30 protein-coding genes are annotated in these 45,562 nt (G+C 65.9%); 18 read left to right on the top strand and 12 right to left on the bottom strand.

All coding sequences use genetic code 11. The features are described from left to right. Positions 1–13: 13 nt before the first annotated feature. Complete coding sequence (locus N7650_RS23150; RefSeq protein WP_279900188.1) at positions 14–886, bottom strand: LysR substrate-binding domain-containing protein; 873 nt, start codon at positions 884–886, stop codon at positions 14–16. Between the two features lie 108 nt (positions 887–994). Here N7650_RS23150 and phnD point away from each other — a divergent pair, with 108 nt between their 5' ends. The 8 genes from phnD to N7650_RS23110 all read left to right on the top strand — a co-directional run bounded on the left by phnD (position 995) and on the right by N7650_RS23110 (position 8,798). Continuing rightward, complete coding sequence (gene phnD, locus N7650_RS23145) at positions 995–1,861, top strand: phosphonate ABC transporter substrate-binding protein (protein WP_279900187.1); 867 nt, start codon at positions 995–997, stop codon at positions 1,859–1,861. Continuing rightward, a complete protein-coding gene (gene phnC / locus N7650_RS23140) occupies positions 1,858–2,652 on the top strand; it encodes a phosphonate ABC transporter ATP-binding protein (RefSeq protein WP_279900186.1) in 795 nt (264 codons plus the stop codon). Before phnD ends, phnC begins: the two co-directional genes overlap by 4 nt. Before the next feature lies 1 nt (position 2,653). Continuing rightward, entirely contained in the window at positions 2,654–3,472 is an 819-nt protein-coding gene (gene phnE, locus N7650_RS23135; RefSeq protein ID WP_279900185.1) for a phosphonate ABC transporter, permease protein PhnE, read from the top strand. Positions 3,473–3,584: 112 nt separating this feature from the next. Next, on the top strand, positions 3,585–4,676 hold the full coding sequence (psrA, locus tag N7650_RS23130; protein ID WP_279900184.1) for an iron-containing alcohol dehydrogenase PsrA: 1,092 nt from the start codon (positions 3,585–3,587) through the stop codon (positions 4,674–4,676). A 90-nt stretch (positions 4,677–4,766) separates the two neighbouring features. Beyond that, positions 4,767–6,065, top strand: a complete 1,299-nt coding sequence (locus tag N7650_RS23125; protein ID WP_279900183.1) for an MFS transporter — start codon at positions 4,767–4,769, stop codon at positions 6,063–6,065. Positions 6,066–6,094: 29 nt separating this feature from the next. Further along, entirely contained in the window at positions 6,095–6,955 is an 861-nt protein-coding gene (locus N7650_RS23120; RefSeq protein ID WP_009401565.1) for a LysR substrate-binding domain-containing protein, read from the top strand. A 37-nt stretch (positions 6,956–6,992) separates the two neighbouring features. Next, a complete protein-coding gene (phnX, locus tag N7650_RS23115) occupies positions 6,993–7,820 on the top strand; it encodes a phosphonoacetaldehyde hydrolase (protein ID WP_009401564.1) in 828 nt (275 codons plus the stop codon). Between the two features lie 234 nt (positions 7,821–8,054). Beyond that, the gene (locus N7650_RS23110; RefSeq protein ID WP_009401563.1) at positions 8,055–8,798 is read left to right on the top strand and encodes a sulfite exporter TauE/SafE family protein; all 744 of its coding nucleotides are present in this window, start codon (positions 8,055–8,057) and stop codon (positions 8,796–8,798) included. Here the strand turns inward: N7650_RS23110 and N7650_RS23105 are convergent. Next, positions 8,795–9,256, bottom strand: coding sequence for an Lrp/AsnC family transcriptional regulator (locus N7650_RS23105; protein ID WP_009401562.1), 462 nt, complete (start codon positions 9,254–9,256; stop codon positions 8,795–8,797). The genes N7650_RS23110 and N7650_RS23105 overlap by 4 nt on opposite strands. A gap of 128 nt (positions 9,257–9,384) precedes the next feature. Between N7650_RS23105 and N7650_RS23100 the strand changes: the two genes are divergently transcribed. The 4 genes from N7650_RS23100 (at position 9,385) to N7650_RS23085 (ending at position 14,839) form a co-directional block, all read left to right on the top strand. After that, a complete protein-coding gene (locus N7650_RS23100) occupies positions 9,385–10,614 on the top strand; it encodes a Zn-dependent hydrolase (RefSeq protein WP_009401559.1) in 1,230 nt (409 codons plus the stop codon). 72 nt (positions 10,615–10,686) lie between these two features. Next, positions 10,687–11,895: a diaminopropionate ammonia-lyase gene (locus N7650_RS23095; RefSeq protein ID WP_009401558.1), complete on the top strand. Its 1,209-nt coding sequence runs from the start codon at positions 10,687–10,689 to the stop codon at positions 11,893–11,895. 161 nt (positions 11,896–12,056) lie between these two features. Beyond that, positions 12,057–13,682, top strand: coding sequence for an APC family permease (locus tag N7650_RS23090; RefSeq protein WP_279900181.1), 1,626 nt, complete (start codon positions 12,057–12,059; stop codon positions 13,680–13,682). Continuing rightward, on the top strand, positions 13,679–14,839 hold the full coding sequence (locus tag N7650_RS23085; RefSeq protein ID WP_279900180.1) for a M20 family metallopeptidase: 1,161 nt from the start codon (positions 13,679–13,681) through the stop codon (positions 14,837–14,839). Before N7650_RS23090 ends, N7650_RS23085 begins: the two co-directional genes overlap by 4 nt. 155 nt (positions 14,840–14,994) lie before the next feature. Here the strand turns inward: N7650_RS23085 and N7650_RS23080 are convergent, their stop codons facing one another. The 6 genes from N7650_RS23080 to N7650_RS23055 all read right to left on the bottom strand — a co-directional run bounded on the left by N7650_RS23080 (position 14,995) and on the right by N7650_RS23055 (position 22,275). Next, on the bottom strand, positions 14,995–15,906 hold the full coding sequence (locus tag N7650_RS23080; RefSeq protein WP_279900179.1) for a DMT family transporter: 912 nt from the start codon (positions 15,904–15,906) through the stop codon (positions 14,995–14,997). A 258-nt stretch (positions 15,907–16,164) separates the two neighbouring features. Continuing rightward, entirely contained in the window at positions 16,165–17,655 is a 1,491-nt protein-coding gene (locus N7650_RS23075) for an aldehyde dehydrogenase (RefSeq protein WP_279900178.1), read from the bottom strand. A gap of 1 nt (position 17,656) precedes the next feature. Beyond that, positions 17,657–18,559 (bottom strand): dihydrodipicolinate synthase family protein, encoded by a 903-nt coding sequence (locus N7650_RS23070; protein WP_279900177.1) that lies wholly within the window; start codon positions 18,557–18,559, stop codon positions 17,657–17,659. A gap of 41 nt (positions 18,560–18,600) precedes the next feature. Next, entirely contained in the window at positions 18,601–19,929 is a 1,329-nt protein-coding gene (locus N7650_RS23065) for an MFS transporter (RefSeq protein ID WP_009401552.1), read from the bottom strand. Between the two features lie 209 nt (positions 19,930–20,138). After that, positions 20,139–21,458, bottom strand: a complete 1,320-nt coding sequence (locus N7650_RS23060) for an FAD-binding oxidoreductase (RefSeq protein WP_279900176.1) — start codon at positions 21,456–21,458, stop codon at positions 20,139–20,141. Between the two features lie 94 nt (positions 21,459–21,552). Beyond that, a complete protein-coding gene (locus N7650_RS23055) occupies positions 21,553–22,275 on the bottom strand; it encodes a GntR family transcriptional regulator (RefSeq protein WP_279900175.1) in 723 nt (240 codons plus the stop codon). Between the two features lie 621 nt (positions 22,276–22,896). Between N7650_RS23055 and N7650_RS23050 the strand changes: the two genes are divergently transcribed. The 5 genes from N7650_RS23050 (at position 22,897) to N7650_RS23030 (ending at position 27,805) form a co-directional block, all read left to right on the top strand. Then, positions 22,897–23,748 (top strand): glycine betaine ABC transporter substrate-binding protein, encoded by an 852-nt coding sequence (locus N7650_RS23050; protein WP_064304444.1) that lies wholly within the window; start codon positions 22,897–22,899, stop codon positions 23,746–23,748. Positions 23,749–23,855: 107 nt separating this feature from the next. After that, a complete protein-coding gene (locus N7650_RS23045; RefSeq protein WP_279900173.1) occupies positions 23,856–24,953 on the top strand; it encodes a glycine betaine/L-proline ABC transporter ATP-binding protein in 1,098 nt (365 codons plus the stop codon). Next, positions 24,950–25,807: an ABC transporter permease subunit gene (locus tag N7650_RS23040; RefSeq protein WP_279900171.1), complete on the top strand. Its 858-nt coding sequence runs from the start codon at positions 24,950–24,952 to the stop codon at positions 25,805–25,807. Before N7650_RS23045 ends, N7650_RS23040 begins: the two co-directional genes overlap by 4 nt. Beyond that, the gene (locus N7650_RS23035; RefSeq protein ID WP_279900170.1) at positions 25,797–26,645 is read left to right on the top strand and encodes an ABC transporter permease subunit; all 849 of its coding nucleotides are present in this window, start codon (positions 25,797–25,799) and stop codon (positions 26,643–26,645) included. Before N7650_RS23040 ends, N7650_RS23035 begins: the two co-directional genes overlap by 11 nt. 149 nt (positions 26,646–26,794) lie before the next feature. After that, positions 26,795–27,805, top strand: a complete 1,011-nt coding sequence (locus N7650_RS23030; protein ID WP_279900189.1) for a GlxA family transcriptional regulator — start codon at positions 26,795–26,797, stop codon at positions 27,803–27,805. A 195-nt stretch (positions 27,806–28,000) separates the two neighbouring features. Here N7650_RS23030 and N7650_RS23025 read toward each other — a convergent pair whose 3' ends face one another. Next, on the bottom strand, positions 28,001–31,015 hold the full coding sequence (locus tag N7650_RS23025; protein ID WP_279900169.1) for an FAD-binding and (Fe-S)-binding domain-containing protein: 3,015 nt from the start codon (positions 31,013–31,015) through the stop codon (positions 28,001–28,003). A 150-nt stretch (positions 31,016–31,165) separates the two neighbouring features. On the opposite strand from N7650_RS23025, the gene N7650_RS23020 reads away from it, so the two are divergent. Further along, a complete protein-coding gene (locus tag N7650_RS23020; RefSeq protein ID WP_279900168.1) occupies positions 31,166–32,059 on the top strand; it encodes a LysR substrate-binding domain-containing protein in 894 nt (297 codons plus the stop codon). 7 nt (positions 32,060–32,066) lie between these two features. Here N7650_RS23020 and N7650_RS23015 read toward each other — a convergent pair whose 3' ends face one another. The 3 genes from N7650_RS23015 to N7650_RS23005 form a co-directional block, all read right to left on the bottom strand. After that, positions 32,067–43,919 carry a hypothetical protein gene (locus N7650_RS23015; protein ID WP_279900167.1) on the bottom strand — a complete coding sequence of 3,951 codons (11,853 nt, stop codon included), beginning with the start codon at positions 43,917–43,919 and terminating at the stop codon, positions 32,067–32,069. A gap of 39 nt (positions 43,920–43,958) precedes the next feature. Then, a complete protein-coding gene (locus N7650_RS23010) occupies positions 43,959–45,350 on the bottom strand; it encodes a hypothetical protein (RefSeq protein ID WP_279900166.1) in 1,392 nt (463 codons plus the stop codon). 25 nt (positions 45,351–45,375) lie between these two features. After that, positions 45,376–45,562: hypothetical protein (locus tag N7650_RS23005; protein WP_279900165.1), on the bottom strand; the 187-nt coding region annotated here is incomplete at its 5' end.

The following is a 45,562-nucleotide window of genomic DNA, read 5'->3' as shown; positions in this document are numbered from 1 at the left end:
CGGACTGACACCATCATCTCCTCAGCCGAGCCTGATCCGCACACCGCAGAAATGTCTCCACCACCTGGCTCGTCCGCCGCTCCGCCAGGCAATACAGGTAGGTCTCGGTAAACACCGGGTCCCCCTCGATCCTGATCGCCTTCAACTGCGGCCCCGGAATGAACTCCGCCTCCGACACCACCCCCAGCCCGATCCCGCGCACCACCGCCTCGCGCAGGGCTTCCCGGCTGCCGATCTCCATCAGCATGCGCGGTGTCACCTCGCGCTCGGCCAGGGTCTTTTCGAAGTTCAGGCGGGTGGTCGAGCCCTGTTCCCGGCGCAGCATGGGCTGTCCCTGGAGCTCCTCCAGCCGCACGCTGTCGCGCCTGGCCAGCGGATGCTGGTGGTGAGCGAAGACGATTACCGGATGCCGGGCGTACAGCGTGGCGTGAAAGGCCGGATCGTCATGCAGGCCGGCCAGCACACCGACATCGATCACATAGTTCTCCAGGTCGGCCAGCACCGAGGCCGAATTGCCGACCCGGATCGACAGCTCGATCTGCGGATACTCGCGCTGGTAGGCATCGACCATCTCGATCACATGGAACGGGCCCACCGCGCCCAGGCGCAACTGCCCGCGCACCAGGCTGCCGGAGTCCTTCAGCAGCCCCTCGGCCTCAGCCTCCAGGGCCAGCAACTGCTGGGCAATCGGCAACAGCTGCCGACCCACCGTGGACAACTCCGCCCGTCGTCCACGCCGATGGAACAGCTCCAGATTGTGCGAGCGCTCCAAGGCCTGCACCTGGGTGGTGATGGTCGGCTGGCTCAGCCCCAGGGCCCGGGCCCCGGCGCTGAAGCTGCCATGCCGCGCCACAGCGAGAAAGGCGCGCAGCTTGCTGTTGGACATATTGATCCTTTCAATACTTTTTCGAGAAAAGCCATATTGAATCGATGGCATGACCGTCACATTACAAGGCGAGGATGGGCCCATCTCCACCACGACCCGGAACCGCCCATGAATCGCCTTCGCCAGTTGCTGTGTGCCGCCAGCCTTTCCCTGCCGTTGTTCACCAGCCTTTCCATCCACGCCGAAGAGGCGCTGCGCATCGGCCTGATCCCTTCCGAAGACGCCCAGTCGATGATCGAGAGCAGCCAGCAGGTACTCGACCAGTTGCAGGCGCAACTGGGCATGCCGGTCAAGCCCTTCGTCGCCACCGACTACAACGGGGTGATCGAGGCGCTGCGCTCCAGGAAGCTCGATGTCGCCTACCTCGGCCCGTTCTCCTACGTATTGGCGAACCAGGTCGCCGGCGCCGAAGCCTTCGCCGTGGCGGTGACCCGCAAGACCGGCAAAAGCGCGTACCACAGCTTGATCATCAGTCGCGCCGACAGCCCGATAAAAAGCCTGGCCGACCTCAAGGGCCATACCTTCGCTTTCGTCGACCCCAGCTCGGCCTCCGGCCACCTGTTCCCCAAGGCCGGCCTGGAACAGGCGGGGTACACACCGGAGACGACCTTCTCACGGATGATCTTCTCCGGCTCCCATGACGCCAGCATTCTCGCCGTGGCCAATCGCAAGGTGGACGCCGCAGCCGTGGCCGACCGCATCCTCGCCACTGCCCTGGCCCAGGGCTCGGTGAAGCAGGGCGAGCTGAAGGTGGTCTGGACCTCTCCGGATATCCCCGAGTCGCCCATGGTCTGGCGCAAGGACCTGGACCCTGCGCTGAAGCAGAAACTCGCCGCCGCCCTGGCCAACGTCAAGGATGTGCCATGGGGCGACCAGGGCATGCTCGACGGTTTCCAGCCGACGACCGACGCCGCCTACGACGTGGTCCGCGACACCGCCACGGTGCTCGATCTCGACCTGGGGAAAATGAAATGATCCGCGTCCGCCAGCTCACCAAGCAGTACGGCGACAACCCTGTGCTGCGCGGCATCGACCTGGATATCGGTGCCGGCCAGTTCGTTGTGGTACTGGGCCAGTCCGGCGCCGGCAAATCGACCTTGTTGCGCTGCATGAACCGTCTGGCCCGGGCCGACGGCGGTGAGTTGCAGGTGGCCGGCATCGACGCGATGCAGGCTCGCGACGAGCGTGCCCTGCGCCGCCAGGTGGCGATGATTTTCCAGCATCACAATGTGGTGCCGCGCCTGTCGGTGCTGAAGAACGTGCTGACCGGGCGCCTCGGCGCCGTTTCCACCCTGGCGTCGTCGCTGCAGTTGTTCCGCCGCGCCGATGTCGATCTGGCCCGGCAATGCCTGGCCCGGGTCGAACTGGAACACAAGGCCGCGGCCCGCACCGACGCCCTGTCCGGCGGGCAGATGCAGCGGGTCGGCATTGCCCGGGCCCTGGCCCAGCAACCGCGGGTGATTCTCGCCGACGAACCGGTAGCGAGCCTCGACCCGAAGACCGCGCGCCTGGTCATGCAGTACCTGCGCGACGCCAGCCGCGAGCTGGGTATCACCGTGCTGTGCAACCTGCACCAGGTGGATTTCGCCCGGGAGTTCGGCGACCGCATCGTTGGCCTGGCCCACGGCCGGCTCGTCTATGACGGTGATGCCGGTGGGCTCGATGACGCAGCCTTGCAACGTATCTACCCGACGACGGAGGAGGGCGCCTCGAACCGCCTCGCCGTCCCGGCCACCCTGCACTATGCCAATGGCCTGGGAGGTTGAAATGACGACCCGCGATTACCGCTGGATGGTCAAGACACCGCACAGCCTGCGTGGCTGGTCACTCGGCACTGGCCTTGTGCTGGCGCTGCTGGTCCTGCTGCACTGGAGCGCCGGCGGTGCCCAGCTCAGTTGGGGCGAACTGGCGGCAGGCATGCCGCAGATCGGCGATTTCATCAGCCGTTCGCTGCCGCCGGATCCGGCGGTCCTGCCGCGCCTGCTGGCGCCGGCCCTGGAAACCGTGCAAATCGCGATCTGGGGCACCTTGCTGGCGATCATTTGCGCCGTGCCCCTGGCGTTCCTGGCTGCGCGCAACCTGCATGGCAATCGCTGGCTGTACCAAGGCACCCGCCAGGGCCTGAACGTGATTCGCAGCATCAACGAACTGATCCTCGCCCTGGTCTTCGTGTCGGCTGTCGGCCTGGGGCCGTTCCCCGGTGTGCTGGCCCTGGCGGTGCATGGTGTGGGCATGCTCGGAAAATTCTTCGCCGAAAGCATCGAGGAAATCGACCAGGGGCCGCTGGAAGCCCTGCGTGCCACCGGGGCGCGGCCATTGCAGGTCATCGTCTTCGGCGTGCTGCCCCAGGTGATCACCGCCTGGATCGCCGTGGTCCTGTATCGCTTCGAGGTCAACCTGCGTTCGGCCACGGTGCTGGGCATGGTCGGCGCCGGCGGCCTGGGCTTTGAACTGGTCAGTAGCCTGAAGCTGTTCAAGTACCAGGAAACCGCCACCTGCATCATCGTCATCACGCTTATGGTGATCGCCGCCGACCTGCTGTCCAGCCGCCTGCGCCGGGCCATCCAGGACAACGGCCGGCACTGAGCCGGCGCCCGCTATCGGCCAGGCCGATGCTTACCCAGGATCAATCGATTGGAGTGGGTCCCGCTGGGCACCGAAGATGTGCCCACGCACCCACAACAAGAACGGAGACACCATGCCTGCCTACTTCCACAACCCGGTCGCCAGTCATTTCGGCGCCGGTAGCCTGAACCGCATCGTCGAACTGACCGAGGGCCAGACCGTGGCCCTGGTGATCTTCCCCGAAGCCCGTGCCCTCGGCCTGCTGGCGCGGATCGAAGCGCTGCTGGGAGAGCGCCTGGTGCATGTCGTCGAGGATGTCCAGCCCAACCCCGACGTGGCTCATCTGCGCGCGACCTATGAGACTTTCTGGCGCGAAGCCGCCGACTGCGAAACGGTGCTGGCGGTCGGTGGCGGCAGTGCCATCGACACCGCCAAGGCGCTGATGGTCGGTACCGCGTCCGGGCGCTTCGACGAACTGCTCGGCCTGCTGGCCGCCGGCAAGCCCTTCACCCCGCCACGCTGCAAGACCCTGATCGCCGCGCCGACCACCGCCGGCACCGGCAGCGAGGTCACGCCCTGGGCAACCCTATGGGACGCAGGGGCCCAGAAAAAATACTCCCTGCATCTGGACTGCACCTGGCCGCAGGTGGCGCTGATCGACCCCGAACTGATGCTCACGGTGCCGGCCGGGGTCACCGTGTCCACCGGCCTCGATGCGCTGTCCCATGCCCTGGAAGCGATCTGGAACGTCAACGCCAACCCGCTTTCCGACACCTTTGCCATCTCGGCCATCGAGGACATCCTCGACTGCCTGCCGCGTCTGCGCGGCGACCTGGAGAACCCTGATCTGCGCGCGCGCATGGCCCTGGCTGCGCTGAAGGCCGGGATGGCTTTTTCCAACACCAAGACCGCGCTGGCCCATTCCATTTCCTACGAGATGACCCTGCGCCACGGCTTGCCCCACGGCATCGCCTGTTCCTTCACCTTGCCCCGTGTCCTGGGCCTGGCCTGGGGGCGCGATGCGGCGCGCGACCAGACCCTGCAACGGGTGTTCGGCGCCGACCTCGACCAGGCCCAGGCCCGCCTGCGCGACTTTCTGCACAGCCTCGGGGTCAAGACCGAGTTCGCCGACTACGGGGTGAGCGAGGAGCAGGCCCAGGCCATGATCCGCCACGCCCTGCAGGGCGCCCGGGGCAAGAACTTCATCGGTTCGCAGGCCGCCTGACACGCCTTTTTTGCTGCTTTTGTCGCACCCACGAGAATGCCAGCTTGCGGCGGCGACGCCGCGGGCGCATAACAACAAGGAAAAAGCCTCATGAACCGTGCGCAATCCCTGTCTGCTCCTGCCGTGCCTGCCCATTCGTCCTTTCGCCTGGCCCAGTGGCGCATGCTCCTGGCCGCAATGTTCTGCTACCTGTTCTTCTATACCGGCCGACAGACCTTCGGTTTCGCCATCCCCGGGATCCAGGCCGAGTTCGGCCTGAGCAAGGAAACCCTCGGCTGGATCTCCGCCGCCATGCTCTGGGCCTACGCCATCGGCCAGGCGATCAATGGCAGTCTCGCCGACAGCTACGGTGGTCGGCGCATCATGAGCCTCGGCGCGGTGCTGTCCTGCGCGGCCAACTGGCTCACCAGCTTCGCCACCGGCTTCATCAGCCTGATCCTGCCCTGGGCCCTGAACGGCTACCTTCAGGCCCTGGGCTGGGCGCCGGGCAGTCGGCTGCTGTCGAACTGGTGGGGCGTGTCCGAGCGCGGCAAGGTCTATGGCTTCTATGTATTCGCCGCCGGCTGCGCGTCGATCCTGTCCTATGTCACCTCGATGGTGGTGCTGGAGGTCCTGCACCTGGAGTGGCGCTGGATCTTCCGCTTGCCGGTCTTGCTGATGCTGGCCGGCGGTATCCTGTTCTACCTGATTGCCCGTGACCGCCCGCAGGACCTCGGCTTCGAGCCCTTGGCCGACACCGGTGTGGCCAACGCCGACGACAAGGGCCATGAAGTCGCCAGCGACGCACAGGAAACGGCTGCGCAACGCTACAAGGCGGTGCTCAAGAACGTACGCCTGCTGATCGCCGCCGTGTCCCTGGGCTTCCAGAATGCGGCGCGCTACGGCCTGATCGTCTGGGTTCCGGTGCACTTCCTCGGCGCCGACTGGAAGCACGGCGATGGCTGGATCGATCCGAAGTGGATCACCGTGGCCCTGCCGGTGGGCATGGCCGTGGGTGCGCTGAGCAATGGCTGGATCTCGGACAGGCTGTTCGGCTCCAAACGTTACCTGGCGATCATGCTCTACATGGTTCTCGGCGCTGCCACCAGCCTGTGGATGTGGAGCCTGCCGGCCCATAGCGGCACTGGCCTGGCGGCCTTGTTCCTCTGCGGCTTCTTCGTCTACGGCCCGGCCTCGAGCTTCTGGGCGCTGTGTCCCGACCTGGTCGGCGCCCGCCGCGCCGGGACTGCGACCGGGGTGATGAACTTCTCTTCGTACCTGTTCGCCGGGCTCTGCGAGCCCTTGATCGGCAGCCTGCTGGACAGCACCGGCAATACCTCGCTGATTTTCATCGTGGTGGCCAGTGCCTGCGTAGGCAGTGCCGTGGTGGCGCTGTTCGTGCGCCGTTGATCCGTCCCGACCCTGGAAAAGGCCAACCCATGTACCAGTACCACAAATGGCTGCGCTCGTTTCACGCCGTGGCCTGCACCGGCAGTTTCACCCAGGCTGCCGAATACCTCAGCGTCGGTCAGCCGACCGTCAGCGAGCAGGTTGCTGCACTGGAGCAGATGTTCGCCGTCGAGCTGTTCCACCGCCGCGGGCGCTTTATAGAGTTGAGTGCGGCGGGGCGGCAGTTGCATGGCATTACCCAGGGCCTGTTCGGCCAGGAAGACGAAGCCATCCAGTTGCTGCACAGCTTCCGCGAGCGCAAGGCCGGGCTGCTGCGCATCGGTGCGGTGTCGCCGCCGATCGCCATGAACCTCACCTACGAACTGATGCAGCAGTACCCGGACATCAAGCTGGAAACCTCGTTCTCCCCGGAGCACGAGACCCTGGAGCGGCTGTACAGCTTCGATATCGACCTGGCGATCCTCGCGTTGTCTGAGTTCGACCAGCGCCTGCATACCCGATTGTACCGGCGCTATCCGATCATCGCCGTGGTCCGCGACGACCATCCCTGGGCGCAGCAGGAGCAGGTGCATATCGAGCAACTGCGCGGCGAGCGCCTGGTCTTGCGCGAGCCGTCTTCTCGCACCCGACAACTGGTCGAGGAAACCTGCCGGCATGCCGGGATCGAGCTCGACTGCGCCATGCAACTCAACAGCCGCGAAGCCATCGTCCATGCAATCGCCCGGGGGATCGGCATCGGTTTCGTCTCTGCCGTGGAATACGCAGAAACCCCGGGGACGCGACCAATCACCTTCGTCGATCACCCGTTCCATATCGATTACCACCTGTGTTGCCTGGCGCTGCGGCGCAACCGCGCGATGATCGCCGAGTTGTTCGACGCGCCGGCCTGAACCTCATTCGTTCCCTGACTGTCACTGGAGATCCAGCATGAACTACCAGCAACCCAAACGCCTGCAAGCCGCGATCCTCGACTGGGCCGGCACCGTCGTCGACTTCGGCTCCTTTGCCCCGACCCAGATCTTCGTCGAGGCCTTTGCCGAGTTCGGTGTCGAGGTGTCCCTGGAAGAAGCCCGCGGTCCCATGGGCATGGGCAAGTGGGACCATATCCGCACCCTGTGCGACCAGCCGGCGATCGCCGAGCGTTATCGGGCACGCTTCGGCCGTACGCCGAGCGACGAGGATGTCACGGCCATCTACGAGCGCTTCATGCCGCTGCAGATCGACAAGATCGGCCTGCACTCGGCGCTGATCCCCGGTGCGCTGGAGGCGATTGCCGAACTGCGCGGCAAGGGCCTGAAGATCGGTACCTGTTCCGGCTACCCCAAGGTGGTCATGGCCAAGGTCGTGGAGCTGGCTGCGGCCAACGGCTACAGCCCGGATCATGTGGTGGCCACCGACGAAGTGCCCAATGGCCGACCGTATCCGGCGCAGTCCCTGGCCAACGTGATCGCCCTGGGCATCGATGACGTAGCCGCCTGCGTCAAGGTCGACGACACCTGGCCGGGGATCCTCGAAGGGCGCAGTGCCGGGATGTGGACGGTGGCGCTGACCTGTTCGGGGAATGCGCTGGGGCTCACCTGGGAGCAGTACCAGAACCTGCCGGCTGACCAACTGGAAGCGCAGCGGGCGCGGATCGGGCGGATGTTCGAAGGCTCGCGGCCGCACTACCTGATCGACACCATTGCCGGGTTGCCGGCGGTGATCGAGGACATCAATGCCCGGCTGGCGCGGGGAGAGATGCCGCAGGGCGTCTAGATAAGGCCTGACTTGGGTTGCTGTGGTGAATTCACCACAGCAATCGCTGGCAAGCCAGCTCCCACAGGTATTGCAGGGCTCTCAAGGGTGGTGCTGACCCTGTGGGTGCTGGCCTGCCAGCGATGAGGCCCGAAAGCCGGGCACGATTTGGCCCCCCCACACAGGCCCCGATTGGACCTTTATCAACCACCCCCAACAGCCTATCCTCCAGCCCTTTTGCACCTTCGGGCACCCATGGACTCCCTCTGGCTCATCATCATCTTCGGCGCCATCCTCGCCGGCTTCGTCCAGGGCCTGTCCGGCTCCAACTTCGGCCTGGTGGCCATGGCCGTGTGGGCCTGGGCCGTACCGCCGGGATTGACCGGGCCGCTGGTGGTCTGCGGCTCGCTCACCGGCCAGTTGCTCGCTGCCCGCACCCTGCGCCGCGGCCTGAAACGCGAGCACCTGCTGCCCATGGTGATCGGCGGCCTGATCGGCGTGCCCGTGGGCGTCCTCCTGCTGCACCAGATCGACCCGCTGCTGTTCCGCCTGCTGGTGGGCATCGTCCTGGCCCTGTGGTGCCCGCTGATGCTGTTCTCTTCCAGCCTGCCGCGAATCCGCATCGGCGGTGCCGGGGCGGATGCTGCAGTAGGCGTGGTTGGTGGAGTCATGGGCGGTCTCGGCGGCCTGACCGGCCCGGCAACGGCATTGTGGGCGGTGCTCAAGGGCTGGGACCGGGATACCCAGCGCTCGGTGATCCAGGGCTTCAACCTGGCCATGCAACTGCTGACGATGATGACCTACGTGGTGGCCGGGACCATTACCACCGAGGCGCTGGGCCTGTTCCCCGTGGTGATTCTCAGCGTGCTGCTGCCGACCCTGCTTGGCGTGCGCCTGTACCGGCATTTCAGTGATGTCGGGTTCCGTCGCGTGGTCCTGGGGCTGTTGGGACTGGCCGGCATCCTGCTGATCGCCCAGTCCCTGCCGCACTTCCTCTAGGTGACCGGTACATCCAGCCCGACCTTCACATTGCTCATCGACACCAAAGTCTTGAAGCGCTTGACGTTGTTGCTTTCGAAGAACAGCGTCCGCGTCAGCTCGGTGTACTGCTCCATGTTGCGCACCGCCATGATCAGCACGAAGTCGCATTCCCCGGCCACGTAGTAGCACTGCTGCACCTGCGGGCAGGCGAGGAAGGTGCGTTTCATGGCGTCGAGCAGGTCGAGGCGTTCGTTCTCGACTTCCACTTCGGTGATCACCGTCAGGCCGTAGCCGACCGCCACCGGGTCCACCAACGACACCGTCTTGCGCACCACGCCCTCGGCATTGAGCTTCTTCAGACGACGATTGACCGCCGCGGGGGAGAGATTGACCCGGGCGCCGAGGTCCTGCTGCGAGGTGGTGGCGTCCTGCTGCACAGCGTCGAGCAGGGCGAGGTCGAACGGATCCAGACTCATGACAGTGGATTTCCTGAGTGAAGGCGAATTCGGAATAAAAATTCATTTCCGGGGCGAAAATCAAGAAATAACTCCATCGCATTGAAATAGCATTTCCCTCATCGACGAACACCCCTTGGAGTACCTGGATGAACCTTCAACTCGACGGCGCGCTGCTGCTGGAGCAGATCCGCATCCTTGGCGAACTGGGCGCCGACCCGGTGCAGGGCGGCCGCACCCGCATCGCCCTGACCGATGCCGAAAAGGCCGGGCGCGACCAGGTGGTGGCCTGGATGAAGGCGCTGGACCTGGAGGTGCGCATCGACCGCATCGGCAATATCTTTGGCACCTTGCCGGCTGCCTCCGGCGAGGCGCTGGCGCCACTGATGATGGGCTCGCATATCGACACCGTGACCAATGCCGGCGCCCTCGATGGCTGCTACGGCGTGCTCGCCGGGCTCGCGGTGATCCGCGCCTACCGTGACGCCGGCGTGCTGCCGTCGCGGCCGATCACCGTCGGTGCCTTCACCAACGAGGAGGGCGTGCGCTATCAGCCGGACATGATGGGCTCCTTGGTGTATGCCGGCGGCCTGGAGGTGCAGGTGGCGCTGGATACCCTTGGCACCGACGGCACCCGCCTGGGCGACGAGCTGGCCCGCATCGGCTACGCCGGCGACCTGCAACCCGGCGCCATCGTGCCGCATGAATACCTCGAGTTGCATATCGAGCAGGGCCCGATCCTCGAGGCCGAGGGCATCCAGATCGGCGTGGTGGAAAACCTCCAGGGCATTTCCTGGCAGCAGGTGACGGTGCAGGGCAATGCCAATCATGCCGGTACCACGCCGACCCGACTGCGCCATGACGCCGGCTACGTAGCCTGTGCCGCGGTAGCCGAGGCGCGCGCCATCGCTCGCGACGCCGGCAGCACCCTGGCCACCACCGGCTGCATCGCCTTCGAACCCAATGTGATCAACGTGATTCCGCGCAGGGCGGTGTTCACCGTCGATCTACGTGACCCTGACGAAGCCCGCCTGCAACAGGCCGAACAACGCTTTGCCGCTTTCCTCGAGCGGATCGCCGCAGAGGAGGGCGTGAAGATTTCCAGCGAGCGCCTGGTGCGTTTCGAACCGGTGATCTTCGACGCCACCCTGGCCGACCAGATCGAAGCCAGCGCCGTGCGCCTGGGCCTGAGCCACCGGCGCATGACCTCCGGTGCCGGCCACGACGCGCAGATGATCGCCCGTATCGCCCCGGCGGCGATGATCTTCGTGCCCAGCCGTGGCGGCATCAGCCACAACCCTCGCGAGCACACCGATGACGCGCAGTTGGTGATGGGCGCCGAAGTCCTGCTGGACGTGGTCGCCCGCCGACTCGCCTGACCCCTTTGCAAACGCCAACGCCGATGCCCCACGCCATCGGTGACGGCACCCCTTTGCCTGATGGAGACTGCAATGCTGCTAGCCAACCGCAACGCCCGCCGTATCCCGTACCCCGAAGACCTGCGCGAGATCATGAGCATCGCCAGGGCCGGCCAGAGTCGTGACTGGCTTGCGCACTGGGCCGGCCTCAATCGTGGCGCCACGCCGCTGTACAGCCTGCCGGACCTGGCCGCCGAGCTGGGCGTGGGCCAGTTGCTGGTCAAGGACGAGTCGCAGCGCTCGCCACTGGGCAGCTTCAAGGCCCTGGGCGCGCCGATTGCCCTGGTGCGCCTGATCCTGCGGCGCTTCCCCGAGCACAATTTCAATGTCCGCACCTTGCTCGCTGGCGAGTACGCCGAAGCCCTGGCCGGCTTCACCGTGATCAGCGCCACCGACGGCAACCACGGCCGCGCCCTGGCGGCTGCGGCACAGACCCTTGGCTGCCGCTGCGTGATCGTGCTGCACGCCAATGTCAGCGTCGAACGGGAAGAGGCGATCGCCGCCTATGACGCCGAGATCGTGCGTATCAGCGGCAACTACGACGAGTCGGTGGAGGAGGCTGCGGCCCTGGCCTTGCGCAATGGTTGGCTGGTGGTGTCCGACACCTCCTATGACGGCTACGAGGAGATTCCCCGGGACGTGATGCAGGGCTACGGCACCATCGCGGCGGAGATCGTAGAGGCCTATGACCAGGGCTTTACCCATGTCTTCCTGCAGGGTGGGGTCGGTGGCCTGGCGGCCGGGATCGCCAGTTACCTGTGGGAGTTGCACGGTGCACAGCGGCCGACCTTGGTCATGGTCGAGCCGGCCCAGGCCGACTGCCTGTACCAGAGCGCCCTGGCCGGGCGCGCGGCAAATGCCAGCGGCTCGGTGGACTCGGTGATGGCGGGGCTGGCCTGCGGGGAAACCTCGCCGCTGGCGTGGAAGTTCCTGGAGAACAGCGTCGACTTCTTCATGACCCTGCATGACGACGAGGCGCTGCTGGCGATGCGGCGCCTGGCTGCCGGCAGCGAGCGGGATATTCCGCTGGCGTCCGGCGAGTCGGCGGTGGCCGGGCTGGCGGCCTTGCAGCGCCTGGCGAAGGCGCCGCAACAGGCTGCCGAGCTGGGGCTGGACAAGGATTCCCGCGTGCTGCTGATCAGCACCGAAGGCGCCACGGCGCCGGGTGTGTATGCCGAGCTGGTGGGCGAGTCCGCCGAGTCGGTCCTGGCCCGCCAGCGCGAGTGGCTGGCCCGCGCCTGAATCCGGCGCGGTCCCTGTGGGAGCTGGCTTGCCAGCGATAGGGCCCTATCTGGCAACAGAGGTGCCCTTGCCGGCCTCATCGCTGGCAAGCCAGCTCCCACAGGGTTAGCGGCGGGTCCTCTTTAGCGCACTCCTCTAAAAAAACAACAACGGAGACTCAGATGCACACCACCAAACGCAATATCGGACCCTGGTCGCTGATGCTGACCGGGCTGGGTTCCATCATCGGCTCGGGCTGGCTGTTCGGCGCCTGGCACGCTTCGGCCATCGCCGGTCCGGCCGCGATCCTGGCCTGGGTGATCGGTGCCGTGGTGGTCCTGGCCATTGCCCTGACCTATGCGGAAATGGGCGCGATGTTCCCCGAGTCCGGCGGCATGGTGCGCTATGCGCGCTATTCCCACGGCTCGCTGGTGGGCTTCATGGCGGCTTGGGCCAACTGGATTTCCATCGTCTCGGTGATCCCCATCGAAGCCATCGCCTCGATCCAGTACATGGCTTCCTGGGATTACCCCTGGGCCCGGGCCATGGTCGCCAACGGCGAACTGACCACCCCCGGCCTGTGGGCCAGCGCGGCGCTGGTCATGGTCTATTTTGGCCTTAACTATTGGGGCGTGAAGCTGTTCGTACGCACCAACACCGCGATCACCCTGTTCAAACTGGTGGTCCCGGCCCTGACCGGCGTCGCCCTGATCTGGGCCGGCTTCAACGGCGCCAACTTCGGCGATGGCAGCGAGGCCAGCTTCGCGCCGTATGGCTGGTCCGCCGTGTTCACCGCCGTGGCCGCCAGTGGCATCGTGTTCAGCTTCAACGGCTTCCAGAGCCCGGTCAGCCTGGCCGGCGAGGCGCGTGATCCTGGGCGCAGCATTCCCTTTGCGCTGATCACTTCGGTACTGATCGCCCTGGTGATCTACGTACTGCTGCAGGTGGCCTTTATCGGCGCCGTCAGCCCCGAAAGCATCGCCGCCGGCTGGCACAGCCTGAGCTTCGATTCGCCCCTGGCACAGCTGGCCCTGGCCCTGAACCTCAACTGGCTGGCCATGCTCCTGTACTTGGATGCCTTCGTCAGCCCCTCCGGTACCGGCTCGATCTACACTGCCACCACGGCGCGGATGATCTACGCCATGGAACGCAACAACACCATGCCGAAGATCTTTGGCCGTCTGCACCCGCTGTACGGCATCCCTCGCGAAGCCATGTGGCTGAACCTGGCAGTGTCGTTCGTCTTCCTGTTCTTCTTCCGTGGCTGGGGCGCGCTGGCGGCGGTGATCTCGGTGGCGGTGATCATCTCCTTCCTCACCGGCCCGGTGAGCCTGATGACCCTGCGCAGCACCGCCGCCGATGTACCGCGGCCATTGGTGATCAAGGGCATGCGGGTCATTGCGCCGTTCGCCTTCGTCTGCGCCTCGCTGGTGCTTTACTGGGCGCGCTGGCCGCTGACCGGGCAGGTGATCCTGCTGGTGGTGGGCGCCTTGCCGATCTTCTTCTGGTTCCAGGCCAAGGCCGGCTGGACCGGTTTTGCCAAGGACCTGTACGCGGCACTGTGGCTGATCGGCTTCCTGCCGGCCATGGCCCTGGTGTCCTGGCTGGGCAGCAGCGACTTCGGCGGTATCGGCCTGATTCCGTCTGGCTGGGACATGCTGGTGGTGGCATTGCTGGCCCTGGCTTTCTACTACGCCGGTGTCTGCAGCGGCTATCGCACCCGCTACCTGCAAGAAAGCGCGATGTGGCGTGGAGCCCCGAGCAAGACCCTATCCACTTCTTCATTCCCCGAGGGACAGCGAGCATGAGCACGCCATTCGAACAACGCCTGAAAGACTGGCGCCACGCCTTCCATCGCCACCCGGAAACCGGCTTCGAGGAAGTCGACACCTCGGCCCGGGTCGCCGGGATCCTCGAAGGCCTTGGCCTGGAGGTGCATCGCGGAATCGGCGGCACCGGGCTGGTGGCCAGCCTGAAGGTGGGTGAGGGGGCCGGGGTGATCGGCCTGCGTGCCGATATGGACGCGCTGAACATCACCGAGCAGGTGCCGGAGCGCGAGCATGCTTCGCGGATCGACGGCAAGATGCATGCCTGCGGGCATGACGGGCATATGGCGATGATCCTCGGCGCGGCCCAGTTGCTCTGCGAGCGTCGCGACTTCAACGGCACCGTGCGCTTTATCTTCCAGCCGGCCGAGGAGCATGGTTGCGGGGCCAAGGCGATGATGGCCGACGGGCTGCTCCAGCGCTTCCCGGTGGATGCCATCTATGGCGCGCACAACATGCCAGGGATGCCGGCCGGGCATATCGCCACCCGTGCGGGCGGGATCATGGCCAGCGAGGACAATTTCGTCATTCGCATCCAGGGCCGGGGCACCCACGCGGCGCGGCCGCATATGGGCGTGGACCCGCTGGTGACCGGCGCTCAGATCGTCGTCGCCCTGCAGACCGTGGTGGCGCGCAATGTCGATCCGGGGTTGTCGGCGGTGGTGTCGTGCACGGAGTTCCTGACCGATGGCATCCGCAATGCGATTCCGACCCATGTGACCATCAAGGGCGATACCCGCAGCTACAGCCCCGAGGTGCAGAAGCTCCTGGAAACCCGCATGCGCGAGATCTGCATGGGCATCTGTGCGGCGAACGGGGCGAGTTGCGAGTTTGAGTACAGCCACGAGTTCGCCCCGACGGTGAACTGGGCGGAGAACACTGCGTTGGCAGTCGAGGCAGCAAGGGCCGTGGTCGGCGAGGCGGCGGTGGACGGGGAGGTGATGCCGATGATGATTTCCGAGGATTTCGGCGCGTTTCTTCAGCAGGTGCCGGGGAACTTCGTGTTTATCGGCAATGGGGCCAGTGGTGAGACGGGCGGGACGCCGTTGCATAACGCCTGTTATGACTTCAATGACGGGATCCTGAAGACCGGGGCGGAGTATTTTGCCGAGGTGGTGCGCAGGAGTTTGCCTCTCTAAACCAATCTTCCTGTGGGTGCAGGACCTGTGGGAGCTGGCTTGCCAGCGATTTGGCCCGACCTGACAACATCTTTGTCATTGCCGGCCTCATCGCTGGCAAGTCGGGGCGCCGAACCGCAGCTCCCACAGGGTTCTCTACAGGCTTCCGGGGCGGATCAGTGCACCTGCTCCGCCGTCAGTTTCCCCCAGGCCGACAGCACCGTGGCCAGGATGATCAACGCCGCACCCGCCACCATCCGCAGCGACGGCTGTTCACCGAACAGCCACCAGGCACAGGCGATCGCATACACCGGCTCCAGCGCGATGATCATCCCCGCGCTGCGCGCCTCCAGCCCTTCCAGGCTCTTGACGAACAGGTATTGGGACAGCCCGGTGCAGAAGATCCCGAGGAGCGCCAGGTACAGCCAGTCGCTGTGACTCAGTCCCTGCACCAGCAAGGTGTCGAAGGCGAACGGCGCGACCAGTACGGCCACCGTGAGGTTCTGCCAGAACGCCACCTGCACCGCATTCATTCCTTGCAGGCCGCGGCGGTTGATGATCGCCAGCAGGGCGAAGGACAGGCCCGAGCCCAGGCCCCAGAGCAAGCCGACCGTACCCTGGTCAAGCAGGTCGAAGGACGGCACCACCAGCACCAGGCCGAGGCTGACCAGCAGCAACAGCAGGCCTTCGGCAGCACGAATGCGCTCCCGGAACACCAACAGGTCGAGGATCGCGATAAAGGCCGGGAAGCTGGCGAAACCGAGGGTCGCCACGGCCACGCCACCAACCTTGATGGCAATGAAGAAACTCACCCAGTGCGAGGTCAGCATCACCCCGCTCAGGGCCATGACCGCGAACTTGCGCGTGTTCAGGCGATGGAACACGCCACGTTTCTGCAGTTGCGCCACCGCACCCAGGGCGAGCACGGCAAAGGCCGCGCGACCGAAAGTGATGACCGAGGCGGACGAGTGGATAAGGGCGCCGAGAATGCCGGTCAGGCCGAACAGCACGGCGGCGATGTGGGCCACGATCAGCGCATTGCGGTGACCGAGGGTGGAGCTATGGGTTGAAACGTTCGAAGCGAGCATGGGCAGTAGGAAAGTCTGTGCATGTGTTCGCACGCGAGCGCTCTGCGGCGGTCGTGCGGACGGGTTTTTGGGTAGTTGGATTGGGTGGCCGCCTGGTCGAAATCCAGGAACCGTCGGCGCCGCAGCGTTGTAGTGGCCTGCACGGGCCGTGCTGCTCGTTCGCCGTACTGCGAAAGGAAACGGGGGTGGCCACCGCCTGCGTGGGGCGGTGGCCGGGTCGGGTACCGAACTCCGTCAGAACAGCACCCGGGTTTCAGCTCACGAAGCGTCGATCCAGATGGTTTTCAGCTCCGTGTACTGATCATGGGCCCAGATCGACTTGTCGCGACCGCCAAATCCGGACTCCTTGTAGCCTCCGAACGGCGTCGAGGCATCGCCTTCGCCGAAGCAGTTGACCGTGACCACGCCAGCGCGGATTTCCCGCGACAGGCGCAGGGCATTGCGCAGGCTGCCGGTGTAGGCCGAAGCCGCCAGGCCGTAGATGGTGTCGTTGGCCAGTTCGATGGCTTCATCGAGGGTTTCGAAGGTGGTCACGCTCAGTACCGGGCCGAAGATTTCTTCGACGAACAGGCGGCTGTCGCGGGCCACGCCATCGATGATGGTCGGCTGCACGAACACGCCGTCCTGGGTCTCGCCACCCAGGGCCACGGTGAGTTTCTGCTCGGCGGCGTACTTCAGGTAGGAACGGACCTTCTCGAAGTGCGCCTTGCTGACCATGGCACCGAGACGGTTGTCCGGGTCCAGCGGATCGCCGAGTTTCCAGTCCTTGACGTGCTTGGAGATCAGGCTCAGCAGCTCGTCCTTCACATCCTTGTGCACGATCAGGCGCGACGACGCGGAGCAGTTCTCGCCCATGTTCCAGAAGGCACCGGCGGTGACGAACTGGGCCACGGAGTCGAGGTCCTCGCAGTCGTTCATGACCACGGCCGGGTTCTTGCCACCCAGCTCCAGGACCACGCGCTTGAGGTTGGATTCGGAAGCGTACTTGAGGAACAGGCGACCGGTATCCGTAGAACCGGTGAAGCTGACCATGGCTACGTCCATATGCCGACCGATGGCTTCGCCGGCCTCACGGCCGCCGCCAGGTACGATATTGAACACGCCGGCCGGGATGCCGGCCTCGTGGGCCAGTTCGGCCACGCGCAGGGCGGTGAGGGTGGTTTCCTTGGCCGGCTTGACCACGATGGAGCAACCGGCGGCCAGGGACGGGCCGATCTTCCAGGCCAGCATCAGCAGCGGGAAGTTCCACGGCAGGACCAGACCGACAACACCGATCGCCTCGCGTACGACCATGGTCACCGCAGCGGAACCGGTCGGGGCGGTAGCGTCGTAGATCTTGTCGATCAGCTCGGCGTGCCAGCGCAGGGTGTGGATGGTCTCCGGTACGTCGACGTTCTGGCATTCGCTGACCGGCTTGCCGCTGTCCAGGGCTTCCAGTACCGCCAGTTCATGGGCGTTGTCTTCCAGCAACCGGGCGAATTTCAGCAGGACCTTTTTCCGCGCGCCCGGGGTCAGCGCGCTCCAGCGACCGTCTTCGAAGGCCGCCTTGGCGGCGGCGACGGCGACGTTGACGTCCTGCGCATCACAGGCCGCCACTTCAGCCAGCTTCTCGCCGGTGGCCGGGTTGGTGGTGACGAAGGTGCGTCCGCTGATCGCGTCGCGGAATTCGCCGTCGATGAAGGCTTGGTTGCGCGGCTGCAGCTTGGCAGCCAGGGCCTGGTATTCGGCTTTGCTCAGCAGTTCGGCCATGTCATTTGTCCTCGACGATTGCCGCGATGTTGCGCTTCAGGGTGGCGACCACATTGGTCAGCTCGGCCTGCTCGACAGCCTCCAGGCCTTGCAGCGGTGCGCGCACGCCGCCGGTGCTCAGGCCGTTGAGGCTGACGCCATGCTTGATCGACTGGACGAACTTGCCGCCTTCGAGGAAGTCCATCAGCGGCATCATCTCCGCCATGATGCGTCGGCCTTTGTTGAAGTCCTTCTCGATCACGCAGGCTTCGTACAAGGCCACGTGCTCGTGCGGGATGAAGTTGGAGCCGGCGCAGACCCAGCTCTGTGCACCCCAGGCGAAGAATTCCAGGGCCTGGTCGTCCCAGCCACAGGACAGGGAGATGTGCGGGTACTTTGTGGCCAGGCGGTGCAGCTGGTTCATGTCGCCCGAGCTTTCCTTGATGGCGACGATGTTCTTCACATCGGCTACGGCATCGAAGAACTCAGGGCCCATGCTCACGCTCATGCGGCCCGGGTAGTTGTAGAGCATGATCGGCAGGTCGGCTGCTGCGTCCACGGCTTTGACGTGCACGGCGATTTCCTGCTGGGTCGGCAACGCGTAGGGCGGGGTGCCAACCAGCAGCGCGTCAGCCTTGATTTCCCTGGCATGCTTGGCGAAGGCCACCGAGTCTTCGGTACGGATCGCGCCGGTCCCGATGATCAGCGGCAGGCGGCCGTTGATCACGTCCTTGGCCTGGGCGGCCAGGTCGATGCGCTCCTGGGCGGTGTGGGCGTAGTACTCGCCGGTCGAGCCGCCGATAATGATGCCGTGGATCTTCGACTCCACCAGGTAGTCGAGGACGGCGGCGAAGCCGGCCTTGTCGATGCTGCCGTCGGCGTTCAGCGGGGTCACGGCGGGGGTGTAGATACCTGCGAATTTCATGCTTTTCTCTCCAGTGGGACGCAAGGAATGTCAGACCGCGCTCAGTTCAGCGAGGCGGCTTGTTGCAGAGTCAGGGAACGGGTTTCCGGGGCCAGGGCCCAGGCGAAGAGCAAACCGATCAGGGTCACGATGGCGGCGGCGTACATGGTCTGGGCGATGCCCAGGGATTGCAGCGACATCGGCACCAGCCAGGTGCCGACCGCAGCGCCGATCCGCGACAGCGAGGTGCCGATGCCGACCGCGACGGCGCGTATCTCGGTAGGGAACAGCTCGTTCGGGTACACCAGTTGCAGCACTTGTGCGCCGCCGATGAACAGGGCGTAGGCACCGAACAGCACCAGGACCAGCATTGGCGAGCCGTCGTGCAGGGCCGCCAGGCCGAGCAGGGCCAGGCCGGACCAGAGGAAGCTGTGGATCAGCATGCTGCGCCGGCCCATGCTGTTGATCAGGCGGGTGGCGATGATGCAGCCGACCACGAACAGCAGGGTGATCGCCACCGAGCCGAAGGACGCCCAGTCACCTTTGAGGTGCAGCGCTTCGAGGACCTTCGGGGCGAAGGAGTACACGGCGAACACCGGGATCACCGAGCACGACCAGAACATGCTGACGAACAGCATGCGTTTGCCGTAGCCCGAGTGCAGCAGGCTGAGCAGCGAGGCTTTCTGTTCCTTTGGCTGTTCCGGCAGGTTCTTCAGCGAGAAGGCCTTGCCGTAGACCTGCTTGATGATCGTCTCGGCTTCTGCCGCACGGCCCTTGTTCAGCAGCCAACGGGGCGATTCCGGGGTGCCCATGCGCAAGCCGAAGAGGATCGCGCCGATCACCACGGGGCTGGCCAGCACCAGGCGCCAGGCATTTTCGCCGCCGGACGCGAGGAGGAAGTGGCCGACGATATAGGCGAAGGCAGCACCGGCGAACCACAGGATGGTCAGGGTGGCCAGGCGCGGGCCGCGGTATTTCTTCGGCAGGAATTCCACCAGCAACGCGGTGGCCACCGGGTATTCGATGCCGACCGCGACGCCGATCAGAAAGCGCAGGGCGAACAGCATGGGCCCGGATTCGACCCAGAACTGGGCGAGGGAACCGAGGATGAACAGGGTAGGGCCGACGAAGAAGATGCGCTTGCGCCCGAAATGATCGGTCAGCGCGCCGCCGAGGAAGCCGCCGAAGAAGATGCCGATCAGCGCCGAGGCGGCGATCATGCCCTGCCAGAAGGCGGTCAGGCCCAGGCCTGCGGACATCTGCACCATGGCCACGCCAATGATGCTGAGCACATAGCCGTCGACGAATGAGCCACCACCGGAACGGGCGGTGAGCAACTGGTGGAAACGATTGAGGGGTACGTCTTCAACGGATTGATTGGAAGTTGTCATTATTGTTTCCTGCACTATCGAATCTGTTTTCCGGCCGAGCGGGTCCGCGGATCTGAATGGGAACTTCAGTCCGGGGATTGGCGCCTGGCCGGCGCGACACTGTTTGCTACTTCTTTACCGCAACTTGCCGGGCGATCTTTGGGAGCACTGCGCACTTCATCGCGGCGGTTCGGCGGTCCGACAAGCCACGCTCCTACAAGAGCAAGGGTTTAGCTTTCCTTGCCGGCGCGCATCTGGCCCCAGGTCAGGTTGGCGTTGACCCCAAGCGACAGGAACGGCTGCGGCGGGTTGGCATTCGGGCCCGGGGACTTCAGGAGGAAGTCGATCAGGTCGTTCTTTTCGCCCGCCAGCCAGTCCGCCAGCAACTTGCCAGTGGCCGTGCCGCGGGTCACGCCCAGGCCGTTGCAGCACAGTGCGCCATAGACGTTCGGCGCCAATTGGCCGAAGAAGCTCTCGTGGTTGCGCGACATGGCCAGGGCGCCGCCCCAGGTGTATTCGATACCCACGTCCGGCAGCATCGGGAAGCGCCGGGCGAACGACGCCCTGTGCCGGGCGACGTAGCGCTGCAGGTACTTGGGATTGGCGCGGCCGTCCGGGTTGAAGCTGAAGCTGTTGCGGATCAGCAGACGGTTGTCCGGGGTGCGCCGCACCGTCGTGCCGAACGGGTCCGCCGGTATCACGCCCCAGTAGGGCTTGCCGCCCAGGCGTGCCTGTTCCTGTTCGGTCATCGGCCGGGTCAGGCTGGCGTAGGTGAAGATCGGCAGCATGGCGCCCTTGAGGAAGCCGAAGTGACCGCCGAAGGCATTGTTGGCCAACACCAGCTTGTCGGCGCTGATGCTGCCGCGTGCATGGCGCAGCACGGTCTTGTTGCCGTACTCGACGTCGAGGATCGGAGTGTTTTCGTAGAGCGTAACGTTGGCCGGCAGGCTTTGCGCCAGGCCCTTGACCATGGCCGATGGCTGGATCAGCGCGGTGCCGGGGGTGAACAGCGCCTTGCGGTAGAAGTGCGTGCCGATGTGCTCGGGGAGGTCCGCGCCTTCGATCACTTCGAAGGGCTGGCCGAGCTTTTCCAGGCCGCGCCGGTAGGCGTCGAGCACGGCGATACCGCGATCTTCCACGGCGGCCTGGTACTTGCCGCAGAACTTCATCTGCGCATCGATGCCGTGTTCGGCGACCAGGTTCGCGAGATAGTTCTGGCCGGTGAGGTTCAGGCGCAGGCAGGTCCTGGCGATACCGATGTCGCCGATATAGTCCTCGGCGCCGATATCGTGTGGCAGGTCGATGGCGAAACCGGCATTGCGGCCAGCGGTGCCGAAGCCGACTTCCTGGGCTTCGACCAGGAGAATCTGTTCATCGGGGAACTTCAGCGCGAGCTGGCGTGCGGCGGCGAGGCCGACGTAGCCAGCGCCCAGCACCACCCAGCGCGCATGGCTGGTGCCCGAATGGGCGGGCCGCGGCGTGCGCTTCGGGCTCAGGTGATACCAACCGCACGAACTGTCGTCGGCTGGCAACGAGGTTACTTTTGTCATTTCAGGGACCTGGCTGTTCTTGTTTGATCCGGTGTTGCCACCCAGGCCGAAATGACTAGCGAAACCTCGCTAGATCTTCATGCTCCGGGGCCTTTCAAAGCGCGAGCGATACCTCCATGCCTTCCGGTGCGGCGTATTCCGCCATGCGCCGGCGCGACAGTTCCATATGCTCGCGAATCAGTTGTCCCGCTGCCTCGGTGTCATGGCGGGCAATGGCCTCGATGATCTGGTCGTGCTGGTCGCAGGCCAGTTCGAGGTCCTTCTGCATGTCCACGGTGGTCGGGTGGCGGTAGAAAATCTTGCCCAGTCGCGCATGGTCGATCAGCACACGGCGCAGGCTCGGCATCAGGTAATCGTTGCGCGCCATCTTGCCGATCTCGAGGTGGAACTCGTCGTTGTAGATGACGCGGTTTTCCACGTGCTGCTCCCGGATCGCCTGTCGGAACAGGGCCTGGATCCGGCGCAGTTCTTCGATTTCGCTCGCGGTGGCGCGGGTCGCTGCCAGTTGCGTGGTGGCGATGTACACCAGCGGTGCCGCGAGGAAGAACGCCCGCAATGACTCATGACTCATGGCCGCGACCCGGGGAGCGCGGTTGGCTTCCAGCTCGATATAGCCTTCGGCGGCGATCTGGCGCAGCAGCTCGCGCACTGGCGGCCGGGACAGACCGAATTCATCACACAACGCCAGTTCATCCACCACCGCTCCGGGCGCCAGCTCCATGCTCAGGATGCGCCGGCGCAGCGCTTCGGCGAGAAGCGCCTTGCGATCCGGGGAGGCATCGGCAGGGGTGGAGGAGACAGCCGCGGTGGCTTTCATGGGAGCCTTTTTTGTACTCATCAGGTTGTGTCTACAATTTGTATAACGACTATAGGGGAGGATTAGACAATGTGTCTACAGATATTTCGATGAGCGGTTTCCCTGCTTATCTGGGTATCTGTGACAGGGTCTGACCCCGGTTTTGTGCTGTGCTTTCGGGCCTCTCGCTGGCAAGCCAGCTCCCACAGGTACGGTGTACGCCGGTCCTTGTGGGAGCTGGCTTGCCAGCGATGAGGCCATGACAGGCGATGCAAGTGCCAGGTCTCTATGGCATCCACGAGACACACTCTTATCAAATCCCGCCATCGCCATATCCACCCACGACAGCTTTTTCCTTGGCTCTACTAGCCTGAGAGCCCTGAAAACACTGGGGAAAATAGCATTTTTTATGAATTCTTTTTGAATTCCATAGGTATACACAAAGAATACAATTCCGTTGACCGTCTCTTGAGCCCGTGCGAATCTCGCCCCAAGGCCAGTGTTCGCGGGGGCTTTAGCTCTTTGCCAGGCCTTTGTCGGGCGCCAGAAAACCCCCGCCAGAAAGTTGTGCAAGAAAACCAAGAACAAGCAACGGACGTGGCAATGCGTCCGGCCAGCACCACAACCCAGGAGACGACAACAATGAAACTCTTCCGCAAAGCGCTCTGTACCCTCGCCATGGTCGGTCTCACGGTGTTCCAGGCCCAGGCCGAGGAAAAGACCATCACCATGGGCACCCTGTCGTGGGAAGACCTTACCCCGATCACCACCGTCACCAGGAAAGTCCTCGAGGACGCCGGCTACACCGTCAAGGTGACCAACTTTTCCGAATGGGGCATCGCCTACGCCGCACTGGGCAAGGGTGACATCCAGCTGCTGGCCTCGCAGATCGACTACGCTGCCCAGGACTATTGGAAGAAGAACAAGAACCGCCTGGAAAAGATCTCTCCGGTTTCCCACGGCCTCTACCAGGCCATCGCCGTACCGAAGTACGTGACCATCGACTCGCTGGAAGAGCTCAACGCCAACGCCGACAAGTTCGGCAACAAGATCGTCGGCATCGAGCCGGGTTCGGGCCTGATGAGCGATGCGGCCAAGGCCGTGACCGACTACGGCCTCAAGCTCAACCTCCTGGAGGGCAGTACCGCCGCCATGACCGCTGCCCTCAAGTCCGCCGTGGACCGCAAGGAGTGGATCGCGGTGACCACCTGGGAACCGTCGTGGATGAGCCAGAAGTTCGACGTCAAGTTCCTCAAGGACCCGAAAGGCTCCTTCGCCCCGCCACAGGGCTACTACTGGATCGGCCAGAAGGGCTTTTCCGCCGCCTACCCGCAAGCGCGTGAGCTGATCGCCGGGGTTTACCTGCCGCTGGCCGACATCACCGCTATCAACGGCGAAATGAAGGATGGCAAGACGGTGGAACAGGCCGTGCAGGACTGGGCCACGAAAAACGCCGACCTCGTGAACCGCTGGGAAAACATCAAAAAATACTGATTTCGAAGTACCGCGTTGTTCGGGGCTGTACCCGGGCAACGCCTTTACCACTGCCGAACTGAACGTAATAAAAAAGCCAACCAGATTCCTGGTTCGACGGGTGCGAGATGAACACAGCAAGCGAAGTAGCTGAAGACGTATTGGTAGAGTGCCAATCGGTCTGGAAGATTTTTGGCAAGAACGCCGATACCGCCATGCGTGCTTATAAAGAGCGTGGTTTGTCGAAGAAGCAGATTCTTCAGGACCATGGCTGTGTTGTCGGCGTCTCGAACGTCAGCCTCAAGGTCAAACGGGGTGAGATCTACTGCATCATGGGTTTGTCCGGCAGCGGCAAGTCGACCCTGATCCGTATGTTCAACCGCCTGATCGATCCGACCTCCGGGCAGATCCTGATCAAGGGCAAGGATCTTGCCAGCCTCGATAAGGCGGCCTTGCGCGAAACCCGCGCGCGGCACATCGGCATGGTATTCCAGAGCGTGGCCTTGCTACCGCATCGCACGGTGCTGGAAAACGCCGCCTTCGGCCTGGAGGTGCGCGGCATCTCGAAAGCCGAACGGCACAAGGTGGCCGGGCAGGCCTTGGCGAAAGTAGGTTTGAGCGACTGGGCGCAACGCTACCCGGACGAACTGTCCGGTGGCATGCAGCAGCGCGTCGGCCTGGCCCGTGCCATCACTTCGGACCCGGAAGTGATCCTGATGGATGAACCGTTCAGCGCCCTCGACCCGCTGATACGTCGCCAGTTGCAGGACGAGTTTCGCCAACTGACCAAGTCCCTCGGCAAGTCCGCCGTGTTCATTACCCACGACCTCGAAGAGGCCATCCGCATCGGCGACCGCATCGCCATCATGAAGGACGGGGTGATCATCCAGGAGGGGACCGCCGAGGACATCGTGCTCAAGCCCGCCGATGACTATGTGGCCGAGTTCGTCGCCGGGATTTCCCGCCTGCACCTGGTCAAGGCGCACTCGATCATGTCGCCCGTCGCAGCGCATCCGTATCTCAGCCCTGGCCTTCTGCCGAGTGCCGGTCCGCAAGCCGACCTCGATGCCCTGATCAACCTGATGATCAGCTCCGGCGGCGATGCCTTGACGGTGGCGGAGGGCGGCCAGGTCCTCGGCGTGATCACCCAGCAGGACCTGCTGCGTGGCGTGCAGGGTGCGCCGGCCGCAGAACATGCCGCTGCGCAGCCGGAGCACGCACTATGAGCCCCGGGGAATTCGCTGCTGCCTTCGACGACGTCGTCGATGCCCGGCTGGAGTGGCTGGCGGACAACGGCGCCTGGTTCTTCGACGGCCTCAACGATGTGCTGTACGCCGGTTACCAGGCGATCTACAGCGGCCTGACCCTGCTGCCGTTCTGGGTGCTGATCCTGGCCTTCGGCGCGCTCGGCTGGCGCCTGACCGCCAGCTGGCGCTTCGCCCTCGGGGCCATGCTCGGGCTGCTGCTCTGCGTGGCCATGGGCCTGTGGCCACAGACCATGAGCACCCTGGCGCTGGTATTGTCGGCGACCAGCATGGCCCTGATCATCGGCATCCCGCTGGGCGTCGCGGCCGGCCTGATGCCGTCCCTGGACCGGGTCAGCGAGCCGGTGCTGGACCTGATCCAGACCTTGCCGCCCTATATCTATCTGCTACCAGCCATTGCCTTGCTCGGCTACGGCCCGGGCACCGCGCTGCTGGCCACCTTCATCGTTGCCGTACCGCCGGTGGTGCGCCTGACCTCGCTGGGCATCCGCATGACGCCCAGGGTCTTCATCGAACTGGGCCAGGCCAGCGGTACCACGGGGTGGCAGCAGTTCTTCAAGATCCGCCTGCCGTTTGCCCTGCCGAGCATCATGGCCGGGGTCAACCAGGGGCTGATGATGGCCTTCGGCATGGTAGTGATCGCCGGTATCGTCGGTTCCGGAGGACTGGGTGAAGTGATCTACGGCGCGATCCGCACCCTGGATATCGCCATGTCGATCAACGCCGCCATCGCCATCGTCATTCTTACCCTGATCCTTGACCGCATGGCCCAGAGCGCCAGCCGTCCCGGCCGGAGGGCTGCCCATGAATCCTGATATCACGTTCTCTCCAGGCGCCTGGCTGGCACCATCGGTCGACTGGCTCAACGCCAACCTGCACGGCCTGTTCGTCCTGATCAGCCGCTTTATCGAAACCGTCCTCGGCGGTATCGAAGGCGTGCTGCTGGCGATCCCGCCCTACGGCATGATCGCCCTGGTGGCGGTGGCGGCGTTTTTCCTGGTCAACCTGCGGGCGGCGATTCTGGCTGTGGTGATGCTTGGCTTCTGCCTGATCTCCGGGTTCTGGGTGGCATCGATGCAGACCATCGCCCTAGTGACGGTAGCCGTGCTGATCTCGGTGACGGTGGCGTTCCCGATCGGCGTCGCGGCCTCGCGGATCAAGCGCCTGGACGCGGTGCTCAGCCCGCTCCTCAACGTCATGCAGACCGTGCCGCCGTGGGTCTACCTAATTCCAGCGGTGATGGTCTTCAGCCTGGGCAAGGTCCCGGCGATCCTCGCTACCATCATCTATGGCATCCCGCCGATGCTGCGCCTGACCACCCTGGCGTTCAACCGGGTGCCCCGCGATCTGCTGGAACTGGGCAAGGCCATGGGCGCGCCGCCCCGGGCGATCCTGCTGAAGATCGAGTTGCCCACGGCCATGCCGACCCTGCTGGTGGGCTTGAACCAGTGCATCCTGCTGTCCCTGGCCATGGTGGTGCTGGCCGGGCTGGTGGGGGCGGGCGGGCTGGGTGCGGAAGTGACCCGCGGCCTGACCCGGATGGAAATGGGCCTCGGTCTGCGTGCGGGCCTGGCCATCGTTGCCGTGGCCCTGTTGTTGGACCGTCTCTCTCGTGGAGCCTTGCAAGGCCGCAGGAATCAGGCAGCAACATAAATCAGAAATTCCGAAGGAAAGTTGGACACCGCCGCGCCGGCGTGCATCATTCGACGATGCATGCCGGCGTAGCGGTTTCAGCGCTTCGGATTCCCAGAACACTATCGGAAGACACCAACGTGGTCGAAAGAAGGCATTTCAGCGATGCCATGCAGGGCTCGAACCTGCGCTTCACCGGCGAAAAGCAGGCGCCGGGCGGGCAGGGCAGGGTCGGTTTCATCCTGCTCGAACATTTCTCCTTGCCGGCCTTCACCCAGGCCCTGGATACGGTGGTCACTGCCAACCTGATCCAGGCGGCGTCCTTTACCTACCGTACCTTCACCCTGGATGGCGGCTCGCGGGTCAGCGACCTGGGGCTGGTGATCTGCCCGGATGCGCCACTCGATGCCGCTGCGCTGGACGACCTTGACCTGCTGGTGGTCTGCGGCGGCTTGCGCACCGTGTTGCGGCCGATCCCGGAGCTCAACCAGATCCTGCACAAGGCGGCGGAAAAGCATGTGGCCCTGGGCGCGTTGTGGAATGGCGCCTGGTTCCTCGGCCAGGCCGGGCTGCTGGATGGCTACCGTTGTGCCGTACACCCGGAGCACCGTGGTGCGGTGGCGGAAATCGCCAAGGACAGCCAGGTCACCAGTGAAAGCTACATGGTCGACCGCGACCGCCTGACCGCTGCCAGTCCGTCGGGCGGTTTCCATCTGGTGCTGGAGTGGATCAACAGCCGCTGCGGGCGCGGGCTGGTGGATGCGGTGGTGGATATTCTTGCCTTCGAGGAATCGCGCTATCGCCGGGCCCGTCCGACCCTGCACGAGAAGATGAGCGAGCCATTGCGCGAAGCCATCAACCTGATGAGTGCGAACATCGAGGAACCCCTGAGCCAGGATCAACTGGCCCACTATGTGGGACGTTCCAAGCGGCAGATCGGGCGCTTGTTCATGAGCCAGCTCGGTACCACCCCGGTGCGCTATTACCTGGAACTGCGCATCACCGAAAGCCGGCGCCTGTTGCAGCATTCCGACCTGCAACTGATCGACGTGGCGCTGGCCTGCGGTTTCGTATCACCGAGCCATTTCAGCAAGTGCTACACCTCGTTCTATGGCTACGGGCCGTCGAAGGAGATTCGCTATGGCCTGGTGAAGGGCGGGAAGGCGAAGAAGGCCGAGTGATGTGGGGTGACTGAACCGGCCTCATCGCTGGCAAGCCAGCTCCCACAGGGTACGCGGTGTCAGCGATGAGGCCCTGAAGAACACCCGGATCCCCAGGACCTGCCGAATCAGCCACTCACCATCGCGATACCTGTGGGAGCTGGCTTGCCAGCGATGAGGCCCTGAAGAACACCCGGGAGCTCCGGGCCTGCCGAATCAGCCAATCACCGCCTGCAACACCACCTCCAGCGGATGTCGCAACTTGCGGTCGGCCATGCGCTTGACCTGGCTGCGGCACGAATAGCCGGTCGCCAGCGGCTCGCCGTCCTTGTCCAGCTTGCCCGCCCAGGACTGTTCGAAGATGGTCTTCGAGGTCTCCTGGTTGCGCGCCTCATGCCCGTAGGTGCCGGACATGCCGCAGCAGCCGGTGGCCTCGGTCACCAGCTTCAGGCCCAGGCGCGAGAACACCTGCTCCCATTGCCTGGTGCTGGTCGGCACGTTGGTTTTCTCGGTGCAGTGCGCCAGCAGGCGGAAGCTGCCGCCCTTGCCGGTGCCTTGCTCCGGCAGCACATCCATCAACCATTCCTGCGGCAACAGCACGTTCGGGCTGCCCTCCAGGCCCGGCACCTTCTGGTATTCCTGGCGATAGACCAGGGTCATCGCCGGATCCAGCCCCACCAGCGGCACGCCGCAGTCGGCCAGGGCCTTGAGCTGGGTGCCATTGCGCACTGCCGCCTTGGCGAAGGCGCCGAGGAAGCCCTGCACATGCAACGGCTTGCCGTTGGCGCTGTACGGGGCGAGGAAGATCTTGTGCCCCAGGCGATGCGCCAGGTCGATGAAGGCCGCCAGCAGCGGCGTTTCGAAGTAGCGGGTGAAGGCATCCTGGACCAGCACGATGCTGCGCTCGCGCTGCGCCGGGGTCAGTTCGCGCAGTGCCGGCACGCTGGCGGCACGTACGCCGCAGCGTTTCAGCGTGGCCTGGAAGTTGAAACGGCTGATCAGCGGGCTGTCGACCATGCCGATACGGTCCGCCAGCAGACCACTGACGAACTTCGACCCCATCACCGCGTTGTACAGCCCAGGCGCATGGGCCAGGTACGGGATGGTGAATTCCAGCGAACCGATCAGGTAGTCGCGCAGCGGGCGCTGGTAGCGGTTGTGGTACAGCTCGAGGAAGCGCGAACGGAAGTCCGGCACGTTGACCTTGATCGGGCACTGCCCGGCGCAGGATTTGCACGCCAGGCAGCCGGCCATGGCGTCGTAGACTTCATGGGAGAAGTCGGCCTGGCCCTGCTGCTGTGCGCGCACATTGCGCAGGCGCCCGGGCAGGCCCTTGAGCCAGGAAACCCTGTTCGGCGCGAGCACATCGATGTTCGCCGCTCCCTGCAGGCGCAGCCATTCGCGGATCAGCGAGGCGCGGCCCTTGGGCGAGTGCTGGCGCTGGCGGGTGGCTTTCCACGACGGGCACATGGCGTCGTCGGGGTCGTAGTTGTAGCAGGCGCCGTTGCCGTTGCAGTGCACGGCGCTGCCGAAGCTCTGCCACACGCGCTCGTCGATCTGCCGGTCATGCTCGCCGCGCAGCGGCGCTTCGTTGACCTTGATCAGGCCTTCGGCACTGTCCGGCGGGGTGCAGATCTTGCCCGGGTTGAGCTGGTTGTGCGGGTCGAATGCGCCCTTAAGGCGTTGCAGCGCCGGGTACAGTTCGCCGAAATAGGCCGGTACGTACTCCGAACGCAGGCCCTTGCCGTGCTCGCCCCAGAGCAGGCCGCCATAACGCTGGGTGAGGGCGGCGACCGCGTCGGAGATCGGCTTGACCAGCGCGGCCTGGGCCGGGTCCTTCATGTCCAGCGCCGGGCGCACGTGCAGCACACCGGCATCGACATGGCCGAACATGCCGTAGGTCAGGCCATGGCCATCGAGCAGGGCGCGGAACTCGGCAATGTAGTCGGCCAGTTGCTCCGGTGGTACCGCGGTGTCTTCGACGAACGGCTGCGGACGCACTTCGCCCTCGACGTTGCCGAGCAGGCCCACCGAGCGCTTGCGCATGGTGTAGACCTTGGTCACCGCCGCCGAACCTTCGGCCAGGGTATGGCCCAGGCGCTCGACACTGGTGTCCTGTTGCAGGTGCTCGATAAAGGCCGCGACCCGGGCGTTGACCTCGTCCGGCTGGTCGCCGCAGAACTCCACCAGGTTGATGCCCAGGGTCGGCTTGGCCGGGTCGGCCGGGAAGTATTCGGCGACGCTGTGCCAGACGATGTCCTGCATCGCCAGCATCAGCACCCGCGAGTCCACCGTCTCGATCGACAGCGGCTTGTGCGCCATCAGCGCATTGGCGTCGCGCAGGGCGTCCATGAAGCTGGTGTAGCGCACGTTGACCAGCACCGCGTACTTCGGGATCGGCAGCACGTTGAGCTTGGCTTCCACCACATAGCCCAGCGAGCCTTCGGCACCGCACAGCACGCTGTTGAGGTTGAAGCGACCGTCGTCGTCGCGCAGGTGGGCCAGGTCGTAGCCGGTCAGGCAGCGGTTGAGCTTGGGGAAGGTGCTTTCGATCAGCTCGCCCTGGGTTTCCTGGATCTCCCGGGCCATGCGGTACACCTCGCCGATCCGGCCGGGCAGGGCGCAGGCGGCGTCGAGGGTGGCGTCATCCACCGGCAGGCTGTGCAGGCGCTCGCCGCCGAGCAGCACGCTGTGCAGCTCCAGCACGTGGTCGCGGGTCTTGCCGTAGGTACAACTGCCCTGGCCGCTGGCATCGGTATTGATCATGCCGCCGATGGTGGCGCGGTTGGAGGTGGACAGCTCCGGCGCGAAGAACAGCCCGTGGGGCTTGAGCGCGGCATTGAGCTGGTCCTTGACCACCCCGGCCTGGACCCGCACCCAGCGCTCCTCGACGTTGATCTCCAGGATCTGGTTCATATGCCGCGACAGATCGACGACGATGCCGTCGGTCAGCGACTGGCCGTTGGTCCCGGTGCCGCCGCCTCGCGGGGTCAGCTTGACCTGGCGAAAGCGCGGTTCGGCCATCAGCGCGGCGACCTTCGCCACGTCATCGGCATCCAGCGGGAACACCGCAGCCTGGGGCAGGCGCTGGTAGATCGAGTTGTCGGTGGCAAGCACGGTGCGGGTGCCGTAGTCGGTGCTGAACTGGCCGCGGAAACCGCTGGCGCGCAGGGCATCGAGGAAGGCGGCGTAGTCGGTGGCGGGAGCGCTCACCGGCAATTGGGCAATCATCAAGGGATGGCCTCGTTTATATGGGCTAATCATGGATACCTGAGCGCAGGGTATGGTCTTGGCTCGCCCAGGTAGTGGATGATGCAATGATTCCGCAGTGTCGCGCCGGACACAAACGGATAATGGCGCAGCCTTTGATGAGTTTTATGAATGAATTACCGCAACCTTACCCCCTCGATGTCGCTGCTGCTGGCCTTCGAGGCCGCCGCCCGGCATGAAAGCTACACCCGCGCCGCCGAGGAACTGTCCCTGACCCAGAGCGCGGTCAGCCGCCAGGTGCAGACCCTGGAGCAGCAACTGGGCGTGCTGCTGTTCCGCCGCGAGGGGCGTACGGTCAAGCTCACCGAGGTGGGCCGCCTGTACCAGCGCGAAATCAGCGAGGCCCTGGGTCGCATTCGCAGTGCCACCCTGCATGCGATCGCCCACCAGGACGGCGGCGGCAGCCTGCGCCTGGCGACCTTGCCGACCTTCGGTTCGAAGTGGCTGTTACCGCGGCTGCACGAGTTCTACCGCCGCCATCCCGAGGTGCTGGTGCATATCAACTCGCGGATCGAGCCGGTGGACTTCGCCACCAGCGGCATTGACGCGGCGATCGTCGTCGCCACCGGCGACCAGCCGGGCCTGGTCTGTCACCGCCTGCATGCCGAGGAACTGGTGGTGATCCTGTCGCCGGCCCTGGCGGCCTCGCGCGCCGAGTGGACGCCCCGGGACATCAGCCGGCAGACCCTGCTCAGCGTCGCCAACAATCCCAACGCCTGGGGCGACTGGTTCACCCACCATGGCGTCGCCCACCAGGCCATGCGCCTGGGCCCGAGCTTCGAACTGACTTCCCACCTGATCCAGGCGGTGCGGGCGGACATCGGCATCGGCCTGGTGCCGCGGATCCTGATCAGCGATGAACTGGCCGAGGGCACCCTGGTCAGCCCGGTACTGCCCTATGCCAGTGCCCGCGGCTACTACCTGGTTTACCCGCCGAGAAACCGCGCGTTGCCGGCGCTGGAGGCGTTTCGGGGATGGTTGCTGGAGGAGTTGCCGGAGCAGTAACCCGCTTTCAACCCACCTCCAGCACCATCGGCAAATACAGATTCCCGATCACCAGCAACGGCCGCCGATCCTCCTCCAGCGATGAATACAGGGTCAGCGAGAACACCCACTCGCCACCCTCGCGCTGCGGATTGGCCAGGTTGCGCCAGGTATCGACCGCGGTTTGCAGGTTGCCTGCGGTGCTGCTGTCGAGTGTCTGGTTGGGATACAGGTACACCGGCGTTTCCCCGACCAGGCCGTGGTTCGGGTCCAGCGGATCGGTGGCCAGTTCATAGGCATAGGCGACCCCGGCGGTGACGCTGAGCCCGCCATCCTGCGCGGCGCTGCCGAACAGGGTGTCGAACGCTGCCTGCAAGGCTGCGCTGACCGTGGTCGGCGTGCTTGCCAGCGGCACCCGCTGGTCCCAGCTGTTGAGCGGCGTGGCGATGCTGGCGGCCTCGACCCGGTCGGTCTGGAATACGAATGCCGGATTGGTCGCGGGCCCGTCGGCCCCCAGCAGCTTCTGGTTGCGCTGCACCAGGATCGAGCCGGTCGCGTTCTGCCAGCGGGCTACGTTGAGCCCGGCGAAGACCAGGCTGAACGTCGGCCACGAGGCCGCCACGTGGGCATCAGCCGGTACCTGGTAGCGCGACTCGCTGGCCGAGACGCTTTCGCGCTCCAGCGCCACCATCAGGCCCGCCGCCGTCAGTGCCCATACCTGCGGCCATTGCCCGTCCGGGCCGACTCCAGCGCTCAGGGCCGTCAGGCCGAGGCTGGCCACTTCACGGCTGGCCAGCGGTCCGTCGCGGTCGGTGACCCGCGCCTGGAAACCGAAGGTGTCGGTGACCGGCGCCTGCAGCCGGGCATCCGCCACGCTGTCGACCAGGCGCACGTTCCAGCTGGTGGCAACGGCAGCGGCCAGGTCGCGCAGGGTGTTCGCCGCATTGCTCTGCACCGGGGTCAGCGCGCCGCTGTCGGGCAGGTCGCCGAGGATCTCCCAAAGGTTGTCGGCCACGGCGATATAGCGCGCCAGTTGCACGAACAGGTCCGCATCGCTGGCGGCCATGCGCAGGGTCTGGTCGGGCCTCAGGTTGTAGCTCAGGGTGAGGCTGACATCGTCCTGCTCGGCATGTTCGTGGGAGTAGGTGAAGCGGTGATCCCATAGCGCCAGGTTGCCCAGGCTCACGTCGCTGTCCGCGCGCAGGGTACTCAGCGCCCGGCGGCTGCGCAGGCGCTGGCGCAGTGCGGCGTCCAGCGCGGTGGCGCTGGCACGTTGCTCGATGATGACCGGCAGCGCCGGGAAATCCCGCAGCGGGATCGGCACCGAGACTTCACCCAGGTCGACGCTGACTGCCGTTGGCAGATTGCTGTCGCCCAGTGGCGGGACGAAGGTCAGCCACTGCGAGGCGGCGTAGCCGTCGGGCAGGCCGGCGCTGGTGATATTGCGCTCCAGGTCGGTGATGCCGAAGGCCATGTTGGCGGTCACCGCACGGTGGCTGGCCGGATCGGATTCGGTCAGCAGCAGGGTGATGAACGGCGAGAAGTCGGTGAGCCAGCATTTGCCCGCGCTCATGCTCCAGGAGCGTTCCTCGCCACCGCTGGTGACCTCGATGCCGCCGTACATGTCTGCAGGCAGCAAGGTCGTGCCGGGAGCCTGCCAGGCCGAGGTCACCTCGCGGTTCAGCTGTACCAGGGTCGAGGCACTCCAGGCCCGGGACAGGCTGATGCCCAGTTGCTGTTGCAGGGTGATGGCCGCTGCGGCCTGCCCGGCGGCGGCCTGCGGGTCGCTGATTTCCAGCACCGGCTGCAGCCCTTCGGGAATGGCCCCGGCCAGTTGGCGCTTGACTGCCACCAGGTCGCCGAGGGTCTGGCGGGTGTCTGGGGTGCGGTACAGCGCGGCGACGTTGGCGGCGCCGAGGATGCGGTCGATGTCCGAGAGGAAGCGTCCGGCCCAGGGCTCTACGTCTATGCCCTGGAAGTCATGCTGGCTGCTGGCTTCGGACAGGGTGCCATCGGCCTTGAGCGCCTGCAGTACGACGCCCTGGCGGCTGACCAGGCTCTTGTACAGCGGCGTCAGGGCAAAGAAGCGCGGCTGCGGCCCCGCTGCGCCGGGGACGCTGGTCGCTCCGGCGATGCTCAGGGCGCTGATGCCCGCGTCGCCGAAGTTCACCACCCACAGGTCGCGGCTGTCCTCCAAGGCGCGGCCGGTGGCGATGCGCAGCTTGGGCAGGGCCGCGCGCATGGCGGCGATAAAGGCGTTGAAGGCCAGGCCGCCACCCTGGTCCTGTGCCGCCGGTACCTGAGGCGCCGGGATCGGGCTGCTGCTGCGGGACACGCCGCCATCGTTGTTGGCCGCGAAGTCCGGGTTGATCAGCGCCGCTGGCCGGCTCAGGGTCAGGCTCACATTGAGCGGGAAGGCCGGCCCCGGATAGGGCCCGGTGGCGCCGATCGGCAGGCGGACAAGGGCATCGGCCGGCGGCACCAGCGCCGGGGCGTCGGCAGCGAACAGTGGTTTGTCGGCGTTCGCCGGGGTTTCCACGATTTCCTGGGCGCTGACCTGCACCCCGGCCTCGGCAAAGCGCACGATCAGGCTGTTCAGGCTGTCGTTGGCCCGGGTCTCCACACTGGCCTGGCCTTGTGGTGCGATCAGGGTCACGCCGCTGGCGATCAGCTGCGGCGTACCGACGTTGGCCAGGGCGAAGGCCCCGGCACTGACGCCGAGCAGCCCGGCAATCGCCGACGGCGCGGTGGCCGTGGCGAACTGCGCCGCCGGGCAGACCAGCAGGGCACCGGTGTTCAACGCCTGGGTATCGTCGCCCATGCCCTCCAGCAGGTCCGCGAGGGTGGCGGCAGGTGCTTGCTGCTGCAACTGGTCGAGGGTCGTGGCGAGGCTCTGGCCGCCAGCGGCAGTGGTCAAGCTGTACGACTGGCCGCCGACGCTAATGTCCAGGGTCACGCCACCGGCCAGCACCACCGGCATCTCCAGGTTGGCCGTGGCCAGTTCCAGCGTGCTTTGGGCAAAGCGCGGGGCGATGCTGTCGAGGCTGTCGCCGTGCTGGATCGAATAGGGCACCCGTACCTGCGCCATGTCGCCTGGCCAGCTGACCCTGCCCGGCAGGGCGAAGGCGCCGTCGCCGGGCACGGCGAGGTCCGGGTTGGCACCCAGCAGCAGTTCCGCCGGGCAGGCATGGGCATCGGCGAACTGGTGCAGGGTCTGTGCGCCATCGGCGCTGATCCCGGCGCCGCCGTTGAAATCGCCCAGGTAGAGCAGGGCGCCCATCTCGAACAGGTTGACCGAGCTGGTATTCAGCGCCGCCAGGGCCGCCTGGTCCAGGCCGCTGCCGTTGTGCGCCAGGCTGTCGTCGCTGCCTGCAACCCAGGCCGTGCTGGAAATCAGCTGGCTGGCCTGGAAGATCGCCGGCAGGGCCTGGTGGCTTTGTCCCAGGTCGTTGACGCTGATATTAACCCCGAGGCCGGCGAAGGCCGTGCACACCTGTTGCAACGAGCGGACCGGCGTCGGCGCATCGGCCTCGGTCACCGTGACCGACACCATTTCTGCCTCGGACACCGCCACCGAGAAGGTGATGCCCGGGGTCAGGATGGTCAGGCTGGCGTTATCCCCGGCCAGCAGGCCCGGCAGGGTGCCGAGGGCATTGGCCAGGGCCGCCAGGCTGGCGCTGCCGTCGCCGGTATTGCGGGTGAGCGGCGGCGAGACCTTGAGCACCGCGCCGCTGCGCAGCGGCAGGTCGCCGTTCTGCGGCGCGGCGAGCAGGGCTTCGGCGCTGATGCTCGGCCAGCCGTCGGGGCGGACCATGGCGGAGATGCTCTGCGCCGTGTCGTTCTCGGCGAACAGGGCATAAGCCGGGACTTTGAGCCGGGCGCCGACACCGAACAGCGCCTGCATTGGCACTTGCGCGTTGGCCAGGGCCATTTCCGCATAGCGCAGGCTGTAGTCCTCGGCCAGGGAGGCCAGGGTGGCACCCGCCGGGGCACGGGCGGCGCCCAGTTGCGCGGCGCTGGCGCTGAAGGCCTGGGAAGCGGCGGCGAAGCGCCACAACGGCGCTTGCTCGATGCCGTGGGCGGCGCTGGTATCAAGGCTGGTTTCCACCGCTGCGTCCAGCGGCTGACCGAGCTGGTAATAGGCCTTGGCATAGGCTTCGGCCTGGCGCCCGGCGCTTTGCGCGGCGGCATCGCCGGGTTGGCTGGGCGACGGCATCACCGTGGCCGGGCGGGCCTCCAGGCTGATGCTCAGGGTAACCCCGGCTTCGCTGGCCGAAACGGTCCAGGCGCTGACCATTGCCGGCCAGTCGCCGACCCCCAGCAGCGGGTCGGTGTAGCCGCTGGGCAGGCTGACCTGGCCCTGGCCGGCAGGATTGCCCCCGGTCTGGTTGCCGAGGATGTCCTGGAAGGTCAGCACCACCGCCGCCGAAGGCAGGCTGTCGGCCCAGCCGAAGCCGCGGTATGGATCGTCGTCCGGGTTTGGCAGGCCGGGTACGCGGGGCAGTGGCGACGGTGTGGCGAAGCGGTACAGCGGCAGGATCTGCTCGTACAGCCAGTACGGATCGGCTTCCTCGGCCAGGCGCTGGTCACGCAGCACGCCGCGGCGCACCAGGCGCTGGCGTTTCCAGGCCGGCGGCGCGTCTTTCTCCACCGGCGTGGGTGGTGCGGGCATCCCCGAGGCGGGCATGGCGAAGGGCGAGCCCGCGCTCGCGGGAATCTGCGTGCCGAGCAGGCTGAACAACCGGCGGGCCTGCACTTCGGCGCTATTGTCGGCGTCTTCCGCTGGTGCCTCCAGGGTCAGGTTGAAGCCGACGCTGCCTGCCGGTACCAGGGCCTGCAAAATCATGTCCTCTTCGTTGTGGTCCTCGGCATACAGGGTGCCGATGGTCGCATCCAGCCCCGGCGCCACCAGGGCGCAGGTATTGAACGGCAGCAGGCTGCGGCCTTGCGCTGCGGCGCCTTGCTGGGTGCCGGCGATCACCAGCAGGTCGATGCTGGCCACGCCATTGGCGTCCACGGCGCTGGCCGGCAAGCCCTTGTCCAGCCCGAGGGTGTAGCCGGTGCCGCCGACCACGCTGCCTTCCCAGAGCAGGGTGACGAAGCGTTCCAGTTCGTCGAGCGAGGCGGCCGGCGCCGGATTGCCGTCCCGGGCCAGGCTGTTGACCCGGCCAAGCCTGAGGTCGGGCGCGCGCGGCACGCTTTCCGTGGACAGGTTGGCCTGGATCAGCCAGGTCTGCGCCGGGGTGCTGTCGAGCACGCTGACCCCGGCGGCATTGCCGGCATTCGGCGCCGGCAGGGCCAGCACCCTGACCACCGTGCCGCTGCCTTCTCCGGCCGCCAGCCAGGCGCGCAGGGCCAGCAGGGTCGGGCGCTCGGCCTCGTCCACCCCTTGCAGGGCGAACAGTGTCAGGGCGTCGTTGATCTGCTTGATCGCCACCGGGATACGGCAGGCCCAGGTGGCATTGGCCACGACCACCGCATCGCGGCCGGCGCTGGCCCCTTCGGCGGTGGTCAGCAGGTCGTAGGCCACGCTGGACCCGGCCAGGGCCTTGGCTCGCAGGTCTGCCGGCAACGGCCAGAGGGTCGGCTGGGCGCCCACGGGTGGCGCGTCCATGCCCGGAATGGGCAGGGCCACCGGGGTTTGCAGTTCGATGCGCTGGGTCAGGCCGTAGGCTCTCGGCGAAAGGCCGGCCAGGGCCATGGCCGCAGGCGCCTTGACCACCGGCAGGCTGAGGCTGGTGGCCGGGCCCATGGCGATGATCTGCGCGTTGCTGTAGCGGTAGTTCAGGCTTTGCACCACGTCGGTGGGCACGGCCAGGCCGGCGGGAATATCACTGCGCGCGAGGAAGCGGCTGTTTACTTGCGCATTCGCACCCGAGGTGGTGCTGTCCACCAGGCTGATCCAGTTGCACTGGGCGGTCAGGGTCATGTCCAGCGCCGGTTCATCGGCCTTGTCCGGCGCGGTGTCCACCGCCAGGTCGAATTGCTGGCCGGTAAGGTCGTAGAGCGGGGTGGGTTGCTGCGGGTCGGCGATGGCATGGCCCTGGGCGTCGGTCACCGGTTTCGGTGCACGCAGGCCGGCCATCAGCAAGCGCGAGCCCTGGTTGACGATGCGCGGCAGCGCTGCACCACCGAGCAGTTGCGCGAGCAACTGGTCCACGCTGATCACCGGCACCTGGGTCACGCTCAGCACGGTATCGATGGCGTACAGGCCGGCCAGGTTCTCCAGGCGCACGGCGGCATCGGCGATTGCCAGGCCATAGGTGTCGGCCAGCAGGGTGAAGCTCAGGGCCTGGCCGTCAACGGCCTTGGCCACGGCATTCGGCACCGGCACCAGGGCCAGGGGCGCCAGGAAGGTGGCCGGTCCGGCCCAGGCCATGATGTCGGCCCAGGCGTAGTTCCAGGTACCCACGGCCGGGTCGGCGCTGGCCGTCCAGCTGACATCCAGAAGCAGGCGCCGGGCCAGGGCATCGAGGCTTTCCCCGGCGCGGGCGTACAGGCCGGTGGTGGCCGGCAGCCCGTAGGTGTTGGCGGCAGGGCTGGTCACGGCAGCGAGGAAGAATTGCCAGTCCGCGGCCTCTGGCGGCGACAGCTGGGGATAGACCTGGACCAGGGCCAGGGTCGCGGCGATCCGGTCGAGGGTGTCGCCGGGTTGGGTGCTGTAGTCGCTGGTCGGCTGCACGGCGTTGAAGCCTTGCGGCACCTTGAGCACCTGCCCTGGCGGCAATTCCTGGCTATTGACCGTGAGATCGTCGCGGGTCAGCCGGGCGATCAGTTCGGCGTTGCCATCGAATACCGCCTGGGCGTACCAGTCGGCCGGCAGCAGTCGTGGCTGGCGATAGCGTACATAGGCGGTAGCGGCGGCAAGCAGCTGGCTGGACGGGCCATTGCTCCAGGTCCGCGGCGGCAGGTCGAAGGGCGCCGCCGGATCGAGCAGTTCGCTGGATTGGCCCAGGCCGGTGCCGTCGGCTTCGAACAGTTGGCTGCTGCTGCCGAGGTTGAACAGGCTGGCGATGGCATCCAGGGTTTCGCCGCTGGCGGCCTGGTGCAGCAGGGGGCCCAGGTCGACGCTGTCGAGGGCGAAGGCCTGGCTGGCGTTGTCCTCGGCCAACACCTGCGGGGCGATCCCGAGCTTCACCGGCACACGGCTGCCCACCGCTGCGGTGTCCAACCGGCGTTGCAGGCCGGGATTGAGGAACAGCAGCTCGGCGCTGCTGGCGCCCAGGGCCAGGGCCACGCTTTCCACGGTATCCCCGGCGCGTACCGGATAGTCGATGGTGGCGCTGGCAAAGGTGGCCGCCAGTTGCGCCAGGGACTGGCCCTTGCCGCTGCCATTGTCGCCGACGCTGAGCGTGGTGCTGGCCAGCAGGTCTCCGGCTTCCTGCACCGCAGCCTTGGCCAGCATCAGGCAGTAGTCGCGGAAGATGAAGGTCGGGAAGGACTCGTAGCTGGCCGGGTCGTCCTCGGCCGGGCGCGGCCCGCTGGCGCCGCCCACCGGCAGGTACTGGCCCATGTAGCGGGCCAGGTCCCACTCGTACCAGGGCCCGACCGGATTGACCTCGGCGAAATTCAGCGTGCCACCCGGCGTACCGCTACGGGTCAGGCCCGGTGGCAGCGGTGCGACCATGCCGCCGACCTCGGTCACTGCGCCCGGGTCGGCGCCCAGCAGCAGGTGCAGGTTGGTGGCGAACAGGGTGTCCAGGTTGCTCCAGGCAAACGCTGCGTCGGCGCTTTGCGGATCGTCGAGCACCGCAGCCAGCAGGGCCAGCTGGCCGGCGGTCAGGCTATCGGTTGCGCTGCGCGGGCCATCGGGAATGGCGTACAGCGCATAGAGCAGCACGGTGCGCACCCACAGGTCCGGGGTCAGGCTGGCGGTGTCCTCGGCGCTGGCGGCCAGGGCGTGGTGCGACGCCGAGCGCCGGGCTTCGGCGCGGGCGTTGGGAGCCAGCGGATCGACCCCGGAGTTGGCGCAGAGGATGAAGGCGGCCCGGTAGTTCGGCGACGGGTCAGCCTCGGCCGGGCCGTTCCAGGACACCGGCAGCTCGCCGATGGAGATGCTTGGCAGCAGGTACAGCAAGGCGGTGCGCGGCTGGCCGTCCGGCCACTGGCTGCGGCCCGGGTTCCAGTCCCAGTCGCTGTCCTCGGTCTGCGCCAAGGTATTGGCCAGGCGCTTGCGCTCCAAGACCTGGTACAGGTGCTGGGCACCGAGCACTTGCAGGCGTTGCGCGCGATTGCGCCGTGCCCGCGGGCCCTGGCCGCCGGACAGGCTACCGGCGCGGCCCGGCGCCGTCAGCAGGCGAGCGTCCTGGAAGCCCTTGGGGTCGCCGCCCGGGGCGACGATCCAGGGCGTCTGCTGCACCGAACCGAGGGTGAAGGACAGTTCCAGGGACACATGGAAGCTGAAGGAGATCTTGATGAACAGGATCTTCACCTTGGCCTCGGCACGCACCGAAACCTTGAGGTCGAACTGCGTCGGCCGGTAGCACTCGAACAGCGCGCTGACCTGGGCATAGGCTTCCAGGCTGACCGACACCTTGATCACCTTGAAATCCACGTAGCCGTAGACCTTGCCGTGCAGTGCGGCGATGCCCAGCGCGCGGAAATACTGGGCCGATGGCAGCCCGGCGCTGGACGGGTTGAACCAGCCAAGCACGCCCTGGAAGATCACCTGCACCTCGACATAAGCGCCGCCGCCGAGGATCCCGGCACGGATCTCCTTGCCCACCCCCACCGCCAGGCCGATGCCCAGTTCCAGCACCGGCGAGAAGGTGCCGTTGCTGATGCGCGGCACCTGGCTCGAGGTGACGCCATCGAGCAGGCCGAAATACACCCCGCCGCGGCCGATGAACACGTAGGCCTGGACCGAGAACGAGCGGCTGAAGTCCTGGTTGTAGGGGAAGCCCAGGTCCACCTTGAAGTTGCCGTTGGTATAGACCTCGATCACCACGGTGCCGAGGGTCAGCGACGCGATGCCGATCTGGAAGGTGCGGAAGGCATCGGGTAGGCGCAGTTCAACGCGGAACATGCCGACGTCGTCGGAAATCTTCTTGTACAGGATTTCGAAGCGCAGCCCGGCGAGGCTGCCGGCCTTCTCGCCGTTGAGGCCCACCGACAGGCCATAGAGGATCGGGTCGTTGAACAGGAAACCGAGGTCCAGGGTATTGCCCATCAGACCGATGTCCAGGCCGATCAGCCATTGGCTGTCGGTGGAGAAGGCGATGCCGCTGCCGCCGGTGGTGGGCAGGTTGTCCGGGTTCTCCACTGGCTGCATGAACTGCTTGAGCAGGGCCAGGTTGCCGGCCACGGTATCCACCGGGTTCTGCAGGCGTATGCGCTGGCCGATACTGAGGTAGCGCAGTTCCACCAGGGCCGAGCCGGTGCCGGGTACCGCAGGCGGCGGGTCATTGACCACGTCCCAGGCCAGCGCATCGTCGCCGGTAAAGGATTTGCCCAGCAGCGTGCCTTCGAGGATCAGCTCGACCTTGCCGGCCCCGGCGCGGGTATAGCGCACGCCGATCGCCGAGAGGCTGCCGAAGCCGACGTCGACCTTGGCCTTGTAGACGAACTCGACCACATTGTTGGTCGGGTCGAGGGTGAAGACGAAGCTCGACAGCTCGATGCGCTTGAGCACGTCCCACGGCGCGTCCAGGGTGAAACCCAGGGTCGGCGCGGCCAGGTTGACCAGGTATTCGAGCATGTCGCCCAGGGTGGTGCCGCCCAGTTGTACCGAGATCACCTGGTGCCGCGGATTGCTGGTGCTGTCCTTGTCGCCGCGCCAGGCGGTGATGGCCTGGACCCAGATGGTATCGACGTACACCTTGAGCAGGTAGGTCGGCTCCTCGACGCCCACGTCCATGCCCACTTCGACGCCGATGCGGTTGATCGAGAACTCGCCGCTCAGGCGGCCGGAGGCGGGCTTGTCCGCCGCGGCGCCGCCGTCCCGGGCGATATCGATGCTGGCGGCCGCCGAGATCTTCAGTTCGGTGCCGAACAGCGTCGGGGTCCACCGCATGGAGATGGTGCCGCCCAACTCGTAGGATTTGTCGCCGGTGGAGAACGCCACGTCGAGGCGGTCCACGCTCAACTGCGGCACCGAGGCCGGGGCCTTGCCCAGGCCGAGGAACTGCGCGACCAGGTCGCTGAGGCTGATGGTCGTGCCCTGGTACAGCCCGCCGGCGAAACGCCAGCCCTCGGGAGACTCCGGGTCCTGTACCGGGTAGTCGGCGCTGAAGACCAGGCGCGGGCTTTCGTAGTCGTCCTGCGCCGCGGCGGGGAAGAACGAGAATACGCCGTTCAGGCCTCCACCGATCTTGCCGTTCTGGGCGGTAATCCAGAAACCGATCTGCTCCAGACGCAAGGTGATCACGACCAGGTCGATATCCCAGCCCTGGTTGATGTCGGGCTCCTGATCGTTCGGGTCGCCGAACACGACCAGGGTCTCGGCGGAGTAGTTCTGTGCCAGCGGGTCGGCGGCGAAGCCCAGCTCGGATACCACCGCGCTTTGCAGGCCGCCCACGGCGGGACCGGCAGCGCCGAAGAAATAGCTGAAGGCCTGGCCGATGGGAATGTAGTCGCCGCTGCGCATCTGCCCCTGGATATACAACTGCGGCAGGCTGACCGACACATCGATGTCGACCTTCTTCCCGGTGTTGGCGTTATCGCCGAAGCGCAGGCTGCCGAACACCGAGCCGCTGACCGTTCCGGTATCGCGGGCCGAACCGCCATCGGCCTTGATCGCCCCCCAGGCCCAGACCCAGCGGGTACCGATATCGTGCAGGGTGACGAATGGCACCGGTGGCGACCATTGCTGGTCGGAGCCGATGGTCACGGCCAGGCCCTGCAATTGGGGAATGCCCCCTCCCTCCGGGCTGGTGAAGGTCAGGTTCACTTCGCGGAACTTGAACGTTTCCAGCAGCGGGAAGTTGTCCGGCAGGGGCAGGGCGGGCAGGCCGAAGATCGTGCTCAGTTGCGCCATGCCGCGGACTACCGAAGCATTGGCCGGGTCGAAGACGGCGGTCAGTTGCCATTGCTCGCCCACCACCAGCAACGGCGTAGAAAGGTCGGCGACCAGCGCAGTGCTGTCGCGGCCCAGGCTGACGGTGCCGACCAGATTGATGACCGAGAAGCTGCTGCGACCCCAGCGTTCCTCGTCGAGATCATCGCGCACCAGCAATTGCAGGCCCAGGCTGGACAACACCAGGCCGCCCGGCCCGTCTCCCGCTGGTGCCGGCGAGCCGACATCGAGCGTGGGCGAGCCTGCCGCCAGGGCGCGCAGGTCCATTACCGGCACGCTGGTCCAGTTCGTGGGCATGACCAGCGGGCCGGCCAGGCTCAGGGGCCAGGGCGCGAGCATATCCAGCGCCGCTGCGAAAATCGTGTTCGCCGGCAGTCGGCCGGACAGTTCCAGACTGCCGCCGGCCCGGCTGTCGGCCCTGAATACCGCAGCCTCCAGGGCCAGGTCGAGGAGGCACGAGGGGTTCCAGATCACCTCGCCCAGGCTGCTGTCGCTCTTGCCTTGGGTGTCTGGCAGGCATTGCGGGTTGAAGAATGTGGAGAAGCTCCAGGCCCCGTTGATCGCCAGGCTGAGCTGGAAGTTCCCGCTGTCGTCGCCGGCCTGGGTGTAGAGCAACTGGCCATGCACGTTGAAGCGCATGCCTTGCGGGTCGCCAGGCTGGCCAAAGGTGCCGCTGCCGGTGAGGGTCACCCGGTCCAGCCCTTGGCTGAGGCTGGCGTCGGAAAACAGGTAGCTGCCATCGATGCCGAACAGGCCCAGCACGCCCCGCACGGGCGCCAGCGCGGCTTGCGCCGAGGCTGCCCACAGGTCGATGACACCATTGTGAAGGGCGCCGTTCAGGGCGGAATAGACGGTGGCGACGGACATGGCTTACCTCGGGATCAATGAACTTGCCAGCGGTGGCCTTTACGGCCGGGGTTTGAGTCGGCGCAACAGTGCCTGCCGATGCGCTGGCGCCCGGGCCGCGCCGCAGTGGGGCTGGGCCTGTGGTACAGGCGCTGTGGCCTGGGCCGGTTGCTGTCGTGCTCGTGCGGCATGGGCTTCGGCGAACAGCGCGTCGAGGCTGGCGGCGGTTTTCGGCAAGCGGTTGCTGGTGATGCCGACCAGGGGAATGTTGGTGGGGAATACCGAGGAGTTGGCGTCGATCTCGTACATCCAGTTCATGCCTTCGGTGGAAGGTCCGGTCGCGGTGGCGGCAGCACCCATCGGTGGATAGCTGAAGTTCCACTTGGTGGTGTTCAGGCCGTAATACAGGGTGGTGTAGAAGTTCTGCCCGGTCTGGTAGGTGTAGTTGGCGTTGGGCGCGGCCAGGGTGGTGGAGCGGGGCAGGTCGAAGTACACCGAGGCATAGTGGTAGGGCGCGATGGTGGTGTCTTGCCACCAGGACCGGGAGTGGTCGGCATATTTGACGAAGGCGTTGACGGTTTCCAGCGAGGGGTGGCAGTGGCTGGTATCGGCGCTGACGATGACCGTGGCGCCGTAGGCCAGCGAGGCGAAGGTGTCGACCACCTTGGCCGCTTCCGTGCTGATCGCGCCGTCGGTCTTGCTCAGGCCGAAGGTGGTCAGGCGGCTGCCATGGTGCGGTGCCTGCAGGGCGAAGGAGTTGTCCAGCCAGACGCTCTCGGCCAGGAACAGGCGGTTGACGAACTGGAAGGTGGAAAAGGTTGCGTCGCCGAAGATCACCGCGCCCACCCCGTACATCCTCAGGTAGATCCCCAGCGATGTAGAGTTGGCCAGGTCGCCGTCGGGCAGGGCACTGCTATAGACGGTGTCCACGGGCTTGCCGACATTGCCGGTCGAGTCACTGGTGTTGACCGCCATGACGTAGGCCCAGGCGCTGTAGTCCGATTGCCACACCGGCTTCCATGGCCGCGCGCGGAAACTGCTGGCGCCGATACGAAAATTGCGTACGCAGGTCTTGGGGTTGGCGGTGCGCTCGCCGAGTTTCTTGAGGATGTTGCCCTTGGCGCTGGTGTACCACTCGTAGCGACCGCTGTGCCAGACCCGGCCGATGATCATCTTCGGCAGCAGTTCGAGCAGGCCCCACAGCAGGTTCACGTGGTCGGCGTCCTTGTGCGAGATGAACACCGCGTCCAGTTCGCCCTCGTCGCCGGTCCAGTCCCGTGCCTTGATCCGCTCCGCCAGGAACGCCAGGGTGGGCAGTCCGGCCCGGCGCTTGCTCTTGGTCGAGCCCAGGTCGAACAGCACGTTGGCAACGATGTCGCCGTCATCGTATTCCTCGAAGTACGTGCACATCCCCTGGCCGACATCGAGAAAGTAAAGGCGTTGCTTGTTCATGGGCCGTGTCCCTTGCCGTTACGTTTCAGATAACCGGCGGCGTACGCCGCCCGGAACGTGCGAGGCGCCTGCTGTCCGGCGTGCGCCGCGCCACCTGGCGCGGTGCCGGGGTCGCCAGCAACGCCTGCTGCTTTTTCTTCTTGTCCTCGTCCTTGAGATACGCCGCATACCAGCCCAGCGAGGTCTTCGGGTTGCCGGGCGCGCCGAACAGC

This window comes from Pseudomonas sp. GD04058 (assembly GCF_029836855.1).
GTDB lineage: Bacteria > Pseudomonadota > Gammaproteobacteria > Pseudomonadales > Pseudomonadaceae > Aquipseudomonas > Aquipseudomonas bharatica.
The sequence above is the reverse complement of the archived record's forward strand: the minus strand, read 5'-3'. Positions and strand labels throughout refer to the sequence as shown.

Excerpts from the sequence above, each read along its gene's own strand:
- N7650_RS23110 (WP_009401563.1), top strand. The coding sequence starts at position 8,055 with ATGGACTCCCTCTGGCTCATCATCATCTTCGGCGCCATCCTCGCCGGC.
- psrA (WP_279900184.1), top strand. The coding sequence starts at position 3,585 with ATGCCTGCCTACTTCCACAACCCGGTCGCCAGTCATTTCGGCGCCGGT.
- N7650_RS23040 (WP_279900171.1), top strand. The coding sequence starts at position 24,950 with ATGAGCCCCGGGGAATTCGCTGCTGCCTTCGACGACGTCGTCGATGCC.
- N7650_RS23070 (WP_279900177.1), bottom strand. The coding sequence starts at position 18,559 with ATGAAATTCGCAGGTATCTACACCCCCGCCGTGACCCCGCTGAACGCC.
- N7650_RS23065 (WP_009401552.1), bottom strand. The coding sequence starts at position 19,929 with ATGACAACTTCCAATCAATCCGTTGAAGACGTACCCCTCAATCGTTTC.
- N7650_RS23030 (WP_279900189.1), top strand. The coding sequence starts at position 26,795 with ATGCAGGGCTCGAACCTGCGCTTCACCGGCGAAAAGCAGGCGCCGGGC.
- N7650_RS23090 (WP_279900181.1), top strand. The coding sequence starts at position 12,057 with ATGCACACCACCAAACGCAATATCGGACCCTGGTCGCTGATGCTGACC.
- N7650_RS23020 (WP_279900168.1), top strand. The coding sequence starts at position 31,166 with ATGAATTACCGCAACCTTACCCCCTCGATGTCGCTGCTGCTGGCCTTC.
- N7650_RS23085 (WP_279900180.1), top strand. The coding sequence starts at position 13,679 with ATGAGCACGCCATTCGAACAACGCCTGAAAGACTGGCGCCACGCCTTC.
- N7650_RS23125 (WP_279900183.1), top strand. The coding sequence starts at position 4,767 with ATGAACCGTGCGCAATCCCTGTCTGCTCCTGCCGTGCCTGCCCATTCG.
- phnD (WP_279900187.1), top strand. The coding sequence starts at position 995 with ATGAATCGCCTTCGCCAGTTGCTGTGTGCCGCCAGCCTTTCCCTGCCG.
- N7650_RS23120 (WP_009401565.1), top strand. The coding sequence starts at position 6,095 with ATGTACCAGTACCACAAATGGCTGCGCTCGTTTCACGCCGTGGCCTGC.
- N7650_RS23105 (WP_009401562.1), bottom strand. The coding sequence starts at position 9,256 with ATGAGTCTGGATCCGTTCGACCTCGCCCTGCTCGACGCTGTGCAGCAG.
- N7650_RS23050 (WP_064304444.1), top strand. The coding sequence starts at position 22,897 with ATGAAACTCTTCCGCAAAGCGCTCTGTACCCTCGCCATGGTCGGTCTC.
- phnE (WP_279900185.1), top strand. The coding sequence starts at position 2,654 with ATGACGACCCGCGATTACCGCTGGATGGTCAAGACACCGCACAGCCTG.
- N7650_RS23010 (WP_279900166.1), bottom strand. The coding sequence starts at position 45,350 with ATGAACAAGCAACGCCTTTACTTTCTCGATGTCGGCCAGGGGATGTGC.
- phnX (WP_009401564.1), top strand. The coding sequence starts at position 6,993 with ATGAACTACCAGCAACCCAAACGCCTGCAAGCCGCGATCCTCGACTGG.
- N7650_RS23150 (WP_279900188.1), bottom strand. The coding sequence starts at position 886 with ATGTCCAACAGCAAGCTGCGCGCCTTTCTCGCTGTGGCGCGGCATGGC.
- N7650_RS23060 (WP_279900176.1), bottom strand. The coding sequence starts at position 21,458 with ATGACAAAAGTAACCTCGTTGCCAGCCGACGACAGTTCGTGCGGTTGG.
- N7650_RS23095 (WP_009401558.1), top strand. The coding sequence starts at position 10,687 with ATGCTGCTAGCCAACCGCAACGCCCGCCGTATCCCGTACCCCGAAGAC.
- N7650_RS23015 (WP_279900167.1), bottom strand. The coding sequence starts at position 43,919 with ATGTCCGTCGCCACCGTCTATTCCGCCCTGAACGGCGCCCTTCACAAT.
- N7650_RS23080 (WP_279900179.1), bottom strand. The coding sequence starts at position 15,906 with ATGCTCGCTTCGAACGTTTCAACCCATAGCTCCACCCTCGGTCACCGC.
- N7650_RS23025 (WP_279900169.1), bottom strand. The coding sequence starts at position 31,015 with ATGATTGCCCAATTGCCGGTGAGCGCTCCCGCCACCGACTACGCCGCC.
- N7650_RS23035 (WP_279900170.1), top strand. The coding sequence starts at position 25,797 with ATGAATCCTGATATCACGTTCTCTCCAGGCGCCTGGCTGGCACCATCG.
- phnC (WP_279900186.1), top strand. The coding sequence starts at position 1,858 with ATGATCCGCGTCCGCCAGCTCACCAAGCAGTACGGCGACAACCCTGTG.
- N7650_RS23045 (WP_279900173.1), top strand. The coding sequence starts at position 23,856 with ATGAACACAGCAAGCGAAGTAGCTGAAGACGTATTGGTAGAGTGCCAA.
- N7650_RS23075 (WP_279900178.1), bottom strand. The coding sequence starts at position 17,655 with ATGGCCGAACTGCTGAGCAAAGCCGAATACCAGGCCCTGGCTGCCAAG.
- N7650_RS23100 (WP_009401559.1), top strand. The coding sequence starts at position 9,385 with ATGAACCTTCAACTCGACGGCGCGCTGCTGCTGGAGCAGATCCGCATC.
- N7650_RS23055 (WP_279900175.1), bottom strand. The coding sequence starts at position 22,275 with ATGAAAGCCACCGCGGCTGTCTCCTCCACCCCTGCCGATGCCTCCCCG.